General features: G+C 59.4%; 37 protein-coding genes and 2 tRNA genes. 6 read left to right on the forward strand and 33 right to left on the reverse strand.

Annotated features, from left to right (window positions below):
• The first annotated feature begins 164 nt into the window (after positions 1-164).
• Complete coding sequence (locus tag ABHT90_RS07200; RefSeq protein WP_346982071.1) at positions 165-1,568, forward strand: helix-turn-helix transcriptional regulator; 1,404 nt, start codon at positions 165-167, stop codon at positions 1,566-1,568.
• Between the two features lie 402 nt (positions 1,569-1,970).
• Here ABHT90_RS07200 and ABHT90_RS07205 read toward each other — a convergent pair whose 3' ends face one another.
• The 11 genes from ABHT90_RS07205 to ABHT90_RS07255 form a co-directional block, all read right to left on the reverse strand.
• Positions 1,971-2,594 (reverse strand): cytidylate kinase-like family protein, encoded by a 624-nt coding sequence (locus ABHT90_RS07205; protein WP_346982072.1) that lies wholly within the window; start codon positions 2,592-2,594, stop codon positions 1,971-1,973.
• A gap of 48 nt (positions 2,595-2,642) precedes the next feature.
• Positions 2,643-3,281: an amino acid ABC transporter permease gene (locus ABHT90_RS07210; protein WP_055285379.1), complete on the reverse strand. Its 639-nt coding sequence runs from the start codon at positions 3,279-3,281 to the stop codon at positions 2,643-2,645.
• A gap of 3 nt (positions 3,282-3,284) precedes the next feature.
• Positions 3,285-4,031, reverse strand: a complete 747-nt coding sequence (locus tag ABHT90_RS07215; RefSeq protein WP_346982073.1) for an amino acid ABC transporter permease — start codon at positions 4,029-4,031, stop codon at positions 3,285-3,287.
• 25 nt (positions 4,032-4,056) lie between these two features.
• Entirely contained in the window at positions 4,057-4,932 is an 876-nt protein-coding gene (locus ABHT90_RS07220) for a transporter substrate-binding domain-containing protein (RefSeq protein WP_082435536.1), read from the reverse strand.
• Between the two features lie 8 nt (positions 4,933-4,940).
• Complete coding sequence (locus ABHT90_RS07225) at positions 4,941-5,672, reverse strand: amino acid ABC transporter ATP-binding protein (RefSeq protein ID WP_022094215.1); 732 nt, start codon at positions 5,670-5,672, stop codon at positions 4,941-4,943.
• 246 nt (positions 5,673-5,918) lie between these two features.
• On the reverse strand, positions 5,919-6,362 hold the full coding sequence (locus ABHT90_RS07230; RefSeq protein ID WP_006235801.1) for a GatB/YqeY domain-containing protein: 444 nt from the start codon (positions 6,360-6,362) through the stop codon (positions 5,919-5,921).
• Between the two features lie 54 nt (positions 6,363-6,416).
• On the reverse strand, positions 6,417-7,640 hold the full coding sequence (locus ABHT90_RS07235; RefSeq protein WP_346982074.1) for a peptidylprolyl isomerase: 1,224 nt from the start codon (positions 7,638-7,640) through the stop codon (positions 6,417-6,419).
• 186 nt (positions 7,641-7,826) lie between these two features.
• Positions 7,827-8,291, reverse strand: coding sequence for a PTS sugar transporter subunit IIA (locus ABHT90_RS07240; RefSeq protein WP_346982075.1), 465 nt, complete (start codon positions 8,289-8,291; stop codon positions 7,827-7,829).
• A gap of 179 nt (positions 8,292-8,470) precedes the next feature.
• Entirely contained in the window at positions 8,471-9,172 is a 702-nt protein-coding gene (gene purN, locus ABHT90_RS07245; RefSeq protein WP_346982076.1) for a phosphoribosylglycinamide formyltransferase, read from the reverse strand.
• Complete coding sequence (gene purM, locus ABHT90_RS07250; RefSeq protein WP_346982077.1) at positions 9,162-10,265, reverse strand: phosphoribosylformylglycinamidine cyclo-ligase; 1,104 nt, start codon at positions 10,263-10,265, stop codon at positions 9,162-9,164. Before purM ends, purN begins: the two co-directional genes overlap by 11 nt.
• Before the next feature lie 157 nt (positions 10,266-10,422).
• Positions 10,423-12,039 carry an amidophosphoribosyltransferase gene (locus ABHT90_RS07255; protein ID WP_346982093.1) on the reverse strand — a complete coding sequence of 539 codons (1,617 nt, stop codon included), beginning with the start codon at positions 12,037-12,039 and terminating at the stop codon, positions 10,423-10,425.
• A 339-nt stretch (positions 12,040-12,378) separates the two neighbouring features.
• Here ABHT90_RS07255 and ABHT90_RS07260 point away from each other — a divergent pair, with 339 nt between their 5' ends.
• Positions 12,379-13,608 (forward strand): putative ABC transporter permease, encoded by a 1,230-nt coding sequence (locus tag ABHT90_RS07260; protein ID WP_346982078.1) that lies wholly within the window; start codon positions 12,379-12,381, stop codon positions 13,606-13,608.
• 98 nt (positions 13,609-13,706) lie between these two features.
• Here the strand turns inward: ABHT90_RS07260 and ABHT90_RS07265 are convergent, their stop codons facing one another.
• From ABHT90_RS07265 to rpsF, 20 genes are all read right to left on the reverse strand, one after another.
• Complete coding sequence (locus ABHT90_RS07265) at positions 13,707-14,123, reverse strand: molybdenum cofactor biosynthesis protein MoaE (protein ID WP_346982079.1); 417 nt, start codon at positions 14,121-14,123, stop codon at positions 13,707-13,709.
• 69 nt (positions 14,124-14,192) lie between these two features.
• On the reverse strand, positions 14,193-15,191 hold the full coding sequence (locus ABHT90_RS07270) for a class B sortase (protein WP_346982080.1): 999 nt from the start codon (positions 15,189-15,191) through the stop codon (positions 14,193-14,195).
• A 36-nt stretch (positions 15,192-15,227) separates the two neighbouring features.
• Positions 15,228-15,692: a 5-(carboxyamino)imidazole ribonucleotide mutase gene (purE, locus tag ABHT90_RS07275; protein WP_006235810.1), complete on the reverse strand. Its 465-nt coding sequence runs from the start codon at positions 15,690-15,692 to the stop codon at positions 15,228-15,230.
• Positions 15,693-15,981: 289 nt separating this feature from the next.
• Positions 15,982-22,359 carry a discoidin domain-containing protein gene (locus ABHT90_RS07280; RefSeq protein WP_195644883.1) on the reverse strand — a complete coding sequence of 2,126 codons (6,378 nt, stop codon included), beginning with the start codon at positions 22,357-22,359 and terminating at the stop codon, positions 15,982-15,984.
• An 806-nt stretch (positions 22,360-23,165) separates the two neighbouring features.
• Entirely contained in the window at positions 23,166-23,516 is a 351-nt protein-coding gene (locus ABHT90_RS07285) for a type II toxin-antitoxin system RelE family toxin (protein WP_138374290.1), read from the reverse strand.
• On the reverse strand, positions 23,513-23,833 hold the full coding sequence (locus ABHT90_RS07290) for a type II toxin-antitoxin system prevent-host-death family antitoxin (RefSeq protein WP_138374289.1): 321 nt from the start codon (positions 23,831-23,833) through the stop codon (positions 23,513-23,515). The genes ABHT90_RS07285 and ABHT90_RS07290 overlap by 4 nt, the downstream gene beginning before the upstream one ends.
• A 234-nt stretch (positions 23,834-24,067) precedes the next feature.
• Entirely contained in the window at positions 24,068-25,279 is a 1,212-nt protein-coding gene (locus ABHT90_RS07295; protein WP_138374288.1) for an ATP-binding protein, read from the reverse strand.
• 267 nt (positions 25,280-25,546) lie between these two features.
• Complete coding sequence (locus ABHT90_RS07300; RefSeq protein ID WP_171021465.1) at positions 25,547-25,801, reverse strand: LPXTG cell wall anchor domain-containing protein; 255 nt, start codon at positions 25,799-25,801, stop codon at positions 25,547-25,549.
• 119 nt (positions 25,802-25,920) lie between these two features.
• Positions 25,921-29,235, reverse strand: a complete 3,315-nt coding sequence (carB, locus tag ABHT90_RS07305) for a carbamoyl-phosphate synthase large subunit (RefSeq protein ID WP_346982081.1) — start codon at positions 29,233-29,235, stop codon at positions 25,921-25,923.
• 1 nt (position 29,236) lies between these two features.
• Entirely contained in the window at positions 29,237-30,676 is a 1,440-nt protein-coding gene (gene carA, locus ABHT90_RS07310) for a glutamine-hydrolyzing carbamoyl-phosphate synthase small subunit (protein ID WP_346982082.1), read from the reverse strand.
• Positions 30,677-30,899: 223 nt separating this feature from the next.
• Complete coding sequence (locus ABHT90_RS07315; RefSeq protein ID WP_346982084.1) at positions 30,900-31,865, reverse strand: hypothetical protein; 966 nt, start codon at positions 31,863-31,865, stop codon at positions 30,900-30,902.
• 19 nt (positions 31,866-31,884) lie between these two features.
• The gene (locus tag ABHT90_RS07320; protein ID WP_346982085.1) at positions 31,885-33,657 is read right to left on the reverse strand and encodes an ABC transporter ATP-binding protein; all 1,773 of its coding nucleotides are present in this window, start codon (positions 33,655-33,657) and stop codon (positions 31,885-31,887) included.
• A gap of 247 nt (positions 33,658-33,904) precedes the next feature.
• The gene (locus ABHT90_RS07325) at positions 33,905-34,600 is read right to left on the reverse strand and encodes an NUDIX domain-containing protein (protein ID WP_346982086.1); all 696 of its coding nucleotides are present in this window, start codon (positions 34,598-34,600) and stop codon (positions 33,905-33,907) included.
• 21 nt (positions 34,601-34,621) lie between these two features.
• Complete coding sequence (gene purD, locus ABHT90_RS07330) at positions 34,622-35,926, reverse strand: phosphoribosylamine--glycine ligase (protein WP_346982088.1); 1,305 nt, start codon at positions 35,924-35,926, stop codon at positions 34,622-34,624.
• A 118-nt stretch (positions 35,927-36,044) separates the two neighbouring features.
• A complete protein-coding gene (locus tag ABHT90_RS07335) occupies positions 36,045-37,331 on the reverse strand; it encodes an adenylosuccinate synthase (protein WP_117746931.1) in 1,287 nt (428 codons plus the stop codon).
• 93 nt (positions 37,332-37,424) lie between these two features.
• Entirely contained in the window at positions 37,425-38,822 is a 1,398-nt protein-coding gene (dnaB, locus tag ABHT90_RS07340; protein WP_346982090.1) for a replicative DNA helicase, read from the reverse strand.
• A 218-nt stretch (positions 38,823-39,040) separates the two neighbouring features.
• A complete protein-coding gene (gene rplI / locus ABHT90_RS07345; RefSeq protein WP_022094073.1) occupies positions 39,041-39,580 on the reverse strand; it encodes a 50S ribosomal protein L9 in 540 nt (179 codons plus the stop codon).
• Between the two features lie 15 nt (positions 39,581-39,595).
• Positions 39,596-39,862 (reverse strand): 30S ribosomal protein S18, encoded by a 267-nt coding sequence (rpsR, locus tag ABHT90_RS07350; protein ID WP_006235829.1) that lies wholly within the window; start codon positions 39,860-39,862, stop codon positions 39,596-39,598.
• 72 nt (positions 39,863-39,934) lie between these two features.
• Complete coding sequence (locus tag ABHT90_RS07355; RefSeq protein ID WP_006235830.1) at positions 39,935-40,387, reverse strand: single-stranded DNA-binding protein; 453 nt, start codon at positions 40,385-40,387, stop codon at positions 39,935-39,937.
• A gap of 48 nt (positions 40,388-40,435) precedes the next feature.
• The gene (gene rpsF, locus ABHT90_RS07360; protein WP_006235831.1) at positions 40,436-40,729 is read right to left on the reverse strand and encodes a 30S ribosomal protein S6; all 294 of its coding nucleotides are present in this window, start codon (positions 40,727-40,729) and stop codon (positions 40,436-40,438) included.
• Positions 40,730-41,234: 505 nt separating this feature from the next.
• Between rpsF and ABHT90_RS07365 the strand changes: the two genes are divergently transcribed.
• The 4 genes from ABHT90_RS07365 (at position 41,235) to ABHT90_RS07380 (ending at position 43,777) form a co-directional block, all read left to right on the forward strand.
• Positions 41,235-41,325: transfer RNA gene (locus ABHT90_RS07365), tRNA-Ser, on the forward strand.
• A gap of 48 nt (positions 41,326-41,373) precedes the next feature.
• Positions 41,374-41,464: transfer RNA gene (locus ABHT90_RS07370), tRNA-Ser, on the forward strand.
• 371 nt (positions 41,465-41,835) lie between these two features.
• Entirely contained in the window at positions 41,836-42,525 is a 690-nt protein-coding gene (locus ABHT90_RS07375) for a trimeric intracellular cation channel family protein (protein ID WP_229065363.1), read from the forward strand.
• Between the two features lie 106 nt (positions 42,526-42,631).
• Positions 42,632-43,777, forward strand: a complete 1,146-nt coding sequence (locus tag ABHT90_RS07380) for a DUF8173 domain-containing protein (RefSeq protein WP_342996779.1) — start codon at positions 42,632-42,634, stop codon at positions 43,775-43,777.
• Positions 43,778-43,968: 191 nt separating this feature from the next.
• On the opposite strand, the gene ABHT90_RS07385 is transcribed toward ABHT90_RS07380, so the two are convergent.
• On the reverse strand, positions 43,969-45,660 hold the full coding sequence (locus ABHT90_RS07385; RefSeq protein ID WP_346982091.1) for a SpaA isopeptide-forming pilin-related protein: 1,692 nt from the start codon (positions 45,658-45,660) through the stop codon (positions 43,969-43,971).
• Positions 45,614-48,466 carry a Spy0128 family protein gene (locus ABHT90_RS07390; protein ID WP_346982092.1) on the reverse strand — a complete coding sequence of 951 codons (2,853 nt, stop codon included), beginning with the start codon at positions 48,464-48,466 and terminating at the stop codon, positions 45,614-45,616. The genes ABHT90_RS07385 and ABHT90_RS07390 overlap by 47 nt, the downstream gene beginning before the upstream one ends.
• Positions 48,467-48,504 lie beyond the last annotated feature (38 nt).

A 48,504-nucleotide genomic window follows, 5' to 3' on the forward strand; every position in this document is an offset into this window, starting at 1 on the left:
GTATTACGAGCTCCTGTGCGAATTGGAGAGAGCGCTCCCGCAAACTGCCTCTTGACAACTTATAGGAGCGTCGGTTTAATTCAATATGATTTCGCCATCGCCACACTCGTCCCGGGAACGCTACAATCGAGGACACGATTATTCGTCCATCCAAAGGACCGTCCTTGAACCTGAGCAGGTCTAAAATCAACGCGCTTCTGGCACTCGCGCTCTTCACCTTCGCCTTCCTTGCCGCCGAGTTTCGCTTCGACGTCAACGTCGGGCTGCTCGCCGGTGCCGAACGCGTTGTGATCGCACAGGGCTTTATTCTGGGCGCCAGCGTGATCGGCTTTATCGGATATGCACCACTGCTCGGTCTCGCCCAACGCAAAGGCCAGCCCCAGGCAGTTGTCAGCGCCGCCGTTCCCATCGCCATCCTGGGATTGACCCAGATCCAGTCCCCCACGGGTTCGCTTGCCCTCGAGATTCTTGGCTGCCTCGCATTCCTCGGACTCGGCCTGTTGGGCGCCGCTACGCACTACGCCTTTTCACTGGCGTTTCAAGACGATCCCAAGCTCGCCACCGGCGCGGGAGCGGCCTATGCCGCGGGCATCCTGATGCAGTTCGCCGTCAACCTGCTCAATTGCGGCGGCATCGCAGAGCTCATCGTCCTTGGCACAGTGACTATCGCCATCTCCGCCCTCAGCGCCGTTCCCCTAAAGGCTGCCGAGAGTCCCAATCCCACCGTCAGCCCCTTTGCCGAGCCCTCACACGCCCTCGCCAAGCAGGCGTGCTGGAGTATCGCGCTCGTCATGATTCTCGCCTGCCTGTTCTCGACGCTCGATAACGTCGTCACGTTCTCCAACGCCCACGGCACCATCGCCGTACAGACCTGGCCGCGCCTCTTTTTGGCGGCGAGCGGTCTCGTCGCCGGTATCGTCTTTGATCTTGCCGAGCGTCGCTACATGGGTCTCATCATGCTCGGCGTCACGGTACTTTCCACCATCTCGATCTTGGCCGTGGAAGCCGGCGCCGATCCCAACCTGGGCCTTGTCGTCTTTTACCTGAGCTCGGGCTTTTTTGTCACGTTCTTTACTGCCACCTTTACACAGCTGGCACCGCGCATGCATACGCCCGCACTGTGGGCTGGCATGGGCCGCGCAGCCAACAACGTGTGCGCGTTCACTACGTCGGGCATCTCGCTGGCACTTGTGACCTCGGGCAATGTCGCCATCATCATGATCGGCGCGCTCATGCTGCTTGTGGCGGCAAGTGTGGCGTTTGTAGCCGCGGGCCTGTTCCGCCTGCCCCAAACCGAGCAGGAGCGCGAGCGCGAGCAACTGGCAGAAGAAGCACTCGCCGCCCCCACCATCGAGGAGCAACGCCAGGCCTTCATCGCCAACCACGCTCTCACCCCGCGCGAAGTCGACGTGCTCATAGCCGTGACCCAGGATGAACGCCCGCTCAAGCAGGTCGCCGAGGAGCTCGGTATCTCGATGCGCATGGTGCAGCGCCACCTGAGCTCTATCTACCAAAAGACCGACACGCAGACGCGCGCCGGCCTCACCAAAGCCTTCCCCTCCGCCTAAAACAAAAACCACCGCAAAGGTGCCCGTCCCCTTTGTGGTGGTTTGAACGACACGGCAGCTCTCTCCACCAGTTTGTCTCAATCTGTAACATCTAGACCCCAAATAGCAGGCCAGCTGTTACAGATTTAGATTTCCCCACTCGGCTCCGCGTTTTATCTAAATCTGTAACAGATAGAGACGATTTAACCACCCAGATGTTACAGATCGAGACAGTAAAGGAAACTAAGCGGTGCCCGCCCTTGAGTTTTTTGAGCACCCTTGAGTTCTTTGAGCATCTTTGAGTTTTTTGAGCAGCGTTGAGTTCTTTGAGCGCGCAGCCGGCAGTGATACCTTCCAGCCTCCTCCGCCTAAAGCAAAAACCACCACAAAGGTGCCTGTCCCCTTTGTGGTGGTTTTGACCATCTAGCCTTCGAGCTGAGCTACTTTGTAGCGGTAGGCGGCGGCGATGACGTCTTTACAGCCCTCGCGGCCCAGCTTGGCGCGGTTGACAACGATATCCTTGCCGCTCGTCATCTTCCACTTTCCGGCGCTGTAGCGCTTGTAGAACGCCTCGCGCGCCTTCTGCTGCTGCTTGACCAGCTTGGCGCCCTTCTTTTTGTTGAGGCCACGCTTCTTGCGCACGATCTCGACGCGGTCCTCAAAGGGTGCGGTCACCAACACGGCAATGTGGTTGGGGTTGTTACGCAACAGGTAATCGGACAGGCGACCTTCGATAATGCAGCTCTCGGTCTCACCCAGATCCAAAATCACCTGGCTCATCTTTTGGAACAACTTATCCGAGTACGAGCGCACATCGTAGCGGTCGGGCAGAAAAGCCATGTTCTCCACGGCCAGGCGCTCGTCGTAAGCGGCCATCTTGTCGAGCGACTCGCCCGCGCGCAGCGACGCACGCACCAGCAGCTCGTTATCGTACAGCGGAATCCCCAGCTCATCGGCAAGGATACGACCAATCTCGTGGCCCTCGGCGCCAAAGTCGCGCGCGATGGTAATGACCACAGGACTCTTCTTGTTCTCCAGATCGCTCATCGCGATTCCTTTCTCTATGTGACAAAGGGACAGTCCCTTTGTCACATTCTACGCTGCCACAATACGACGTTGATACGCTCGGACCAGCAGCGAGATACCAAAGTTGAGCACAAAGTACATCGCAAACACCAGGCCGTAGAGCATAAGCACCTGCGACAGATCGATCGCGTGGGCCATCACGACGTTGGCCGTGTACATGAGCTCGGCCACGTTAATGCCCGAAAGATACGAGCTGTCCTTGATGACGGTCGTGCACTGGCTAAACAGCGCCGGAATGATCGTCTTAAACGTCTGGGGCAGAATGATGTAGCGCATGGTGGCAAAGAAGCCAAAACCCTGGCTCTGCGCTGCCTCAAACTGGCCGCGCGGAATCGAGTTGAGGCCTCCGCGCACAATCTCGGCCATAACAGCGCTGGTAAACAGCGTAAAGGCGATGGTCGAAATCACAATGTCCAAACCCTGCACCGTAAAGTAGATAAACAGGATCCACAGCAGGTTTGGCGTGCAACGGAACAGCTCGATATAGGCGCTCACCAAAATACGGAATGGACGGGGCGCATAACTTTTAACGAGCGCCAGCACCGTGCCAAAGATGAGCGAGAAAAAGATCGACAGCGCCGAGATCTCGATCGTCTTAACAAAGCCGCCCCAAATGTAGAGCAGGTTGGTCGCGTTGAAGATTTCCATGCGCTAGGCCTCCTCTACGTTGTCGAGCCCCAGCTCGGCCAGGCTCACACCGCGCGGACGCTCCTTGGAGCGGCGCTCGAGCCACTGCACCAGTATGGCGAGCGGAAAGCAGATGATGAAGTACATAAGGCAGCAGACGATGTATCCCTGCAGGTAACCGTACAGACTCACAAAGTTGTCGGAACGGTACATAAGGTCGCCGCCGGCCACAAGCGCCAGCACCGACGTATTCTTGACCAGGTTGAGCGCCTGGTTGCACAGCGGCGGCAGAATGATCTTGAATGTCTGGGGCAGTACGATGTACCAGTACGCCTGCGCACGGGTGAAGCCCTGGCTCTGGGCCGCCTCCATCTGACCGCGCGGAACCGCCTCGATACCAGTGCGGATGACCTCCGAAATGTAGGCCGCGTGATACAGACCCACGCCCAAGAAGCCCAGCACGAACGGCGCGATGCGCACCGGCTGGTCGGCACCGGTTATGGCCTGCAAAAACTGCGGACCGGCCATGTACATAAAGAGCACCTGCACGGGCAACGGGGTGTTCTGGTAAAACTCCACGTACACGCGGCTTATGGCGCGCAGCAAGCGCGAGCGAGTGGTAGAGAACACGCCCAGCAGCGTGCCCAGCACCAGCGACAACAGCAGGCCGGCAACGACCACTTGCAGCGTCACGCCAAAGCCCTCCCAGAAGGGCCCCATATTTTGAAATGTCGTCGACCAACGGTCGGCGTCAAATAATCCTTCGAGCATTTGATTCCTTCCTTGGACGATGCGCCTATACAAGACCCCAGGTCTTGACCTCTTGGTCGAGCCAGCCGTCGGCCAGGCGATCGCAAATCACCTGATCGACCACGGCCGAAAGGTCGCAGCCCTTCTTGGTCGCCACGCCGTAGCCCTGCTCGCCAAACTTGACCTCGGGCTGCAGCAGCTCAACGGTCTCGTTCATGTAACCGGCCAGCGTGGAGCGGTCCATGGCAAAGACGTCGATATTGCCGGCGTCGAGTGAGCTCTTGATGATGGGATAGCCGCTAAAGGCCCTAAACTCGGGCTTACAGCTAAAGCCGTTGTCCTTGATCATCTGCTCAATCAGGCCCTGCGTGGTAGCACCCTGGCTCACGCCAATGACCTTGCCGTCCAGGTCCTCAATCGAGGTAAAGCCCGAACGCTTCTTGACCATGAGTCCCACGTAGTCGGTGCGGTACGGCGTCGAGAAATCCCAGCTCTTCTTGCGCTCGTCGGTGATGGTGTAGGTCGCCGCGACCACGTCAAGTTGGCCGTTATCGATCAGCGGGCCGCGCGTCTTGGGCGTTACGTCGGTAAACTCGACAAGCTCCTGGGCGCGGGCTTCCTTGTAGCTCACGCCGAAGACGGCAGCGGCGATCTGGTAGCACAAATCGACTTCCATGCCCTCAAAGCGGCCCTTGGCGGTGTCGTAATAGCCATAGCCGGGAACGTCCTTCTTAACGCCGGCATTCAGATGGCCACGCGACTTGATGGCCGCGAGCTTGGACCCCTTGTCGGAGCCCTCGCCACTGGTGGAGTTGCCGCAACCGGTAAGCGCGGTCCCCGTCAGCGCAAGCATGCCGGCACCAGCCAGCTGCAAAAAGTGACGGCGCGACACGGCCGCCCTCGTCATATCCGTCATGTCCATCACCGTGCCTAGTGCAGAATCTTGGACAGGAACTCGCGGCAGCGCGGGTTCTCGGGGTTATCGAAGAAGTGCTCGGGCGTGCCCTCCTCCAGGATGCGGCCGTCCTCCATAAAGATGACGCGGTCGGCCACCTGGCGCGCAAAGCCCATCTCGTGCGTCACGCAGATCATGGTGATGTCCTCCTGCGCGAGCTCAATCATAACGTCCAGAACTTCCTGGACCATTTCGGGGTCGAGCGCCGAGGTCGGCTCGTCAAACAGGATGATGGGCTGCTTGGTGCACAGGGCACGGGCGATGGCAATGCGCTGCTGCTGACCGCCCGAGAGATTCTGCGGATACTCGCCGGCCTTATGCGCCATGCCGACGCGCTTGAGCGCGGCGATGGCGATCTCGGTCGCCTCCTCCTTGCTCTTCTTTTGCAGCTTGATGGGCGCGAGCGTCAGGTTGCCCAGCACCGTCATGTTGGGATACAGGTTGAACTGCTGGAACACCATGGAACTATACTTGCGAGCCATCTCCAGGTGATTCTTTTTGGTGAGCGGCGTACCGTCGATGACGACCTCGCCCGATGTGGGCTCCTCCAGATAATCGACGCAACGGATGAGCGTCGACTTACCCGAACCGGAAGGCCCGATCATTACGAGCTTCTCGCCGCGCTTGACGGTGAGGTTGATATCTTTGAGCACATGCAGGTCGCCAAAGTACTTGTTGAGATGCTTGATCTCGATCATGTCTGCCATGAATGTCCCTTCCCTGCGTTTACACGAGTTGAACTATTGTACGGAAAGAACCACGTTTCCGCAGCCCACACTACATTCCCGTAAAGAACCCGCAACCTTTAACCCACTCATTGGGGACAGACTTAAATGAGTACCCACTCATTGGGCACTCATTTAAGCCTGTCCCCAATGAGTGCCCAGCCCAGCAAAAGGGGCGCGACCGCAATGGTCACGCCCCCTCAACATCAACTATGTACCGCTCGGCCCCTACGCGAGTTTGGCGCCGACGATCTTTGCTGCTGCCGGCTTGTCGAAGTTACCGCCGGTGGCCTTGCCCAGAGCGCCCATGACCTGGCCCATCTGCTTCTTAGAGGTCGCGCCCAGCTCGGCGATAACCTGCTCGATCAGGGCCTCGAGCTCCTCGCCCGAAACCTGCGCGGGCAGCAGGCTCTCCAAGATCTTGACCTGCTCGGTCAGGTTGTCGGTACGCTCCTGGTCGGTACCGGCCTTAATGGACATCTCCAGCGTCTCGCTCGTCTGCTTAATCAGACGCTTGATCATGCTGTTGACGTCTTCCTCGGTCACATCGCGGCGCTCGTTGACCTCGATGTTCTTCACCTCGGCCTTAACCTGGCGAATGATAGACAGGCGAACCTTGTCCTTGGCCTTCATGGCCGCAATCATTTCCTTCTGCAGTTCTTCGTTGGTCATCTGCAAATCCTCCTCAATAGTGCGGGCGGCACTCGCACGGGCGCCGCCCCATGATTACTTAGTCGTCGACGAATCGTCGGTCGAACTCTTGGTGACGCCCTTCAGGCTGACGTTGTACGGCACGTCCTTGGGCATGGGGTTAACGGTGATGTCGGCGTCCTTCTTGTACTGCTCCAGCCACTCGCTGTACGCAGTGCTTGCCGCCTGCGTCTTCACCACGTTGGAGACGTACTTCTTGATGTCCTTGGGCACCTGCTTAATGTCATCGACCTGATTATCGACATGGAAGTAGTCGGTGCACTTGATGATGTGATAACCATAGGTCGACTCGACGACGTCGCTCACATCGCCCTTGTTGAGTCCCTCGAGCGCCGCCTGGTAGCTGTCGACGAAGGTGGTGAGCTTGTCCCAGCCCACATCGCCCTTCTTCTCCTTGGAGCCGGTGTCGTCGGAATACTGCTCCACGGCGTCCTCAAAGCTCAGCTCGCCGGAGTTGATCTTGTCCAGGCACTCCTGTGCCTTGGCCTTGGCGGCGGCCTTGTCCTCGTCGGAAGCGTCGGAATCGACCTTGATCAGGATATTCGACGAACGACGGGCATCGTTGTAGTTGGACAGGTTCTCATTGATGTAATCGACAATCTCGCTGTCCTTGGGCTTGCTGGTGGGTGCCACGGCATCCTTGAGCTTCTGCTGCGCCAGGCTCTCCTTGAGCGAATCCTTGTAGGTGTCCTCGGTGTAGCCGTAGGTCTTAAGCGTCTTCTTAAAGGTCTTGGCGCCGCCCGCGCTCTTGCACGCGTCCTTCCAGGCCTTCTCGACCTCCTCGTCCGACACCGTCACACCGTTCTCCTTCTGTGCCTGCTGAAGCAGAATCTGCTGCGTGTAGGAGTCGATGAGTTGCTTGCGGTACTTCTTGGGCGTGAGGTCATTGTCGACCAGGTACTGCGCCCAGTCCTTGTCCTTGGTGTAGCCGTAGGACGTGCGCATGCTCATGATCTGCTTGGTCACGGTGTCCTCGGTGAGGTTGGTGCCGTTGATAGTGGCAGCCACACCACCAGTGAGCTTATAGCCCGAGCTGGCGCTTTCGGTCTGCGACATCAGGCCGGAGCACGCCATGGCCGAGACGGAGAGCAGCATCGCCAGCACGCCGATGACCACCAGGACAATCTTGACGGTCTTGGACACATAGGTCTTGCGCTGCTTCTTGCGAGAGCTGGAGGCGGCGCGGGACCGTTGCTCGGACGTCGGCGCGACCTCGGGGTTCTTTTTCTTATTTGCCATGTTTGGCCTTTCGCATCACGAATCGAACAAACGCCATTGTGTCACAACGCAGCCCCCGCGACACACCTGGTGCATGGGGGACAGGTTAATCTGCACCATTTTGGTGCAAAGGGGACAAGTCTGGCAGTTGGCAGTTAGGGACGTTCCTTTTCTGCCGGCAGTTAGGGACAGTCCCCAAATGCCGACTTAGAAGTGGCGACGGATGGCGTCGACCATGCCTTGGGGCGTGGTCTGGCCGAGTACATCGGTTGCAGCGTCGGTGTCCATAAAGATATTCATGAGTGCCTGAAGCGCCTCGACCTGACCGCCCGGCTCGGCAATGCCCAGGTTGATGATGATCTGCGCCGGCACCGGGGCGCCCATGCCCGCCATCGCGTTGAACGTCACAGGTGTGACGGGCTTTACCACCGCGATATAGGGCTTGGCCACAAATCCCGGATCGGTATGCGGAATGGCGATGTTTGCCGCCGGCATGGCGAGACCCGTGGGATAGGCGTCCTCGCGCGTGCGGACGGCGTTAAGCCAACCCTCGGCAATGTAGCCGCGCGGGGCAAGCTCACCCTCGAGCCGCGCAAACACCTCGCCCGGCGTCGCGCACTCCCAATCAAAAAACACTAGCTCAGGCGTAAACAGCGCTTCGTTATCCGCCATGCGCTCACCTCTCTCACCTAGTCACCTGGGACGTTCTTAAACGACTAGTCATTCAAGAACGTCCCCAATGACTAGTCGTTTAAGAACGCCCCCAATGACTACCTAAAACAAAGGATGGCCACTTGCGCCTTGGCGCCAATGACCACCCTGACTACTCGGCTAAATTGTACTGTGCGCCGCTAGCCGCGAGGCGCATCAATTGCGACCTTGCCGCTCTCCAGCACGTGGACGCGGCCGTCGGCGAGCATCTGAACAACCTCGGGATACAGCACGTGCTCGATCGCGTGGATGTGCTCCTCGAGCGTATCGACGTCCCAACCCTCCTCAACAGCCAGCGCACGCTGGGCGATGATGGGGCCGTTGTCGTAGATCTCGTTGGCAAAGTGCACGGTCACGCCGGTCACCTTGACGCCGCGAGCAAACGCATCGTCAATCGCATGGGCGCCGGTAAAGCTCGGCAGCAGCGCCGGGTGTAGGTTGACCACGCGATTGGGAAACGCTGCCAGCAGCGGCGTGTGCACCATGCGCATGTAGCCGGCCATCACCACGTACTCGCAGCCGCGCTCGAGCAGCTCATGCGCGATGATCTCGTCGGCCGCGATGGGGTCGGCATAAACATCCTTGGACAGCGTGAGTGTCTGGATGCCCGCGCGCTCGGCACGCTGCAGGCCCTTGGCCGAAGGACGGCTCGACACCACAAGCTCAATCGAGGCTTTGAGCTTGCCGGCGGCGATCAGGTCGATCAGCGCCTGCAGGTTGGTACCCGAACCGCTGATAAGCACGCCGATCTTGAGCGGCTCAGCCGTATCGGTGCCGGTCGGTCGGGTGTAGGGCACAAAGCCCAGGCCCTCGGCGGCAGCCATCTGCTCGTTAGCGCTCATCGGAGTACACGACCTTACCGGAACCCTCGACGCACTCGCCCACGCGGAACGGCTTCTCGCCCAGCGCGACCAATGCCTCGGTCACGGCAGCCTCGTCCTCGGGGGCGACGATCAGGCACAGGCCGACGCCCATGTTGAAGGTCTTGCATGCCTCGTTGGGCGCGAGCTCGGCCTGACGCGACACGTAGGTGATGACGGGCGGAACATCCCAGCCCATCTGGGCGCCGTTGCGTGTGACCACGGCATCGACGTCGTCGGCGAGCGCGCGGTTGAGGTTCTCGGTAATACCGCCGCCGGTGATATGGGCAATGGCATGAACGTTGGCGCCACCGTGGAGCAGTTCAAGAATCGGCTTCACATAAATGCGCGTGGGAGCCAGCAGAGCGTCGGCCAGCGAAGCACCGCCGAGCTCCTCGAGCGGACGGCTCAGCTCCTCGGCCTTAGCAGCAGCCTCGGGCGTGCCCGGCTTAATGCCGTCGACGCCGATGACCTTGCGCACGAGTGAGTAGCCGTTGGAGTGCACGCCGGTGGAGGGCAGGCCCAGGATCACATCGCCGGGGCGAACGTTCGCGGGGTCGAGCATCTTGGGACGATCGACAACACCCACAGTAAAGCCGGCGAGGTCGTAGTCGGCCGGAGCCATAACGCCCGGGTGCTCGGCCATCTCGCCGCCCACGAGCGCGCAGCCCGCGAGCTTGCAGCCGTCGGCCACGCCCTTGATGATCTTTGCCATGTGCTCGGCCTCAATGTGACCGATGGCAACGTAATCCAGGAAGAACAGCGACTCGGCGCCCGAAGCCAAAATGTCATTGACGCACATGGCGACCAGGTCCTGGCCCACCGTCTCGTGACGGTCCATGATCTGAGCGAGCACGAGTTTGGTGCCCACGCCGTCGGTGCCGCTGATCAGGATCGGGTCTTCCATATCCTTAAGCGCGGCGGCCGAGAACAGGCCACCAAAGCCACCGATGCCGCCGATAACCTCGGGGCGGTTGGTGTCCTTGACCATCTGCTTAATAGCGTCGACGGCGCGGCCACCCTCGGCGGTATCGACGCCGGCGTCCTCGTACGTCACATGCTTGCTGTCGCTCATCTGAGCCTTCCTCTCCCACTACCGTGGCGCCGCACAGGCGCCAAACGGTGCTCATAGTTGCGTTCATTTCGGCGCACGCCATAACGGCACGCGCCGTCATATCAACAAAACAGCAGGTAAAACCTACCAAAATAAACCTGTCCCTACATGGCAGGCTTTAGGCCTCGCCGTGCTCCTCTTCCCAGCTGCGGTCGTCGTATTTCTCGACCACGGCGTCGTCGTCAAAGTGCAGCGGCTTGTCCAGGTTGCGGGGCTTAAAGCCCTCCATGAACTTGTCGCGGCCAAAGCTCTCGGGAATCGCCACGGGGTAGCGTCCGGTAAAGCACGCATCGCAGTAACCGCCCTTGGGCATGACCTTCAGCAGGCCCTCGACCGAAAGGAAGGCCAGCGAATCGGCGCCAATGTACTCGCAAATCTCGTCGACCGTCTTGTTGGCGCTGATAAGCTGCGACTGCACGTCGGTATCGATACCGTAGAAGCACGGCCAGATGACCTCGGGCGAGTTAATGCGGATATGAATCTCCTTGGCGCCGGCGTTGCGCAGCATCTTGACGAGCTGCACCATGGTGGTGCCGCGCACAATGGAGTCGTCGATGACGACCAGGCGCTTGCCCTCGATGTTGTCACGCAACGGGTTGAGCTTCATACGCACGCCCATGGCACGCAGCTCCTGCGTAGGCTCGATAAACGTACGGCCCACATAGCGGTTCTTGATGAGGCCCTCGCCAAAGGGAATGCCGCTCTCGTGCGAATAGCCCTCCGCGGGCGGCAGGCCGGAGTCGGGCACGCCGATGACCAGGTCGGCCTCGACGGGCTCCTCATGTGCCAGCTGACGACCCATGTCATAACGGCAGGCGTAGACGCTCTTGCCGTTCATGATGGAGTCGGGACGAGCGAAGTAGACCTGCTCAAAGATGCAGTTAGCAGGCTCTTCGGCGGCAGGCACGCCCTGCTCGGACACAAGGCCCTCGGCGCTGATGCGCAAAATCTCACCGGGACGGACGTCGCGGACGTACTCGGCGCCCACAATGTCGAGCGCACAAGTCTCGGAGGCGACGACCCAGCCGCCGGCGCGGGTGACATGGGTGGTGGCGTCGACCGTCGCGGCGCCGTCCTGCGACGGCAGCTGCGAAACGGATGCGGCATCGGCCTGGTCCAGGCCCTCGTCCACCAGCTTGCCCAGCACGAGCGGGCGAATGCCGTGCGGATCGCGGAATGCGTAGAGCGCCTGCTCGTTGATGAGCGTCATGGCGTAGCCGCCGCGCACGAGCTCCATGGTCTTGCGAATGCCCTCGCGCAGATGGCCTGTACGCTGAGTAAAGTAGCCGATGAGTTTAGTCGCGACCTCGGAATCCGAGTTGGAGAGGAACGGCACGCCCAGCTCGATCAGCTGGCGGCGCAGCTCGTCGGTGTTGACGAGGGTGCCGTTGTGCGCGAGCGCGATAATGACGCTATTGATGGTAGAGAGGTGCGGCTGAGAGGCTTCCCAGCTCTTGGCGCCGGCGGTGCCATAGCGCACATGACCCACGGCCAGCTGACCGGAGAGCGTCGACAAGTCGGCATTGGAGAACACACGGTCGAGCAGGCCCAGATCCTTGCGGACCATAACCGTACCGCCGTCACCAACAGCGATTCCCGCCGATTCTTGGCCACGGTGCTGCAGTGCACGCAGGCCAAAGTACGTCAGTCGAGCCACGTCGCGATCGGGCGCCCAGACACCAAAAACGCCGCATTCCTCATGCAGCTGGTCGGAGTCCGGATCATACGTCGACATGGCGTTCACCTGTCCCGCGGAACGCTCGGCCGCGCGGATGGTTTCTTGAGACATGGCATCCCCTCAGAGCCTCGTATTTTGGCGTTACCCGCCTTATTATACGCACGGCGCGACACGCTCCCCCGCGCATGAGCAGCGCTTTTTAAAAGCCCACCGAGCTAATAATCCGTTTTGCGGCCAAACATTTTATCGGTCTGCCCAGTGCAAGCGCCCGCGCTCCCAGATGGCCGCCACGTCCACCGTTGGGGATTACAAAGTTGCAATTGGGACGTTCGTCCTGTCTTTTGGCAGGTCGGCGGCGTATCCTTATAACCTACAACAAAGCGAGAAAGGTTCTGTATGAATCGAAACGAACTCGACCCCAGCGTCCCCAGCGCCACGGAGGTCAAGAAGATCCCCCTCGTCATTAAGGTGTACGCCGTCCTGTGCATCCTGTCCGGCTTGGGCACGCTCCCGTCGGTCGCCGCCTTTATGTGGCAGGTCATTACCGCGCTCATCAACGGCAACGCCGCCGAAAAGCTCGGCGACAACACGCTCGTCGCGGTTGGACTCATCGTCGCCGGCATCATGCTCTCTGCGGCAAGTGCCGTCATCCTGATCATCTTTGGCCTGGACCTTATCAAAAACCAGCGCCGCAACGCCGCCCGCCTGTCCTACATCCTTATCGCATTTACCGTCGTCGAGCTTTTGGTCGACGTGATGCTCCAAGGCATCGGACCCTTCCTGCTGCGCCCCGCCGTCCAGCTCGTCATCCTCATCGCACTTTCGGCCACCGTCGACCCCACGCTGCGCCAGGAGCGCGAACTCCAGCGCCGCCTGCAGGAGATGCTCGACCGCGACGCCGCGGACGAGGGCATGCTCGGCCGCGATGAAACCGGCGAGGGCTACATCAAGCTCAACTACTTCAACCTGTTCTGGGTATTCTTCGTCTGCAGCGTGTTAGGTCTCATTCTCGAGGAAGTCTGGCATATGGTCGTCGTCGATCCCGGCGTCTATCAGGACCGTGCCGGTATGCTATTTGGCCCCTTTAGCCCCATCTACGGATTTGGCGCGGTGCTCATGACCATGGCGCTCAACCGCTTCTATAAAAAGAATCCTCTGATCATTTTCCTGGTAAGTGCCCTGATCGGCGGCGCTTTCGAGGTGTTCGTGGGCTGGTTTATGCAGACCTCATTTGGCGTGGTCTCGTGGAGCTACTCGCACATGAAGCTGTTCGGCATGCCCGACCCACTCGCCGTCCTTACGGGCGGACGCACCTGCACGGGCTTTGCCTGCCTGTGGGGCCTGGGTGGCCTTATCTGGATCAAGCTGCTGCTGCCGAGGCTGCTCAAGCTCATCAACATGATTCCGTGGAAAAGCCGCTACTCGGCTACCGTCATCTTTACCGTCATTATGCTGGTCGACGGCGTCATGACGCTACAGTCGCTCGACTACTGGTACCAGCGCGTCAACGGCACGGAGCCGGATATTCCCGTCGCGCAGTTCTACGGCAAGTATTTCGATAACGACTACATGGAAAACCGCTTCCAGAGTATGACCATGAGCCCCAAGGATGCGACGCGCGTGTAGCGCCACGCAATGCCGAGATTTTCCAACACACAGAAATGCCCGCTGGCAGACTGATGGACTGCCAGCGGGCTTTTTGTTGGTGAGCGCTGCTGCCGGCCTTACGCCTCGCGCTCGACCTCGCTCACACACTCATTTTTGATGGTACCGACGAGCGCCTGCAGTGCGTCGACCACATGCGGGCGAATGTCCCCGCCAATGAGTACGAGCATGATGTCGTCGCCCACGGCGAGCTCGCCGCTCGCCAGCCACACGCGCACATAGCCGATACCCGGCATCGCGCGCGTTGCCTCGATAGCAGCCTGCACCTTTTCGGCATCGAAGCCAAACACCATGCCGCCCACCTTATGTCCAGGCGCCACACCATCTGTCTCGACCCCACGCACCTCGGACTTAGGCGTCGCACGCACCACGCCATTGTGTGCCAGGTACATCCCACAATCAGCCGCCGAAACATCGGCCTTGGCTTCGCGCAGCCAGGCATCAACCGAAGGCATCGATTTGCCACTTTCAAGCATCATTTCTCCTTTTTACTGTCGTCGAGTAGCTCATTTGGGACGGGGCCCTTTTAGCCACTCTCGAACAACTTATTCCTCGACCGGTGTGAGCACCATGACTGCACGCGTATTGCTAAATGACAGCGAACGACAGGTCACAAGCGTTACGACCTTGGTTGCCGAAGCGGCACGATCGGTGGCATCGCTCGCCACGGCAGAGGCACCGTCGAGCATCTCGGACAGGTAGTTCTTGAGCCCGTCGTCGCCCTCAAAATTGGGCGTGCGCGCCTTGGCATACGTGTCCTCGACCACTTTGGTCGCCAGCGGACGCAGCTTATAGGTGGCGTCGCGCGTGATGTAATACACGTACTCTATGCTGTCGAACGTCGCCTGATCGGTCGTGTCCGAGATCACATTGAACATCGATCCGTCGTTCATGTGGTGACCATAGATCGTAGTCTGCTGATCCACCATTCCCGGCGCGGTGTCATCGCTATCCAGGAAAATGGCCCCAGATGCATTGGCCGTACCGTCGAACAGCGTGTTGAGGTATTTGGAGTTGTTGTTGGTCTGCACCACGGGATAGTTTATGTTGGTTCCCGGCACATAAATCCAACCCACAATCTCGGGGTTTGTCTGAGCAAGCGCATCGAAGTCGATAGTCGGCACGCCGCTGGCGTCCTTATCGCTTACATATTGCTTCTCGATTTTCTGATACGACTCGCTCGCCTGCTTGTAGCCAATCTGTGCATTGATAAAGATAGCGGCGGCGGCGACAATCAGACCGATGCCCACGATAATAAGCAGAATAGGAATGATGGAGCGGCGCTTTTTACGTGGCGGCTCGGTGTAGTCCGACGGCGTGGCATGCGATGAAGACCGGGGCGGCTTCTTAGCGGTGCTATAAGATGAAGGTCGATATGCAGCCGGCGCGTCCTGTCGACGATGCGTCGCCGGTGTCACGGGGCGCGGCGCGCGCGGCTGCTGAGGAGAGGATGCCCGACCCTGCTGCGCCGCATGGGCAGCACCCGGCTTCGATGGATCGGGAATCCGAGAAGCCGAAAAACGCTTTCCCTGATAGTCGGACATGGCTCTCCTTATGCTGCAAATGGACTGGCAGAGCGCTTAGGCGTCAGCCATCTCTTGCTTCATCTTCTCGATAACCTTGCGGTACTCGGGGTCGCATGCGCCCAGAATCTGCGTGGCGTAAATGGCAGCGTTCTTGGCACCGTTGATGGCCACACAGGCAACGGGCACGCCCGAAGGCATCTGCACCATCGACAGCAGTGAGTCCATACCACCCAGATCGCTCGTCTTCATAGGCACGCCGATGACCGGCAGCGGCGTAAACGCAGCCACGACACCGCCCAGGTGAGCAGCCTTGCCAGCGGCAGCGATAATCACCTTGATGCCGCGGTCGGCAGCAGTCGAGGCCCACTCATGGACCTTCGCCGGCGTGCGATGCGCGCTTGCAATCACGAGCTCATAGGGCACGCCCAGTGCCTCGAGCTCGGCGGTGCAACCTTCCATAACGCCCAGATCGGACTTGGAGCCCATGATGATCCCGACAACCGGCTTCTGATCTGCCATAAACAAAGACCTCCTGTTGAGAGCGGTGACGCGGCATTTCCGCGACCCTTAACTACTGAGAGTAGTATAGCTGCTCCCGTCCCTGCGGTCTCTGTGGCGCTTCGCGGGCGGGCCAGGCTTTATCTTCACTCCGGTTGCTTCGCAAAGTCGTTCAGATAGAGCCTGGCCCGCCCGCGAAGCGCCCTGCGACCTACCGGATATTGCCATGACGTACGTTGGCTGAAATAATAAAGCAATGCCCGCCGTCCTTGACGGAGCGGCGGGCACGTTTGCTTAGTTGTCGCTGGGACTACTTAGCCTTGCTGCGACGATGGAAGAAAGCGCCGATCGCGGCGATGATGGCGCCAAGACCACCGACGGCCGCGACGGTCGCCGCCGTCTGGTCGCCGGTATTGGGGATCGCCGAACCGCTCTTCTTGCTGCCCTGGGCCTTGTCGCCTGCGGGCTTGCCCGCCTGGTTGCCGCCGTTTGAGCCATTGCCGGAACCCTGGTTGCCCGAGCCGCCCTGGTTGCCGGAATCGGCATCCTTGAGGCTCTCAATGGCCAGCTTGAGCTGGTCATAGGCCGCCTGGAGCTGGATGTCGGAAGCATTCTCATCACCCAAGACGTCCTCGGCGTAGGTAATGGCATCCGTCAGGGCCTTGACAGACTCGTCCGTCTTGCCCCTGGTGTCAGTCTCCTTCGCCTGCTTGACCAAGGCCTTGAGCTGCTTCTTGGTCGGGTTCTCGACCGGGGTCACCGGAGTCTTCTCAAGCGCGTCGCGAGCACTCTCGAGTGCCTTGAGTGCCTGGTCGACCTCGTCCTGCGTGGCGTTCTCGTCGTTCAGGATGGCGCGGGCGCTCGCCAAGGCGTTCTGGAACGCGGTCCAGGAAGCCTCGGTGTAGTCGCTGGCCTTAAGGTCGCCGGCTGCAACCTCGGCATCAACCTTTTCAATCGCGGCAGTGAGGTCGTCCTTCGCCACCGGATTGGGAACGGCCGTACCGTAGAACTTGAGCTCCGCCATGCTGCAGTAGGCGTCAACGCTGCCACCGCCGGCGTGGAGCACCTTGACGGTCACGTAGCGACCGCGCGCGGCACCAAAGCTCATCTGCTTCCAGTCGCCACGGTCGGTGAGCACGCGGCCGTCGTTGTCGAAGGTAAACGTACCCATCGACGTGGCGGTGCCCATCTCATAACCGTCGGCGGTGTCGGAAACCAGCACCTCGGCCTCAAAGATATCGCCGTTCGTGCCGCCGTCCTGGCGCGGCAGGAACGTGACGTCGGTGAGATCGTAGTCGCGGCCCAGGTCGACGGTCAGGTACTGGGGCATACCGGCCTTATAGGCCCAGTCGCTGTGCCAGAGCGTCTGCTCATCGCCGTCAAGAGCGTTGACGGCGTTGCTGCCCTCATAGTCGGCCTCGCTCGAGAAGCCGGTCACCTTGACGTTCTCGCGGTTCTCGGGCGTGTTGATGAGGCTCTTCTCATCGACGGGGCGCATCTTGAGGCCGTCGATTGCCTTCTCGATCTTGGCCGTGGCGTCTGCGACATCCTTCTTGCTATAGCTGCCCTGGCCGCCATCGAGGAGCTTCTGAGCCGCCTCGACCGCAGCGGTGAGGGCTGCATAGGAATCCTTGGTGTAGACGGACTCGCTGTAGCCCGCGGCCTTGGAAAGCGCTGCCATGAGCGCAGAGGTGTCGACACCAGCCTTGACCTCGACCTCATAGGATGCGGTCTTGGAGGGATCGAGCACCGACGCCACCGTGATCGTTGCCTTGCCGGCCTTGTTGGCGCGCAGGTAGTAGCTCACGCTATCGCCGGCCTGGACAGCGGAGACGCTCACCACAGAAGGATCGGAGCTCTCGACCGTCACATAGGGGTAGCCGGCGCTCTCGGGCGTGGCCTTGGCGTCGACGAGCGTCACATCGCCCTCGAAGAACTCGGTCTGGTTCTTGCCCAGTTCGACACCCTCGATGGCCTCGACACCCTGTGTGTAGTTGAAGTTGATCTCGCGCAGCGTGAGCATCTGGTCACCCGATGCCTCAAGCGGCGTGATCTCGACCTTGGTCGCCTTCTTGCCCTTGTTCTCGGCAGAGAGGCCAAAGGCGTAGCGAGCCTGATAGGAATCAAAGCTTCCGCCCGAGAACTCCTGGGTCGAGCCGTCCTCGAACGTCACGACGGACTTAATCTTCTGCACGGTGCCGTTGCCACCGTTGCGGTTAACGACCTCGACGCTATCGAGTTTCGACGGCGTCTTGAAGGCGAACGTCATCGTGGCGGGCAGCTTGACGTAGGTCGGCATCTTGCCGTCGATCCAGTTGGGCCCATAGTTCCACAGGAACTCGAAGTCGTTGCCGCCCTCATTGTTGTCGAACAGTCCGTCATAGCTCTTCTGCTGGATGAGCTTCTCGACGTTGGTGCCGTCGTCGGTGGGGAGCTCGTCGTTGGTCATCGTGATGTCAAAGGCGTCGCGGCCGTACTCGGACTTGGTGGGCTGCGGGACACCGGGCATCGTCACGGTGCCATCACTCACGAACTCGAGCGCGTCGCACGCCGGGCCGACGAGCCAAGACGTCGAGGGCAGCTCGACCTTGCCGGCCGTCTTAGCCTTGAGTTTAAAGCTCGCGACCACACCAGTACTGTTGAAGAGCTTGGCGTCGCCGCGGTTGGCGAAGGCCAGGTTGATGGTCTGGTGGCCATCCGTGAACTGCACTTTCTCGCGCGAGAGGTTCTCCATGCCCGCCGTCGACGCATCCTGCGCGATGCTCTCGGAGACATACTCGAACTGGTCGCTGTTGAAGTTGACGAGCGCACCGAGCGCGTTGATGTTCTCAGCGTCGGTGGCGTAGACGTCGACCGTGATCTCGTCGCCGGCCTCGACCTCCATCTTGCTCGGGATCACCGCGAGGGTGCCAGCAGCCTTGCCCTTTTGCTTGGTGCCGCCGTCGAGCGCCGCCATGGTGAAGGAGTAGTCGTACACGTCGTAGACGCCGTTGCCGTTGAGGTCGGCGAAGTGGGCGCGGATCTGGGAGTCGAACGTCGAGGTGTCGGGCTCGCGGTTCTCAAGACCCAGGTAATTCTTCATGTTGGAGTAGTCGCCGTCGGAGACCGTGGCCTTGTTGAGGTTGGAGCCCACAGCGAAGCCGTCCGTGCCGTCGGTCTTGTAGATGGCGATCTCGGAGGCGGAGAAGAAGTTGCCCACGGACGCGAGCGGCGTCATACGCACGTAGCGCGCGGCCACGGCGCCGTCGAACGCCACCGTCTTGCAAGCGGCGGAGCGCTCCCAGTCGACCTCCTGCGTCGTCCAATGCACGCCGTCGAGGCTCGTCTCGATGCGCATCTTGGTCACAGTGCCGTTACCGGCATCATCGCGCGGATAGTACTCGAGCTTGTCGAGCTTGTAAGCGCGACCGTAGTCAACGGTAAGCGCCTTGCCCAGATCGTTGCCACCGGAGTGGAAACCGCCGTCGCCCGACTGGAACTCATGGTCGAAGGCGAGTTCGGCCTTATGGCTACCGTAGAGCGAGCCCTCCCAAGTGATTTCCTCGGCCTCAGGCACGTTCCGCCACGGGTCGAGCGCAGAGTTCGCCTCAAGCACGTCGCTCCATGCGGAGTAGCCATCGGCGTTGCGCGAACGAATCTGGTAGGTATGCTTGCTGTTGTAGGCAAGATCGGTATGCGTGAATTCTGCCGCATCGCCCACGGCGAACACAGTGCCGTCTACCTTAAGGTCGTAGGAGGTAGCACCATCGACCTTCCCCCAGGTGAGCTTAATGCTCGTGGGGGTCGTGGCGTCCTCGGGGGCAGCAAGGTTCGCGGGTGCGGAGAGGTTCTCGTTGAAGCGGTCGGCCGCGAGCGTGGCATCGGCGTTCACGAAATCGCCCAGTTCGAGCGTCTGCGCTGCCGTGGCGACATCGGTCTTCGCGAACTTGACGTAGACCTTGGGATTCGTGGTGATCTTGGTGTTGTTGAAGCTCTCGCCCTGCTCGGCCTCGGTGCTGCCTGCGTCGCTACCGTAGTGGTTGAGGTTGGGGGTCTCGTTGTAGAAGTAGACCGCCTGGCCGGCCTCGGGGGTCGCGGCGTCAAAGGCCTCCTGCGAGTCGACCTCAACCACGTTGAGCGCGGATCCGCCGTTCTTGGCGGAGACGCTCGTGGGCTTGGCGGAGACGTTGGCCACAAAGGTCGTGGTGCGGTTGGAGTCGTAGCCGCTGTAGCCGCCCTGCGATGCCTCGGCGGTAAAGGTCGCCGTGCCGCCCACCACGCTCGACTTATAGACGGTGCTCACATGCTCACCGTAGGAAATATTGTCGATTGTGCCGTAGGAATCGTCCTCGGTCGTGTTGTTCTCGATGGAGGAGCCGTCATCCTCGTACTGCGTAAAGCTGCCCTCACCCTCGGTGGCGAAGAACTCGACGATACGCTGGCTGCGATTGGTGCCCTTGGTGTTGGTCTCGGTCACAGCCTCGGGGTTGTTGTTCTCGGCGTACATCGGCACGATGGCGTTGGCCTTAACAAAGAGTGGCAGCTTCCAAAGCGGAGCCTCGTAGTTGTTGAGGACCTGACCGCCGCGGTACTGCTTGCCCGAGAAGTAGTCAATCCAGATGGTGGGATTCTCGTCGGTACCGTAGTTGGGCAGGTAGATACCGTTGCGGACATCGTTGCCGTTCTCATCTGCCTGGGTATCCTGATACACCGGTGCCACCAGGAAGTTCTCACCGAACATGTACTGGTACTGCGTCGAGGTGCTTGCGGCGTACTCGGAGTTGTCGGAAAGCAGCATGGCGCGGATCATGGGAAGGCCGGTATCGCCGTTGCCCGTGTCGATGTTGGCCGCCGAGGCCGCGCTCGTGTAGATATAGGGCATGAGTTGTGCTTTGAGCTTGAGATAGAAGCGCGAGATGCCCGTGTATGGATCGCCGTGCGTCATGGGCGACTTGCGGTAGGTGCCCCAACCGTCCATGTCAAGCATAGAGGGCGTGAATGTCTTCCACTGGTAGTCGCGAGCGGAGATGATGGGATCGCCACCAAAGATGCCGTCCATATCGGAGCCGATGTTGGGGTTGCCCGAGAGGCTCTGGCCGATATACGTGGGGATATGGAAGCGAATGTACTCCCAGTTACCGCCGTACTGGTCGCCGGTCCAGATGCCGCCAAAGCGCTGCGTGCCGGCCCAGCCGTCAAGCGTGATGATGTTGGGGCGCTTGTTGGCGCCGGTGGTCACGGTGTCATAGGCCGTCTTGATGCCGTTGAGGCCAAAGGAGTAGCCGGAGCCGACCCAAGCGACGTCGGTCTTGAGCGTGGTGATGCCACCAGTCTTAACCTCAGAATCGAAATCGCGCAGCAGATGCCACGGGGTCTCGGAGTTGCTATCGGGCTCGAGGTTCGACTGGGTCCAGAGACCGGTGCTCACGCCCTTGGAGTTGGCATACTCGGTGAACTTCTTAAGATTGTCGACGTTGGCGCGCACGGCGTTGAGGCGCTCGGCAGAACTCGTTCCGTCGGAGTTGACGCCGCCGGTCTTGTAGTAACCGTTCTGGCCGTAGCCAGCACCGTAACCGTCGTTCGGCAGGAACCAGCCGAGCGGCATGTCGTTGTCCTCGTAGTCATCGATAACCTGCCGGGCGGAGAACTGGCGGTCGAAATCGGTCGCCTTCATGTTCTCGGTATCAACCGTAGGGCCCTCACCGTTGAGCGTCTCGGCCGCAAGCGTGCCGTCGAGCTTGTAGCCCGTCGACATGCCGGACTCGTATTTAACGTCGCCCTTCTCACTCGAGGACTTGCTGCCCTTGGTCTCCCACTTCTTTTGACCCGAGGTCGTTGACCAGCCATCACGGTTATAGGCATTAAGATGACCCAGGTAGAAACCGTACTCGGGCAGCAGCACCGGATTGCCGGTCACCTTGTAGTAGTCCTGCAGCATCTCGGTTGCCACGTTCGAGGCGCCCTCGTTGGTCGCCACGAAGTAATAGGCATCAAACTCATTCTCGCTGTGCAAAGTCGTGACCGTCGATGAGTCCGTGGAACCGAAGTCGTAGGAACCCTCTGCAAACGTGTTTCGGAGCACGCCGTAGCCGTCGCTCGTCCAATAGAACGGGTTGGGCGAGGCAACGCCGCCATCGGTCCAGTTGTTAGTGTTGGAGATGGCGATGGTCTGGTTGGTGTGCAGGAAGCGGCCGTTCTGGGTGCCGCCGCCAAAGAAGTTCTCGGACTTCTCCTTGGCGAGCGTCTGGACGGTACCCTTCTTATCAAGGTCGAGGGGCGCAGACTCAGAAACCACGCCACGGTCGCCTGACTTGATACTCATCTTGCCAGTCGCCTTGTCCAGGATCACGGTCGCCTTTCCGCCGGTGATCTCGATAGTGTCGCCCTTGTCGGCAACCGTCGCACTCGGCTTGCTGTAGGTGTCCGAGGTATCGGGCTGAGCCTGGATCTTAGCCGTGTGGGACTTACTGCGCGGCGTGGCGTACTCGGAAAACTCACCCTTGGGGTCGACGTTATAACGGAAAATACCGTCCTCGAGGAACGTAATACGGCCCTTGATGCCGTCAGCGAAATCGATGTCGACGACGTTCGAGGCAGACTGAGACACGGTCGCTGAGTCGACACCCTTGAGTGGCGTGGCAATCGCCTGCTGGGGATTGGCAAACACAAGCGTCGCTGCAGTGGCAACGAGGACCGCGCTTCCCTTCACCCACCGTTTCGTAAAAATGGAATTCCTACACACCTGGACTCCTTTCCTCCGACATGCGGAAGTGTCGCGGACGCACGCCCTGCAGCATGGCGCACGCATCAAACGGGAGGGGTGTTCGGTACATTCCGTGCAGTGGGCCCACCCGTTACCAAGTGGTCAACTGGTAGTAACCAGATATCCACCTATAAGGTTGGACCAGCATACGTGAGCAGTTGCGCAAATTAAGTTTGGAATTCTCCCAGCGGTATAAAAATGAACGTAGATGGCGAAGTGGGTCTAATCAACCATACCAATTGGTTCTCCAGCCAGATACCACTTAAGCATAATTTTACTGTTTAACTGGTATTACATAACCAATACCTTTCCTCGGAAAACGGGCTTCGCGAATTATCCTGAGGGAAAGTCGTAGCCGCCACCCCGCGACCCACCGGGAATATCCATGACGCACGGTGGCTGATTTGATTTGAAATAGGAGGTTGTTGGAGGGTGGTGGACAGTTAGTTCAGATACGTATATTTTGGCGGTGCTAATTGGCGCTAACAAACTGGTTTTAAGTCGCTTTAGATCTAATAATAGGTCTTTCTCGCTATTGCCCGCGCGGCCTTGTCGGTCCAGACTATCAAAAATAGCTCAATTGTGCCCAAATTGGCCTCCACACGTCCTCTGAAAAATACGTATCTGAACTAACTGTCCAAGAGGAATGTCCACAGATAGAAAAAGGCTCTGGCGGACCTCCGAATCACCAGAGCCTTTCAAAACTCGCACACCTGAAGCACATCGCTGCATTCCTGTTTTCGCCCATGAAGTTAGAGAGCCTCTTCCGCCCACTTCTCGAAATCAATCGCACGCCTTTGGGCGGTTCGGTACGCTTCCATGTCTTCACGAGCGCCTACCACTACGATGGCCATTTTTCCTTTGATTTTAATGAGGCGGTACACAATCCGAATGCCACTTCCCCTGAGCTTGATTTTCATGAAGCCCGTCAAATCCGTGCCTGCCTTGTTTCCAAGAGGCTTGCCGAATCCGCCTTCGTTCTGCGGCAATGGGTTCGTTCTGATTCTTTCTATAGCCTTAAACACGTGTTTTCGCTGGGAACCATCGAGACGCTTGAGATCCTTGAGAGTATCCGGGTAGAAAGCGACTTCGTACCCGCTCATTCAAACTCGACCTCATCCATCTGATCGAGTTCGTCCTGGCCCACACCCAACTCTGCCATAACATCAGATAGGGAAACGAGTTCATCATCGCTTGTCGCAGCCGTCCTCTTAAGGGCCAACGTCAACAAGGCGAGGTCCTCCTCCGCCTGCTTAGCCTCTCGGTATTCATCGGGCGTCACGATAACGAACGCCGGCTTGTTGTGTTTCAAAACTACAACCGGGTTGTCGTTGCTCACTCTCGAAAACGCAGCGGGACCCTTACCGTGACTGAAATCGCTGATGGGAACAAGATTGTCGAGCATCTTTAAAGCAGGCATCGAGACCTCCAAATATAAAGTCTTTTATGCATTCATTTTAGCATGCAGAAAATACCAGCAATCACGGAATAGTGGCACGGACGAGGCATCGCTTTCCACCAACCGTTGATCATCGACCGAGCAAAATGTCCCGCCAAGAGATCGAGCGAGGATTCCGTCCCTCGAAGAGGGCCGTATTGGCCTCCTCGCGGGACGGAATCCTCGCTCGTTCGTTCCAGCCCGCGTCATCGCGTGCTAGACGGCCAGCTCGCCTGATTCACCCATAAGCCATCGTGCCAGGTCGACGACCTTGATGCCATCCCAATCAGTCGTTTCGTGCCCTGTTCGGGCGATGACGCACTTGGGATAGGCGTCTCGAATCCGTCGCAGCGGATCAAGCTCACGCTCAAGCGTCGCTTCTTGGGAAATGTCGTCACTCACCTGGATATAGACACGGCGGTCACGCCTGATGGCGACAAAGTCTACTTCCTTTTGGTAGAGAACGCCCACGTAGACTTCCCATCCGCGGCGCATAAGCTCGATTGCCACCATATTCTCGTAAACATGGCCAAAATCGAGCTTTTTCGTACCAAGCGCGGCGTAGCGAAACGAGTGGTCGGCCAGGTAGTATTTATCTCCCGTCGACAGGTATTTCTTTCCTGAGACGTCAAAGCGACGAAACCGGTAGAACGCAAACGCATCACACAGGTAGTCGATATACACAGCCAGCGTCTTGTCGCTTATCTTAAGGTTCGCTCGTGACAGCTCAGCCGCCATCCCCTTGAGAGAAGAGATGTTTCCGACGTTATCCATCAGGAACTCGCAGGAACGTTTAAGCTGCTCCGCATTACGTATACGATATTTTTGTCTGATGTCGCGCAGGATAAGAGTTTCAAGCACATCCGAGATGTATGAGAAACGCATCCTTTCGTCCTGGTAGATATAGGAACCCGGCATTCCTCCCTCGCGGACATAGCGAGCAAGGGCCTCGGCTGGAGAAGTGATCTCGTGATACGCCGAGAACTCCGCAAGTGAAAACGGAAAGACCTCGATCTCCACCGTTCTTCCCGTGAACAACGTCGAGAGGTCGCTTGAGAGAAGAAAGGCATTCGACCCCGTGATGTAAATGTCATATTTCTCTGACGCATGAAGACTGTTGATAGCCCGCTCGAACCCTTCACACATCTGGACCTCGTCGATCATGACGATATTCCGGCAACCCTCGATATAATGCTTTTCCACATATGTATGCAGCGCATGGTATTCCGCCAACGGCTCGAACTCAAGTAGATTGAAGTTGACGTGTATGACGTTGGCCGAGGGGTCGTTTGAACGAAGTTGGCTGGCAAACGCCTCAAGCAATTTCGATTTTCCGCATCGCCTGATTCCGGTAATCACCTTGATGTCTGGCGAACCCGCCACCTTGGAGAGCTTATCCATATAGAACGGTCGATTAATAAGTCTCATGGCAATCCACTTCGCAAAATTAAGATTAACTGAAAAACGCGAAGTACAATATATCATCTACTTCGCGTTTTTGAGAAATCCTAGATTTCGCGTAATTATATTCGCCAAGCTATCGCAAACCCGACACGGGTGAGATCTCCGCCTGATTGACCCTGCGCAGCAGTCCGAAGCGAAAGACGCGAGTCCTCAGACCGCTCCGGTAAAGTGAGGGCCGCGACGGTTACCGCGGCCCTTTTGGGAAACGTGTGCGATTGTCAATCGCTCGCGCTAGTCTTCCTTGCGGCGGAAACGAGCAAGGAAGACTCCGATTGCGGCGATCGCGGCACCCAGGCCGCCGATCGCGGCGACGGTCGCCACCGTTTGATCACCGGTGCTCGCAAGTGAGTTAGCGGACTTGCCACCCTGAGCCTTGTCACCAGCGGGCTTTCCCGCCTGGGCGCCATCGTTCGAACCGCCGGATGTCTGCCCACCGTTGCCGGAACCCTGATTGCCACCGGACGCACAAAGCCCCTTCTGCAGCACACGGCACAACCAAGTCACCGCAGGCCGGGGCGGGGGAGCCGAGTTTCCCACTGAGCGACTCTGCTTGCAGCCGGAGCGAAGGGGGAAACTCGGCCCCCGCCCCGGCCGGACAGGTCACCCTACACCGTGTGCTGCGGCAGGTCCTGCAGGGCGATGACGTCCATGCCCATGTCGTTGGCGCTGCCGTGACCCTGCTGGTCCTCGCGCACCGCCTCGATGGCACTCACATACGTGTTGGCGGCAGACATCGCCGTCACGCAGGTTACGCCGCGGCGCACGGCCTCGGTACGCAGCAGGTAGCCATCGCCACGAGAGCCCGGGCCGTACGGTGTGTTGATGATTACCGCAATCTTGCCATCGGCGATGAGGTCGCCGATGTTGGGGCACTCGCCGTCGTGCGGGCCGCTGATCTTCTCCACGACTTCGCACGTCACGTTGCCTCCGCGCAGCACGCGCGCCGTACCCTCGGTGGAGCAGATATCAAAGCCCAGGTAGCGCAGGATGCGGGCGACCGAAAGGATGTGGCGCTTGTCGCGGTCGCACACGCTGATGAACACCTTACCGCAGCTCGGATCGGGCAGCTTGTAGTCAATCGCCAGCTGCGTCTTGGCGTATGCCTCGGGATAGCTCTTGGCGATACCCATGACCTCGCCCGTCGACTTCATCTCGGGCCCCAGGATAACGTCGGCTCCCGGGAAACGGCCCCAGGGCATAACGGCTTCCTTCATGCAGAACCAATCGAGCTGACGCTCGTCGCTCGGCAGGCCCAGGCTCGCGATGGAATCGCCCGCCATGATACGCGCCGCGCACTTGGCCAGCGGCACGCCGGTGGCCTTGGAGATAAACGGCACGGTGCGGCTCGCGCGCGGGTTTGCCTCAATCACGTAGACGGTCTCGCCCTTGATGGCATACTGCACGTTGACCAGGCCGCGCACGCCCAGCTCCATCGCGATGCGGCGAGTGGTCTCGCGGAGCTTCGCCTGCAGGCTCTCGCTAAAGCTGAACGGCGGGATGCAGGTCGCAGAGTCGCCGGAGTGAATACCGGCCTCCTCGATATGCTCCAAGATACCGCCGATGTAGACCTCTTCGCCGTCGCACAGGGCGTCGACGTCGGACTCGATCGCACCCTCCAGGAAGCGGTCCAGATACACCGGGTAGTCGGGGCTAATGCGCGCAGCCTCTGCCATGTAATCGCGCAGATGCTCGGCATCGTAGGCGATCATCATGCCGCGGCCGCCCAGCACGTAGCTCGGACGTACCAGCAGCGGGTAGCCGATGTGCGCGGCCACGGCCTCGGCCTCCTCAAACGAGGTTGCCTGGCCCGCCGGCGGGTACATGATGCCCAGCTTGTCGAGCAGAGCGGCGAAGCGCTCGCGGTCCTCGGCAAAGTCGATGGCATCGGGCTTGGTGCCCATGATGTTCACGCCGCTCTCCTCGAGCATGCGCGCCAGTTTAAGCGGGGTCTGGCCGCCAAGCGTCACCACGACGCCATCGGGGCGCTCAACGTCGATAACGTCCATGACGTCCTCGTAGGTGAGCGGCTCAAAGTACAGGCGGTCGGACGTGTCGTAGTCGGTCGAAACGGTCTCGGGGTTGCAGTTGACCATGATGGTCTCGAAGCCGCGGGCCGCCAGCGCATAGCTCGCGTGCACGCAGCAGTAATCGAACTCGATACCCTGGCCAATGCGGTTGGGGCCGGCGCCCAGGATCATCGCCTTGGGCTTGTCCGCCGGCGTGGTCTCGTCGGGAGCCACGCACTTCTTGGCATCCGGGCTCGTGCGGTAGATGTTCTCGTACGTCTTGTAGTGGTACTCCGTGGCGCTCGAGAACTCCGCAGCGCAGGTATCGACCGTCTTCATGCTGGGAACCACGCCCAGACCCTTGCGATAGGCGCGCACAAAGCGCTCGTCCGAGCCGGTCAGCGCGGCAATCTCGGCATCGCTCGTGCCGTACTGCTTGAGCAGGCGCATCGCGTCGGCGTCGATATCCTCCACACGCAGGTCGCGGATGCTCTCCTGGACCTGCACCATATCGTTGATACGGTTGAGGTACCACGGATCGATACCGCAGATGGCATGGATGCGAGCGATGTCCCAGCCACGGCGTAGGGCCTCGACCACAAAGAAGATGCGATGCTCGGTCGGGGTTGCCACGGCCTGAGCAAGCTCGTCGTCGCTCAGCTTATCGGCACCCTCTTTGCCACCGGCGCAAATGCCCTGGTGGCCATCCTCCAGCGAGCGCATAGCCTTGCCAAAGGCCTCCTCAAAGGTGCGGCCGATCGCCATAATCTCGCCCACGGCCTTCATGCGCGTGGTGAGCGTGGGGTCGGTACCCTTGAACTTCTCGAAGGCAAAGCGCGGCACCTTGACCACACAGTAGTCGATCGTGGGCTCAAAGCAGGCGGGCGTAGCCTTGGTGATGTCGTTGACGATCTCGTCGAGCGTGTAGCCCACAGCCAGGCGCGCGGCGGCCTTGGCAATGGGGAAACCCGTGGCCTTGGAAGCGAGGGCGGACGAACGGCTCACGCGCGGGTTCATCTCGATGACGATCAGGCGGCCGGTCCGGGGGTTCACGGCAAACTGCACGTTGGAGCCGCCGGTCTCGACGCCGATCTTCTCCAGAATGGCGAGCGAGGCCACGCGCATGCGCTGATACTCAAGGTCGGAGAGCGTCTGTGCCGGCGCCACGGTGATGGAGTCACCGGTATGCACGCCCATGGGGTCGAGGTTCTCGATGGAGCACACGATGATGCCGTTGCCGGCGTGGTCACGCATGACCTCCATCTCATACTCTTTCCAGCCCTCGATGGACTCCTCGACCAGCACCTCGTGGGCGGGCGAGAGCTCGAGGCCCTGGCTCACGATGGAGACGAGCTCCTCGTGAGTATGTGCGATGCCGCCGCCGGCGCCGCCGAGGGTAAAGCTCGGGCGCAGTACGCAGGGATAGCCCACGCGCTCGGCGATAGCCTCGGCGTCGGCCACGCTGTAGGCATAGCCCGAGCGCGCGACCTCCAGGCCAATCTCGGCCATGGCCTCGTTAAAGAGCTTGCGGTCCTCGCCGCGCTCGATGGCGGCCAGGTCGCAGCCGATCATCTCGACGCCGTACTTGTCGAGCGTACCGTCCTTTGCCAGCTCGACGGCGGCGTTCAGACCGGTCTGGCCGCCCAGCGTGGGCAGCAGCGCGTCCGGGCGCTCTTTCTTGATTACGCGCTCGATAAACTCGGCGGTGATGGGCTCAACATAGGTGCGGTCGGCAAGACCCGGGTCGGTCATGATGGTCGCCGGGTTGGAGTTGACCAAGATGACCTCAAAGCCATCCTCCTTGAGCACCTTGCAGGCCTGGGCGCCAGAGTAGTCAAACTCGCAGGCCTGGCCAATGACGATGGGGCCCGAACCAATAACGAGGATGCGCTTGATGTCAGTACGTTTAGGCATGTTAGTTCTCCTCGGTCTCAGCGGTCTCGGACTCAGCAAAGTTCCAGCCGGCAAGGCGGTCCTTCGCGGTGTCGATGTCCAGGTAGTTCTCCTCGCCGTCCATGAGTCGCGTAAAGGCGGTAAAGAGATAGTGGGCATCGGTGGGGCCCGGCGAAGCCTCGGGGTGGTACTGGACCGAGAAGCACGGGGCGTCGAGCAGCTGGATGCCCTCGGCGGTGCCGTCGTTGAGGTTCACGTGCGTCAGGCGAATGCGGCCAAAGCGCTCGTTCATCACGACCGGCGCGATTCCGTGGCGCACCCAGACGCGCAGATCCCCATCGGCCGCATGCTCGGTCTCGCCGCCGGAAAGCTCGGGGACAAGCTTGCCCAGGCTGGGGAACAGCAGGCCAAAGCCATGGTTTTGTGCGGTGATCTCCACGCGACGGCTTACCAGGTTCATGACCGGCTGGTTGCCACCGCGGTGACCGAATTTAAGCTTTTCCATCTGGGCGCCGCAGGCCAGGCTGATCATCTGATGGCCCAGGCAAATGCCAAAGACCGGCACCTTGCCGATCAGCTGCTGCACCTGCTCGTAGGTCTCCACCACGGCGTCGGGGTCGCCGGGGCCATTGGACAAAAAGACGCCGTCGGGATTCATGTCGAGTACCTCACTCGCGGGCGTATCCCACGGCACGACGGTAAGGTCACAGCCGGCGCGGACCAGCCCCTCCAGAATACCGCGTTTCACACCGCAGTCGTAGGCGACCACTTTGTGACGGGCAGGAGCGGCAGGGGCAAGCGCAAAGTCATGCGTAGCGGGCAGGTCGCTCGCAGCAAAGGCATGGGGCTCAGGGCAGCTCACGGTCTTGACCAGGTTCTCGCCGACCAGCGTGGGCGCGGCGGACAGGCACTCAGCAAGCTCGTCGACGTCGAAGATCTCCGTCGAGATTATGCCCATCTTGGAACCGTTGTCGCGCAGGTGGCGCACGAGAGCGCGGGTGTCGACGCCCTCGATAGCGACGATGCCGTGTGCACGCAGGTACTCCGGCACGCTGACAGTCGAGCGCCAGTTAGAAGGCGTGGCGCACATGTCGCGGACGACCATGCCACGCATGGCGATACCGCTCGCGGGGCGAGCGGTATCGCCGGGGAAGGCCGACTGGACGTCGGTCTCGTCAATGCCGTAGTTGCCGATCTGCGGATAGGTCATGGTTACGATTTGGCCGGCATAGCTCGGGTCGGTCATGACCTCAAAGTAGCCTTCGAGCGACGTGTTAAAGCAGACCTCGCCGGTTGCGGTACCCTCGGCACCGCATGCACGGCCATAAAAAATGGTCCCATCCTCAAGATACAGGATGCAGGGACCGCAGGTGCCCTTGCTGGTTTTAGCCAGCATACGCTGGCACAGCTCGCTGGGCGCGACGGTGCGGGCGGCAGCGCCCGCAATATGGTTGTTCGCCATAGTTCTCCTTCCCGGTCTCACAGGACCGGCTTAAAGGTGTGTAGTTAGGCCTCGCGGTATTCTAACCGCAAGCATCGCCCATGGCATTAATTACATAGAATTGTTTACAAAATGATAATTATGACTTCCTGTGCATAATGATTTTTTGACCCCCGTCCCAGAAAAATCATCCCGCGTGGGCTTGCGGCTCACGCGGGATGACATCGTTCTATGTGGCTGCGGACTACTTTTGCTTGTCCTGCTCCAGCAGCTCGGACGGCGTGCGATCGGGCTTTCCGCCACGGAAGATCTCTCGACCGTGCAGACGATGCTCCAGGTCACGTTCGGCCTTTTCCTCGTCAATCTTGGTCTGGCTCACCGCCGGGTCCTCGATCAGCGACGAAACCGAGTTCACCTGTTTTTGAATGCGCTCGGCAATGGTGTCGTCCATGCTTACGATACGCATCTTCCAGTCGATATTCGTGGCATTGGACGAGCTCTTGGTCCAAACGAACGTCAGGATGGCGCTCTGGTGCCCCTGAGCAGGAAACATGCCAAAGAAGGAATCGTGCTGGATCCTGCTGTCCTCGTCGATATAGGCGTGAACGTTATACACCACGCGGTCGATCTTGTCGTTGAGCAGGGCGTTGGTTGCGAGCGCCGCCGCCTGAATCTGACCGTTGGACAGCAGCTCGAGTTCATTGGCAGAAGAAGTGTCCAGCACCGTCACCTCAACCGTGCCCGTGCGTTCATCGGCCTCGTCGACGGTAAAATCGAGCGGGAACTGCGTAAAGCCATTGCCCCATTCAAGTCCACCCTTGAGCGCGGTCGAAACGGTATCCACCGAAACACTTTCGGAAAGGTTCGCGGTATTCAGACGTCGCATCACGCCGTAGCCAATCTGCATGCCAACAATCAGCACCAAAATGCCGATAACCACGGCCATGGCGGTCTTCGTAATGGTATGGCTCACCTGCGAGCCCGAAGGGTCGTCCTCGGACAGCGGGTCGATATGTTTTGCCTGGCTCGCGCGATCCTCGCTGCGCAGCCGCGCCAGCGTCGCCTTGTCGCCGCGCTTGACGGCGGCCTCTTTCTCGCGCATGCGCTCGGTGCGCTTTTTGGCGAGCGTAGGATCCAAGACGCCGGATGCATCGATTTCGGAGAATAACTCCGTCACTTCTTCCGGAGTCAAAGGGTTCTTATCAGCCATGATCTTCCTGTCATATCAATCAGTCGAGCTCGTGCGCACGCGCACCTTCGAACTGCATTCGATAGTAACGGGCATAGGTGCCGCCACGGGCGAGAAGCTCCTCGTGCGTGCCACGTTCCACAACGCGACCATGCTCAACGGTCGCAATCTCGTCAGCATGCTTAATAGTCGAGAGACGGTGGGCGATGATGATCGTGGTACGGCCGCGTGCCAGCTCTTCGAGCGACTCCTGCACCGCTTCCTCGCTCTCGTTATCCAGGGCACTCGTCGCCTCATCCAAAATAAGGATCTTGGGATTCTTGAGAAAAACGCGCGCGATGGCGACGCGCTGCTTTTGACCACCCGAAAGACGGCTGCCGCGCTCGCCCACCACGGTGTCGTAGCCCTGCGGAAGCGATTCGATAAAGGTATCGATATTGGCGCGGCGGGCCGCTTCGGCGATCTCTTCTGCCGTGGCGCCCGGCTTGCCGTAGGCGATGTTCTCGCCGATCGTTCCATCAAACAGGTACACATCTTGCTGCACCAGGCCGATGGCACGGCGCAGACTATGCTGCGTCACGTCGCGCACATCCTGGCCGTCGATGCTAATGGAGCCGGCGGCAACGTCGTAAAAGCGCGGCAACAGCGAACAAGTCGTCGATTTGCCGCCGCCCGAGGGACCAACCAAAGCGATGGTCTGACCGGGCTTGATGGACAGGTCCATGTGGTCGATAACAGGGCGTCCGTCGGCGCCGCGCTCGCCCAATTCAACATCCTCGTAGCTAAAGCACACGTCGCGGTACTCCACAGCACCAGCCGTCACCTGCAGATCCGCAGCACCCGGCTTATCCTGGATATCGGGGGCAGTCGAGAGCACCTCATCCATGCGCTTAAAGCCGGCGATGGCTTTCTGATACGTCTCGGCCGAATTAACGAGCGTCTCGAGCGGCGTACAGAACAGCGAAATGTAGAGCGCGAAGGTTGCCATATCGACCGCCTGCAGCTGACCCTGGGCAACGAGCCAACCGCCGAGGAGCACCACGATCACATAGAGCACGCCCGAGAGCAGGCCATACGTCGCGGTATAGATGCCCATGGCGTGATACATGTTCTCCTTGGACGAAAGGTAGCGATTGTTCGAGGCACGAAACTTAGAGCGCTCGGTCTGCTCATTGGCAAAGCTCTTGACCACACGCATGCCCGCCAGCGAATCCTGCAGTTGCGCGTTGATGCCGCTAATCTTTTTGCGGTTATCGCTAAAGACCTCGCGCATACGCATATTCTGCCAAAACATAATGACCGCGAACACCACCGTCACCACAGCCATGGCGAGTGCGAGCACCGGCGCGATGGTAAACAGAATCACAAACGAGCCGATGATCTCGATGCCGCAAATAATGATCCATTCGGGCACGTGGTGCGCCGCCTCGCAGATATCGAACAGGTCATTGACCACGCGGCTCATCATATCGCCCGAGCTGTTGCGATCGAAGTATGCAAAGCTAAACCGTTCGTACTGATCGAACAGGTCCTCACGCATCTTGGACTCCATGCGCGCGCCCATCACGTGGCCCCAATAGCTCACAAAGTAGCGGCAGGCGCAGCGGATGGCATACATCAGCACCAGCCCCACCGCAATCATACCGAGTGCCCGCATAATGGCAGCCTGACCCTGGGTAAACAACCCTCCGGTCAGATTGCGCAGGATAATGGGAAACGCCAGGTCAATGGCGGCAAGTACCAGAGCACAAACCGTATCGGCAACAAAAAGCCCCATCTGGGGCTTGTAATAAGACAAAAACCTTCTAAACATGCAGTCCTCGGGGGTAAATAAATAGCGTGAGAAATCCGGCTGAACCGGTCAGGCTGAAAACAAAGCGTTCCAACAAGCATAACGCCAATGATCTGGCAGCGTCAGCGAAAACGTCCCTAAGCGAGCAAGGTGCCTTGAAAGAGGAGCGACGCGTACTTCGGTACGCGAGCGACGATTGAAAGGCAGATTGCCGCTTAGGGGCGTTTGCAGCGTCGACTCGTTACGCGGTTTGGTAAAACCGCGTAACCTAGAGCTCTGCCCCGCCTAGTCGGTGCGCAATGCTGTCGCAGGCAAGCGCGCCCACGACGGTCTTGGCATCTTCGATCTTGCCGTCGAGCACGGCGTCGATCAGCTCGTGCAGCGGTACCAGGTCGACGTTGACAAACTCGTCATCGTCGGGGTCGGGTGCATCAAACTCGAGCTTGGTAGCCAGGTAGATGTGAATGATCTCGTCGCAAAAACCGCAGGTCGTGACAATCGACGTCAAAAATCGAATACGGCCGGCCTTAAAGCCCGTCTCCTCATGCAGCTCGCGCTTGGCGCAATCGAGCGGGTCCTCACCCGGATCGAGCTTGCCGGCGGGAATCTCGACCGTCACGCGGTCGATGGCAGTGCGATACTGACGTACCAGCACGATCTTGCCGTTCTCGGTCAGTGCCACAACGGCCGCCGCACCCGGATGGCGAACGATATCGCGGGCGCTGCGGTGACCGTTGGGCAGCTCAACCTCAAGACGGTGGACGTCGAGGATCTTGCCCTTCCAGGCGCACTCCTCCGAAAGAATCTTCTCGTGCAGCAGGGCGTCATGCGGGTCTTCGTCCCCCAGCACCAGCGCCGGCTCGTCAGCGACCTCGCCACCAGGCTCGCCCTCGGCGTGCCCATACATGCGTCCGTCCTCTTCGACGATCTGCGCGTCCACGAGCTCTTCGTTCTTCTCGTCCATCCATCTCATTCCTCTCGGATTTTAGGCATCCCAGGCATCGCGGCCGCGCAGTGCGCGCAGGCCAATGTCGTGACGCAGGGTCTTGCCCTCAAAGTTGATCTTCTCGCAGGCCTCGTAGGCAAGGTCGCGGGCGTTCTCGAACGTGTCGCCCAGCGCGGTCACGGCGAGCACGCGACCGCCGTTTGTCACGAGCTTGCCGTCCACCACAGCGGTGCCGGCGTGGTACACCGTCACGTTCTTCATGGCCTCGGCATCCTCGATACCGGTAATGACCTTGCCCTTCTCGTAGCTGCCGGGATAGCCCGCGCTCGTCAGAACAACGGCAACGGCCCACTCGTCACGCCAATCGAGTTCAACCTGATCGAGCTCGCAGTTGGCACAGGCAAGCATGACCTCGATCAGGTCGTTCTTAAGGCGCGGCAGCACGACCTGCGTCTCGGGGTCACCAAAGCGGGCATTGAACTCCAGCACCTTGGGGCCGGCGGGGGTGAGCATAAAGCCGCCGTACAGGCAGCCGCGGTAGTCGATGCCCTCGGCAGCGAGCTCTGCCACGGTCTGCTCCATGACCTTCACCATGGTGGCGTGCTCCTCGTCGGTCACGATAGGCACCGGGCTGTAGACGCCCATGCCACCCGTATTGGGACCAAGATCGCCCTCGAGCGCGCGCTTGTGGTCCTGCGAGGTGGCCATGGGACGAACGGTCTTGCCGTCGGTAAAGGCCAGCAGCGAGCACTCGGGGCCGGTCAGCATCTCCTCAATGACAACGGTGCTGCCGGCATCGCCAAAGGCTCCGCCAAAGCACTCACGCACGGCCTCCTCAGCCTGCTCGAGCTCAGTCGCCACGATAACGCCCTTGCCTGCGGCCAGGCCGTCAGCCTTGACGACCAGCGGAGCGCCCTGCTCGCGCACATAGGCAAGAGCCGAAGCCTCGTCGGTAAATGAACCATAGGCTGCCGTCGGGATACCGGCGCGCTCCATGAGCTGCTTGGAGAACAGCTTAGAGCCCTCCATCTGGGCGCCCTCGGCACCCGGGCCAAAGCACGGGATGCCCGCCGCGCGGACGGCGTCGGCAACGCCCGCCACGAGCGGAGCCTCGGGGCCAATCACCACGAGTCCGCATCCATGGCTCTGGGCAAACGCCGCCACGGCCGCAGGATCGCAATCGTCGAGAACCACGTTCTCGCCGCAGTTCGCGGTGCCGCCGTTACCCGGCGCAATGTAGAGCTTGCCGGCGCGCGGTGATGCTGCGAGCTTGGCTGCCAGAGCATGCTCGCGGCCGCCGCTGCCCAACAACAGGATGTCGATGGTTTGAGTGTCCGCCTTCAAGGGTGCCTCCTCTATGGATGAACGGCCCGCTCCGCGCGAGCCCTTTGCAAGCAAATATACCCCTCGGCCGCCCGCTTGGGCTGCAAAGGGGTATATCGCAATAACCAAATAGTCCCGATTACTTCCAGAATCGGTTGATGATCTGCTCGCGACCAGCGCCAACGCCAATGAACGTCACGCGGGTGTGTGCCAGATCCTCGATAAACGCCACGTAGTCCTGAGCCTCCTGCGGCAGCTCCTCAAAGCTGCGGCAACCGGTGATATCGCACTTCCAGCCAGGGAGCTCCTCGTAGATGGGCTTGGCATGCTCAAAGCGCACCTGGTGTTCGGGCACGCTCGTGTAACGCTCGCCATCGACGTCGTAGGCAACGCACACCTTGATGGTGTCGAAAGCCGAAAGCACGTCGAGCTTGGTCACGGCGATGTCAGTGAGGCCGTTGACGCGCGAGGCATAGTTGGCGATAGGGCCGTCAAACCAGCCGCAACGACGACGGCGACCGGTGGTCACGCCGTACTCATAGCCCTCCTCGGTCAGCGTGTGGCCGGCCTCGGACTCATAGGAAAGCTCGGTGGGCATGGGGCCCGAACCGACGCGGGTGATATAGGCCTTCATGACGCCCAGCACGCGGTCGACGTTCTTCATGCCCACGCCAGAGCCGGTGATGGCACCGCCGGCGGTGCAGTTGGAAGACGTCACGTACGGATAGGTGCCGTGGTCGATGTCGAGCAGCGTCGCCTGGGCGCCCTCAAACAGCAGGTTCTTGCCCTCATCGATCATGTTGTTGAGCAGCAGGCTCGTCTCGGTGATGTAGGGACGCAGGCGCTCGGCCATCGGCAGGTACTCGTCGCAAATCTGGTCCACGGTGTAGGTGGGCAGGTTGTAGATGAGCTCGAGCTCGGGGTTCACGCGGGCGAGAGCGGTCTCCAGCTTGTCGCGGAACAGTGCCTCGTCCAGCATGTCCTGCATGCGCAGGCCAATGCGCGCCATCTTGTCCTGATAGCACGGACCGATGCCGCGCTTGGTGGTACCGATGTTCTTCTTGCCGAGCTTCTGCTCAAAGGCGCCATCCAGATCGATGTGGTACGGCATGATGACATGCGCGTTGCCGCTAATCTTGAGGTTCTTGGTGGTGATGCCGTCGGCCTCGAACATATCGATCTCCTCAAGGACAACCTTGGGGTTGACGACGCAGCCGTTACCGATCACCGACACGTGATCGGAATACATGATGCCGGAGGGCACCTGGTGCAGGCCGTACTTCTTGCCGTTGACGACGATGGTGTGGCCGGCGTTGTTGCCTCCCGAGTAGCGCACGACGGCATCGAAGTCGCCGGCGACCAGGTCGCAAATCTTACCTTTGCCCTCATCGCCCCACTGGGCACCGACCAAAACGGTTGACGGCATGTTTACTCCTTACATTCATGGACTGTCTACGCGCCACGCCGGCACGCAGAAGCACAAAACATTCCCAGTATACCCGTGCAACGGGCGCCTGTCCTACTCCTCGGCATGTGCCCCATCAAGCTCATAGAACTTGGTGGATGCCGGCAGGAACATCAGATCGACGTCGCCGATCGGGCCCGAACGGTTCTTGGCCACGACGATACGCGTAACGTCCTCGTCGGGTCGATCGTCGCGCGAGGCCTCGGCCTCGTCGGCGGAGCGGTCCAAGAACATAACGATATCGGCGTCCTGCTCGATGGAGCCCGATTCACGAAGGTCGGAAAGCTGCGGGCGCTTGCCGGTACGGGATTCGACCTGACGCGAGAGCTGCGACAGCGCGATGAGCGGGATCTTGAGCTCCTTGGCCATGATCTTCAGACCACGCGACATCTCCGAAACCTCGACGGTACGGCTCTCGGAGCGGCGTCCCGGCGGAGGACTCACCAGCTGCAGGTAGTCCAGGATGATGATTGCCTTCTCCTTGTTATGGAGCATGCGGCGGCTCTTGGCGCGAATCTCGGTCACTGTGGTGCCGGGCGTATCGTCAATCAGAATATCGAGCTTGGACAAGGTCTGCGTGGCCTCGTTGATATTGGCCCACTGCTCGGGGCTAATGCGACCCATGCGGAAGTCACTGATCGAGATCATGGCATAGGCGCAAATCAGACGCTGGGCAATTTCCTTACCCGACATCTCCAGCGAGAAGAAGCCGACGGTATAACCAGCAGCGGCAGCGTTGAGCGCCAGGTTCAGAGCGAACGACGTCTTACCTACAGCAGGACGGGCGCCGATGATGATGAGCTGGCCCTCGCGAAAACCCATGAGCATGCGGTCGAGTGACGGAAAGCCCGTGGGCACGCCCGCAGCCTGGCCACCGGCCTGGCACACTTCCTCGGCCTCGTTATAGGCCTCGACCATAAACTCGGTCAACGTCTTGTAGCTCGACTTGACCTCGCGCGCCGTAACCTTGAGCAGCTTGCTCTCGGCCAGCTCGACAACCTCTTTGGTGTCGGTGGGGGCGTTATATGCCAGCGCGTTGATCTCGTTGGTGGCGCCGATCAGCTCGCGCAGCATCGAGTCGCGGCGAACGATGGCGGCATGGTGCTGCCAGTTGACGAGCGACAGGGTCTGACCCATCAACTCCAAAATGTACGCCTCGCCGCCCACGGCATCGAGCTTGTTGATGCTTCGCAGGTAATCGATCAGCGAGATGGAGTCGATGGGAATGCGGCTGTTGTACATATCGACCATCGCAGTATAGATGGTCTTATGAATGGGCCGGTAGAAGTCATCGGGCTGCAGCTCGACCTGGGCCTCTTCGACCACCTCGGGCGATAGCAGCATAGCGGCCAGTACATTGGCCTCTGCATCTTGGTTTTGGGGAAGACCCAACTTTGAGCCGCGGTCCTCGACCGTCAGCCCGGTCTCCCTATCGTCATATGCCATGAGCATCCTCATTCATATCGCTTGCGAGCATCCATAGTATCAGCCACGATCCCAAAACGCGCCGCGCGCCGCCAATCATCACCGAACCAAACGGATAAACGGTCCTGTATATAGGACTTCGACGCAACGTTCACCATGACACTCACTCAGCGCAAAAAACAAAAGGGCGCCCTGGTCTCCCAGAGCGCCCTTCTTAGAACAAGATTGTTGCGTTGCAGCAAATGCTACTCGGCAGCAGCCTCAGTCTCGACCTCGGCGGTCTCGGCCTCGGCGACCTCAGCGGCCTCCTCGACCTCAGCCTCGGCAGCGAGCTCCTCGGCGGTAACGCCGACGAGAACGACAACCTCGGCCTTGATCTCGCGGTACAGCGAGATGGCAACGGTGTGGGCACCGGCAACCTTGATGGGCTTACCGAGCTCGACGCGCTTGCGGTCGATGTCCATACCGAGCTGAGCCTTGATGGCATCAGCGATCATAGCGGCGGTAACGGAGCCAAAGAGGATGCCCTCGTCGCCGACCTTGACGTCAACGGTGACCGTCTTGCCCTCGAAGGCAGCCTTGGTCTCGTTGGCGGTAGCCAGACGGACGGCCTCGCGCTTGGCGATGTTGTTGCGACGCTCGTCAAGCTGCTTGAGGTTGCCCTTGGTGGCGGCAACAGCGAGCTTCTTGGGGAACAGGAAGTTCTCAGCGTAACCCTGAGCGACCTCTACGACGTCACCCTCGCCGCCCTTGCCCTTGATCTCATCGAGAAGAATAACCTTCATGATGCGTCTCCCTTCTTAGCCGCGGTCGCGGTTGCCACGAGAGGAAACCACGGGGACGGTGTACGGCAGGAGAGCCATCTCGCGGGCGCGCTTGATGGCGTTGGCGATGTCATGCTGATGCTGCGTGCAAGCGCCAGTGACGCGACGGGGCTTGATCTTGCCACGGTCGGTCATGTACTTACGGAGAAGCTGAGTGTCCTTATAGTCAATGAACTCAGTGTTCTCCTTGCAGAACTGGCAGTACTTACGACGCGGCTGACGTGCAGAAAAATCATTAGCCATGTCAAAATACCTTTCATTTGGCAACTTCGGCGAACCGAAGCCGCCTCTCACTCAAAAATAGGTGAACAACCCCTAGAACGGGATGTCCTCATCGTAGACGTCGACCGCGGGCGGCGTAGCCACCGGTGCGGCAGGACGTGCTGCGGGCGCGGGAGCTGCGGGGGCGTAACCGCCCTGATCGTAGCCACCCTGGCCACCACGGGAGCTCATAAACTCGATCTCATCGACGATGACCTCAAGCTTGCTCCTGCGCTGACCGTCGCGCTCCCAAGAGCTGTAGCGCAGCTTGCCCTCGATCGCGACCTTGTTTCCCTTTGCCAGGAAACGGCTCACGGCCTCGGCGCGGGTGCCGAACATGGTGCAGTCGACAAAGTTGGGATAGTCCTCCCACTCGCCAGTCTGCGCGTTGCGGCGACGATCGTTCACGGCGACGCCAAAGGACAGAACCTGGGTTCCGCCGGCGGTGGCGCGCAGCTCGGGATCGCGGGTGAGGTTACCGGTGATGTTCACTCGATTGATGCTCATAACTCACTACTTCCTCTTGGGGCACAAGCCCAGTCCAAAACGACAGTCTTACTCCTGGTCGTCGCGACGGACGATCATGTGGCGGACCACAGCGTCGGTGATGCGCAGGACGCGATCAAGCTCGGCGATCTGGGTAGGATCTGCGTGGAAGTTGATGAGGGTGTAGTCACCATCGGTGAGGTCGTTGATCTCGTAGGCGAGCTTGCGCTTGCCCCACTCGTCAACGGAGTCGACCTTGCCAGCGCCCTCAGCGATCGTGGTATCGATACGCTTCATAACAGCGAGACGAGTCTCGGGGTCGAGCGACGGGTCAACAAAGAACAGCAGTTCATAAGCCTTCATATTGTCACCTCCTCTGGGCAAATGTGGCTTCAGGTCGTGAAGGTGCGCCTGAAGCAGGAAAAGACTTGGTAATAATATCTTTCAACCTCCTAGGCTGCAAGAATTTGCAGCTACAACCTCATGACCTCCACATATGCCCATACTCGCACGACGTTTCATGCGCATTCCAACCAAATGCTTACCAAAAGCTTGACGAATCTGTGGACACGATACGGTGCCGTGGGGACAAGCTGAGCCAAGCCACAGGTCAACGGGCACAAGGCTGTGGTCGCAAAATGCATACCAGTGGTCCACAGCACCACCCAAAGATTTTTAAATTCATTGCCAAGTCGCTTATGAATACCCCTTTTGAACAATTGAGTTAATCAACCACGCTGGTCGGAAGCCGTTTTTTTGGCACCTCAAACCCCACGGCAACGCCAAGCGCGGCCAAGCGTTTTAAAAAATGCCAACTTTTCTGTTTGCACTTTGCGATTCCTCGTGTATACTGACTTTCGCATTTAACGGAGAGTTGTCCGAGTGGCCGAAGGAGCACGATTGGAAATCGTGTAGGCGTCAAAAGCGTCTCCAGGGTTCAAATCCCTGACTCTCCGCCAGTTAATTCCAAAGCAGGCCTTCGAGCCTGCTTTGTTTTTACCCCACGCGGAGGGGTGGCAGAGTGGTTGAATGCGGCGGTCTCGAAAACCGTTTGGCCTGTATAAGGTCACGAGGGTTCGAATCCCTCCTCCTCCGCCATTTTGGTTGAGAAAGCTCCCGAGAATGGGAGCTTTTTTTTGCTTTGAGTCCCCAACAAGCAAATACAGCGGAGGAGGAGGGATTCGAACCCGCCAGGGCGCAAAGCGTAAAGAAAACGCGCCAGTGGCGCGTTTTTAGCGCAGCGCGGTCGGCGTAAGCCGACCGGATATATTTTGAGCAAAGCTCAAAATTTGGACATCCCTCCTATTCGACCACGCCCCCATCGCGTTCAGCATCAACCCGGATCCCCAAACATGGAACCTATGACCGTACCCAGTCCCGACCGTTTGCCGAGCAATAGGGTCGCAATCGGCGCCGAACATGTACTATGTACGGGCATTGTCTAAACCCGTAACTCAAAGGACCCCATCTTGCCCGTTGCCGCCGCTATGATCGTTACCGCACACGCCTCGGATGCCATGGTTGCCATCCCATTTTGGCTCGAGATGTTCGCCGTCGTCGCGGCATCGATCTCGGGCGTGTTGGTCGCACGCGAGCACAAACTCGACCTGGTGGGCGCCGTCGCGCTCGCCGTGGTCTGTGGACTGGGCGGCGGTCTTTTGCGCGATATGACGCTGCAGGTGGGCAACGTCTACATCCTCAACCAACCGATGGCGCTCCCGCTCTCCATCGCCACCGCGGCCATCATCTACATCTTCCCGGCAATCGTCGACAAGCCCGAAAAGCTCATTCCCCTGCTCGATATCATCTCGGTGGGTATTTATGCGGCAACCGGCGCAGACAAGGCGCTGGTCTACGGCTTTGCGCCGGCGGTGTGCATCATGATGGGCTTTTTTACCGCGGTGGGCGGCGGCATGCTGCGAGATGGTTTTATGGGTGTGGTGCCGGGTATCTTCCAGCGCACCAACTTCTATGCCATCGCGGCCATCGCCGGATCGGCAAGCTATGTTTGCCTTGTCATGAGCGGCTTGGTCAGCAATGTCGTCGCACTGGTCGTTTGCGTCGTGGTGACCATGGGACTACGCTGGCTGTCGCTGCGCTTTGATATCAAAAGCCCCACCGAGGATGACATCGCACGCTTTTTGCATCGCAAAAAGTAGGTAGCGCGGGCTCATCCTTCGAAATGCAACCGAGAGGTTCTTTTAGAGCGCCCACGCGTTGGGTACCCTGTTAGGTATATGCCGAGTATCTAACGAAGGATTCACTATGCCCTGTAATCAATTCCCGTCGACCCAGCGCCGTAAAGCGTGGGGCCGCATCACGATCTTATTCGCGCTCATCGCTCTAGCGGTCACCGCGCTTCCCACGGCGTCGTTCGCCGGCACGGACACCGCAGGCAACGTACTTGCGACCGACAATGACGCCAATTCGTCCGGCGTCGAAGGTGACCTGTACTGGGCAGGTCAGGCCCTCAACTTGGACGATGCGTCCATCGGCCGCGACATAATTGCAGCAGGCGAGAGCCTCTCCATCCGCGACTGCACGGTGGGCGGCGCCGTCCGCTTGGCGGCACGCACTATCGATATCGCCAAGACCACGGTTGATGGCAGCGTCACGGTCGTCGGTCAGCACGTTGTGCTCAATTCCGACAGCACCGCCAACTGTTTTTACGCGATAGGCGAGACGGTTGCCCTGCGCGGCTCTACCAAGTCGGCAGCGCTTGCGGGCGACACGGTGACCATCGATGGCACCGTCGAGGGCGATGTCGAGGTTTGGGCCGACAAGCTCATCCTGGGCAAGAACGCCCACATCACCGGCACCGTGAACGCGCACGTCTCCGAGGACCCCGAGCGTGCCGCAGGAGCCGAGGTAGGCGCGCTCAAGATCGACCGCACCGAGAACGAGGATACTTCCACCGTTAACGATGTCATCGGCGGTATCGTCGCCGCGGCACTCTCGACCTGCTTTGTCGCTCTGCTGCTCGAGCTCGTCTTTCCGCGCGCGACCGCCAGCGCCGCCGGCATGCTCCACCAGCGCCCCATACCCCTGTGGGTGAGCGGTCTTCTGGGCACGATTGCTATCGTCCCCGCCGTCCTACTGCTAATTATCTCTATCGCTGGTCTGTCGCTTGCCGGAGCCCTCTTGTGCGGCGTTATCGGCATCGCGTTGGTGTCGAGTGCCTTTGCGGGGTGCGCGATCTCCCGCATGGTCGGACACAACCAAAACCGCTACGCCATGGCAGCCGTGGGCGGCGTAATCGCAGGCGCCCTCACGGGGCTTCCCCTCGTAGGTGACTTCATCAGCGGCGTAGCCTTTGTCTTTATGCTCGGCTACGTTATCCAGATCATCTGGCGCAACGCCCACCTCAAGCCGCAGCAGCCGGCTAACATGCCAGGACTCCCCACCGCTTAGCCACCAACCACCACAAAGGTGCCAGGTTACTTTGCACCAACAAACGAAGCGGGGCACTCGGTCATGTCGACCGGGTGCCCCGCTTTTCTTGGAGGGTTCTCTAGTAACTTTTTCAAAACCAATGATCATCAGGTCGGTAGGCCTGTGCGTCACTCGCTACGGAGGCAGCACGCCATTAAGCAGGGGGGCAATTATTTTTCACGACGACCGCCTCCCCGCTTGATGACGAGCGCGACAACAATAGCCGCCACTCCGATGGCAGCCAAAGCCGCCACCAGCACCAACGTTCTATCTCCCGTCGAGGGCATAAAGCCTCGACTTGCTTCTTTGCTTGGAGTGTTGAGCACCGACAGTTCAATCGAACCCGTCCCGGCATCAGCGGTATCAACCCGCAGAGGGCTTTCGGCCGACACGGTCACCTTGGGCTTCGCGGCTGCAACCTGTTTAACGTCCAATCCCTCGGACGTAACCGTTACCGTTCGCTTGCCCTCAAAGGCGGTGTATCCCTTGGGAGCCGCGACCTCTTCGACGGTGTAGACACCCGCGTCCACACCGCTCAATTCCACATGGCCGTCCGCGCCCGTGGTGACGCACGCGGCGGCATCCGTCGACCACGAGCCGTCGGTCGTTAGGATGCGCCCGCGGTCATCGATGATGCGCAGCTTGGCGCCCGCGAGCGGTTTATCGTCCGAGCTTGAGCGCTTGATCAGACTGAGTCCCCAGGTGTAGGCGCACGCGTCATCGCTCGGCGTGCGGGTGAAGCCGGCGTCGCCGGACTGGTCGGCGAGAGGAGAGCGCGGGTAGCGCAGGCAGACCTCGTTGGGGTTGCCCTTGGTAGCGCCCCTATTGCAGCTGGCCCCCAACGGCGCATCGTAGACAGCAACCACGCGGGCGCCCGCGGTGAAGGCGTCGACCCCGCCGAGCGCGGCGATGAGGTCGCCGGTGCGCACGGTGAAGGTCTTACCGTCGACCGCCACCTTGGTGGCGCACTGGGCCGTGATGTCGGTCCAGCCCTTCGCGGGCTCGGTGCCGGCGCGGCCGTCCTTGCCGGTCTGGACGGCGTCGAAGCCGCCGTCCGCGCCCGCCGCCGCGTACACGCGCATGCTCGCGGCCACCTTGGAGGGGTCGAGCCCCGCGCCCATGGTGTCGACGAACCGCACCGTATAGGTGTCGTAGGCCGTGAGCCCCGCCGGGACCGTGGCCGAGAGGCGCCAGTACAGGTCGTCGGCGACCGTGGCGTCGGCGGCCTTCTGCCAGGCGGCGGCGCTGTCCTCCAGCACGTGCTTGGACACCTTGGGGGTCGCGGCCTTGGGCTTGACGCTGACGGCGCTGCCGCCCACCAGGGCCATGATCGGCGCGGTGCCGGCCTCGCCCTGGGAAATGGCGTCATCGTCGGCGACGATGAGCCAGTAGCCGCAGGGCAGCTCGGCCGTCGTGCCCGCGTTAAGGGCCACGGAAGGCGCACCGGCATTGTAAATCGCACGGGCAAGCTTTGCCGCTAGCGTGGTCGTCATGTGCCCGTCGGCATTCATCCATTCGGCAGCCTCTTGCGCCGTCGATGCCGAGTTATCAAGCCCTGCATCATGAAACACGGGAAGGGCAGCTTGGCGAACCGTGTCATTCGCCCACGCTACATCAGTTGCGACCTTTTGGTCGGCATCGGCATCGTCGACAACGGTCGCCGAAAAGAGCTGGTACGCGTCGTAACGTGTCGCGACTGTACCGTCCACCGTAATGGCTCCGGTGTCGGCAGCACGGGCCGTTCCAGGGGCGATCGCAAAAGCGAAGACGACGGCCATGGACATCACCACGACGGCCAACATATGACGGAGCACTTTACTCACGACGACCACTCCGATCAAGATCACGATGGCGGCGAGCATGCATCCACGTCGCGGCAAAACACAGCATCGAAGCACCAGCTAAATACGTCATAGTCAAACCAGCCCCGCCCGCCTCAGGTAGCGTAGTCGAATACTTGTTGGTAAAGGTCGGCGGATCCTGAGAGCCATCGCCATAGGCAACTACGGCGTTGAGTTGGTCCGTGCCATTAGTTACCTCAACCGTGACTTTGCGCGGGGTCGTGTCATAGGTGATGTGATCTTTAACATGGTCGATGGCACCCTCGGGCTCGACCTCGGAGATGGTGTAGGTATAGATTCCCGCCTTGTTGTACTTGACGTCAAAGGAGACATTTCCCTTGTCATTATTGGTCACCGTCTGGAGCACTTTGCCCTCGGCGTCCTTAAGCGCGAACGAGAACTGACCTTCCCTGAAGGTTCCGCCTTTAAGCACTTTATTTGCTTTTATCGTCGCTTTGCCTTCAAGGGGCGCGTCATACACCCAAATCTCTGCATCTGACGTTATCTCCGTATCGGCATCAATCAAAGATTTCGCCTTGTTCATGGCTTGCTCGTATTGCTCTTCGGGCGCATTGCCCTTGAGCAGAATCCATGTTGGTTGGGCGACGCGATATCCAGGAGGCGCCGTCGTCTCCTCGAGGCAGTAAAGCTTGCAGGAAGCCATGGCGTCCGAACTCGTTTCCGAACTCGTTCCAAAAGTCACACTTCCGTCAGGGCCGGTCGTTCCGTCAGAAAAAAACGTCTTTGCGCCCTCAACGCCGGCACTGCCCTGCGCCTTATCCATGTCAATCGCATAGAGTGTGAACGTAGCGTCAGCCAACGGCGCGGCAACGTCCTTTTCATCCACTTTGTGGACCACAATGCCGTGCCCCGTTCCGCCTCCCGATGCGCCGGCATCTATGTCATATTCACGCTCGTGTTTCACATACCCGCCTGCAACACCTTCAAGCTGCGCCTCGTTGGAAAGGGAAACTGTACCAGACTCACCGGACAGAACTTCATATTCGACTTTCAGGTATTTCTCATCGGGAAGCCTCAACGTCAATCGCTGCTGCTTTCCAGCGCCCTCGCCAATCGAGTCAAGAGTCGCTCTGTATTTTTCTTTTGTCAGCACACGCCAATCGCCGTTATCGCACTCAGATACGCTAAGCGACGAGGGGATAAACGTACACTTAGAATCCATCACATCGAACAGATCGAGGTAGTCGGTTCCGACCTTTAAGTCTAGTGCCGATTCATTAACGAAAATCGTGTATTGAATTCGCTTGCTATTACTTACCGACGAACCTGTCTTTGACAATACGTCGTTCTTGATCTGTACGGTATCAGAGTCCGCCTTAAATTCTTTACCATCTGAGCTTGCGCTCGCCGAGTTCGTGAGCTCGCCGAGATTCTTTGACGTATCGACTACCGACCTTTTAACAGCAGTCGAATACGTCAGCTTTGCGTACCCTGTATTATTGCCCAGCTTTTCCGTTGGAATTGAAAACGCAACCATCTGGCGATCGACAGCAGGCGTCAGCAAGACATCCGAAACCTCGGTTTTTTCTCTCTCATGTTCCCATTCGCGGCCGGGCACCGCCGTCCCGTAGGGATTTGAATACAAAGAATATTTAGCCGAGCCGGGAATATAACTCATTCCCTCAGGAAGCTCATCTTTGACAACGACATCCTTGCCATTGAGCCTGCCAGCGCCATAATACTCACCGGCAGGCGTCTTAGCTCGATTGGCATAGACAGTCCAGTCGACAATCCACGCACCTTTGTCGTTCGAGCCATCCACTGATTTCCAGTCAAACGTCTCATCCCACCGTGCTTGCGAGCCGTCTTCATTTATTTTTACACTCTTCTCAACCGAAGGCTCCGCTTCGCCCTCAACATAGTAAAAGACAAAATCAGAATAGCCGCTAAACCCGTCGACAGAGGCGAAGTTGGAGTACCAACCAGGAAGTGCATCGGTCACCGTTTTATACGTAATAACCACCTCGGGGGACTTATCAAACGCTTCTTTGACTTTATCCGTAATGGTTATTTGGATATTGCAGTTGTGTTGGTTGCTGTTCTGCGACGGATTTTCACCACCTGCAAACGTCCAATCGGTACCTTGGTCCAGTTTGGTACCCCCAATGGTAATTACATGTGAAGGGCCATCGGAGGTATCCGGCCCCATAGTCTGCTTCCAAGCCGCCAGCATGGTATCTTTGATAAGAATGGATGTTGGGTTTTTCGCATTTACGTAATCACGGAGCTCTACGCGTAATTGCCAAGTTGCTTTTCCGGTCCGAGATGCCTCATCCGGATTAAGCAGCGTTTTGCTAATGGTTTTGCCCGTCCAAGGACGGATGTAGTATGCGGTGCTTTCACCAGAGGGCAGACCGGAGTCTTCTTTTTTCACACTTGCCGTGTTACTAACTTTTTCGTAGGAATTCTCATCTTTCAGCTTAGTTTGATAGACGATGCAGTAGGTCGCATACCGATCGCCCTCTTTTGGATTAAACGTATAGCTAAATGAATCCCCTGACTCGCTCAGCATTTCCTCATCGATCTTTTGTTTTTCATCGGCGGTCTCGCCCTTGTAGACCGTATAGCTGCCAATATAATCCTGCTTGCCATCGAGCTTGTCGGTAAAGGTGTAGCCAGACATATCGGCCTTGAGAGATCCCCTGTTGAGCACAACCTTCCAAGTGATGACAGACGATGTTCCGGAGCCAGCCTCTTTTTGAATCATGTCGTATTGAAACGGTTCCGACGCCCCTTTAATCGTAAGAGATTGTTGGTGATTTGCTTTGGCTCTGTTAGACCAGAATTGACATTCTGCCTCAATCATCTTTTTGAAATTGCAAAGCTATCGACCCCTTGCCGGGT

This window comes from Collinsella aerofaciens (genome assembly GCF_039758815.1).
Taxonomy (GTDB): Bacteria; Actinomycetota; Coriobacteriia; order Coriobacteriales; family Coriobacteriaceae; genus Collinsella; species Collinsella aerofaciens_BP.

Excerpts from the sequence above, each read along its gene's own strand:
- ABHT90_RS07205 (WP_346982072.1), bottom strand. The coding sequence starts at position 2,594 with ATGAGCGATCTGGAGAACAAGAAGAGTCCTGTGGTCATTACCATCGCG.
- ABHT90_RS07210 (WP_055285379.1), bottom strand. The coding sequence starts at position 3,281 with ATGGAAATCTTCAACGCGACCAACCTGCTCTACATTTGGGGCGGCTTT.
- ABHT90_RS07215 (WP_346982073.1), bottom strand. The coding sequence starts at position 4,031 with ATGCTCGAAGGATTATTTGACGCCGACCGTTGGTCGACGACATTTCAA.
- ABHT90_RS07220 (WP_082435536.1), bottom strand. The coding sequence starts at position 4,932 with ATGGACATGACGGATATGACGAGGGCGGCCGTGTCGCGCCGTCACTTT.
- ABHT90_RS07225 (WP_022094215.1), bottom strand. The coding sequence starts at position 5,672 with ATGGCAGACATGATCGAGATCAAGCATCTCAACAAGTACTTTGGCGAC.
- ABHT90_RS07230 (WP_006235801.1), bottom strand. The coding sequence starts at position 6,362 with ATGACCAACGAAGAACTGCAGAAGGAAATGATTGCGGCCATGAAGGCC.
- ABHT90_RS07235 (WP_346982074.1), bottom strand. The coding sequence starts at position 7,640 with ATGGCAAATAAGAAAAAGAACCCCGAGGTCGCGCCGACGTCCGAGCAA.
- ABHT90_RS07240 (WP_346982075.1), bottom strand. The coding sequence starts at position 8,291 with ATGGCGGATAACGAAGCGCTGTTTACGCCTGAGCTAGTGTTTTTTGAT.
- purN (WP_346982076.1), bottom strand. The coding sequence starts at position 9,172 with ATGAGCGCTAACGAGCAGATGGCTGCCGCCGAGGGCCTGGGCTTTGTG.
- purM (WP_346982077.1), bottom strand. The coding sequence starts at position 10,265 with ATGAGCGACAGCAAGCATGTGACGTACGAGGACGCCGGCGTCGATACC.
- ABHT90_RS07255 (WP_346982093.1), bottom strand. The coding sequence starts at position 12,039 with ATGTCGACGTATGATCCGGACTCCGACCAGCTGCATGAGGAATGCGGC.
- ABHT90_RS07260 (WP_346982078.1), top strand. The coding sequence starts at position 12,379 with ATGAATCGAAACGAACTCGACCCCAGCGTCCCCAGCGCCACGGAGGTC.
- ABHT90_RS07265 (WP_346982079.1), bottom strand. The coding sequence starts at position 14,123 with ATGCTTGAAAGTGGCAAATCGATGCCTTCGGTTGATGCCTGGCTGCGC.
- ABHT90_RS07270 (WP_346982080.1), bottom strand. The coding sequence starts at position 15,191 with ATGTCCGACTATCAGGGAAAGCGTTTTTCGGCTTCTCGGATTCCCGAT.
- purE (WP_006235810.1), bottom strand. The coding sequence starts at position 15,692 with ATGGCAGATCAGAAGCCGGTTGTCGGGATCATCATGGGCTCCAAGTCC.
- ABHT90_RS07285 (WP_138374290.1), bottom strand. The coding sequence starts at position 23,516 with ATGAGCGGGTACGAAGTCGCTTTCTACCCGGATACTCTCAAGGATCTC.
- ABHT90_RS07290 (WP_138374289.1), bottom strand. The coding sequence starts at position 23,833 with ATGCCTGCTTTAAAGATGCTCGACAATCTTGTTCCCATCAGCGATTTC.
- ABHT90_RS07295 (WP_138374288.1), bottom strand. The coding sequence starts at position 25,279 with ATGAGACTTATTAATCGACCGTTCTATATGGATAAGCTCTCCAAGGTG.
- carB (WP_346982081.1), bottom strand. The coding sequence starts at position 29,235 with ATGCCTAAACGTACTGACATCAAGCGCATCCTCGTTATTGGTTCGGGC.
- carA (WP_346982082.1), bottom strand. The coding sequence starts at position 30,676 with ATGGCGAACAACCATATTGCGGGCGCTGCCGCCCGCACCGTCGCGCCC.
- ABHT90_RS07315 (WP_346982084.1), bottom strand. The coding sequence starts at position 31,865 with ATGGCTGATAAGAACCCTTTGACTCCGGAAGAAGTGACGGAGTTATTC.
- ABHT90_RS07320 (WP_346982085.1), bottom strand. The coding sequence starts at position 33,657 with ATGTTTAGAAGGTTTTTGTCTTATTACAAGCCCCAGATGGGGCTTTTT.
- ABHT90_RS07325 (WP_346982086.1), bottom strand. The coding sequence starts at position 34,600 with ATGGACGAGAAGAACGAAGAGCTCGTGGACGCGCAGATCGTCGAAGAG.
- ABHT90_RS07335 (WP_117746931.1), bottom strand. The coding sequence starts at position 37,331 with ATGCCGTCAACCGTTTTGGTCGGTGCCCAGTGGGGCGATGAGGGCAAA.
- dnaB (WP_346982090.1), bottom strand. The coding sequence starts at position 38,822 with ATGCTCATGGCATATGACGATAGGGAGACCGGGCTGACGGTCGAGGAC.
- rplI (WP_022094073.1), bottom strand. The coding sequence starts at position 39,580 with ATGAAGGTTATTCTTCTCGATGAGATCAAGGGCAAGGGCGGCGAGGGT.
- rpsR (WP_006235829.1), bottom strand. The coding sequence starts at position 39,862 with ATGGCTAATGATTTTTCTGCACGTCAGCCGCGTCGTAAGTACTGCCAG.
- ABHT90_RS07355 (WP_006235830.1), bottom strand. The coding sequence starts at position 40,387 with ATGAGCATCAATCGAGTGAACATCACCGGTAACCTCACCCGCGATCCC.
- rpsF (WP_006235831.1), bottom strand. The coding sequence starts at position 40,729 with ATGAAGGCTTATGAACTGCTGTTCTTTGTTGACCCGTCGCTCGACCCC.
- ABHT90_RS07380 (WP_342996779.1), top strand. The coding sequence starts at position 42,632 with ATGCCCTGTAATCAATTCCCGTCGACCCAGCGCCGTAAAGCGTGGGGC.
- ABHT90_RS07385 (WP_346982091.1), bottom strand. The coding sequence starts at position 45,660 with ATGCTCGCCGCCATCGTGATCTTGATCGGAGTGGTCGTCGTGAGTAAA.
- ABHT90_RS07390 (WP_346982092.1), bottom strand. The coding sequence starts at position 48,466 with ATGATTGAGGCAGAATGTCAATTCTGGTCTAACAGAGCCAAAGCAAAT.